Annotated in this window: 52 protein-coding genes and 1 pseudogene (1 of these 53 only partly in view); 29 read left to right on the forward strand and 24 right to left on the reverse strand. The window is 73.8% G+C overall.

The window, feature by feature from the left end; translation table 11 throughout:
• Window positions 1-1,475 (reverse strand): annotated as a pseudogene (locus MRBLMG1_RS31075) (DNA-binding protein); the annotation flags it as partial.
• Window positions 1,476-1,569: 94 nt separating this feature from the next.
• Between MRBLMG1_RS31075 and MRBLMG1_RS31080 the strand changes: the two are divergent.
• A complete protein-coding gene (locus MRBLMG1_RS31080; protein ID WP_367827494.1) occupies window positions 1,570-2,592 on the forward strand; it encodes a hypothetical protein in 1,023 nt (340 codons plus the stop codon).
• 28 nt (window positions 2,593-2,620) lie between these two features.
• Here the strand turns inward: MRBLMG1_RS31080 and MRBLMG1_RS31085 are convergent, their stop codons facing one another.
• The 3 genes from MRBLMG1_RS31085 to MRBLMG1_RS31095 form a co-directional block, all read right to left on the reverse strand.
• A complete protein-coding gene (locus tag MRBLMG1_RS31085; RefSeq protein WP_367827495.1) occupies window positions 2,621-3,439 on the reverse strand; it encodes an ABC transporter ATP-binding protein in 819 nt (272 codons plus the stop codon).
• Window positions 3,436-4,524 (reverse strand): FecCD family ABC transporter permease, encoded by a 1,089-nt coding sequence (locus tag MRBLMG1_RS31090; RefSeq protein WP_367827496.1) that lies wholly within the window; start codon window positions 4,522-4,524, stop codon window positions 3,436-3,438. The genes MRBLMG1_RS31085 and MRBLMG1_RS31090 overlap by 4 nt, the downstream gene beginning before the upstream one ends.
• A gap of 149 nt (window positions 4,525-4,673) precedes the next feature.
• Window positions 4,674-5,678: a FecCD family ABC transporter permease gene (locus tag MRBLMG1_RS31095; RefSeq protein ID WP_367827497.1), complete on the reverse strand. Its 1,005-nt coding sequence runs from the start codon at window positions 5,676-5,678 to the stop codon at window positions 4,674-4,676.
• 102 nt (window positions 5,679-5,780) lie between these two features.
• On the opposite strand from MRBLMG1_RS31095, the gene MRBLMG1_RS31100 reads away from it, so the two are divergent.
• A complete protein-coding gene (locus MRBLMG1_RS31100) occupies window positions 5,781-6,404 on the forward strand; it encodes an HAD family hydrolase (protein WP_367827498.1) in 624 nt (207 codons plus the stop codon).
• Here the strand turns inward: MRBLMG1_RS31100 and MRBLMG1_RS31105 are convergent.
• On the reverse strand, window positions 6,392-6,670 hold the full coding sequence (locus tag MRBLMG1_RS31105) for a hypothetical protein (protein ID WP_367827499.1): 279 nt from the start codon (window positions 6,668-6,670) through the stop codon (window positions 6,392-6,394). The two genes, MRBLMG1_RS31100 and MRBLMG1_RS31105, sit on opposite strands and share 13 nt — an antisense overlap.
• Window positions 6,671-6,811: 141 nt before the next feature.
• Here MRBLMG1_RS31105 and MRBLMG1_RS31110 point away from each other — a divergent pair, with 141 nt between their 5' ends.
• Window positions 6,812-7,195, forward strand: a complete 384-nt coding sequence (locus MRBLMG1_RS31110) for a cold-shock protein (RefSeq protein ID WP_033211384.1) — start codon at window positions 6,812-6,814, stop codon at window positions 7,193-7,195.
• Window positions 7,196-7,199: 4 nt separating this feature from the next.
• Here the strand turns inward: MRBLMG1_RS31110 and MRBLMG1_RS31115 are convergent, their stop codons facing one another.
• The 4 genes from MRBLMG1_RS31115 to MRBLMG1_RS31130 form a co-directional block, all read right to left on the reverse strand.
• Window positions 7,200-8,054, reverse strand: a complete 855-nt coding sequence (locus MRBLMG1_RS31115) for a 1,4-dihydroxy-6-naphthoate synthase (RefSeq protein ID WP_367827500.1) — start codon at window positions 8,052-8,054, stop codon at window positions 7,200-7,202.
• Window positions 8,051-8,797, reverse strand: coding sequence for a futalosine hydrolase (locus MRBLMG1_RS31120; protein WP_367827501.1), 747 nt, complete (start codon window positions 8,795-8,797; stop codon window positions 8,051-8,053). Before MRBLMG1_RS31120 ends, MRBLMG1_RS31115 begins: the two co-directional genes overlap by 4 nt.
• A gap of 7 nt (window positions 8,798-8,804) precedes the next feature.
• On the reverse strand, window positions 8,805-9,284 hold the full coding sequence (locus MRBLMG1_RS31125) for a DUF2771 domain-containing protein (RefSeq protein WP_367827502.1): 480 nt from the start codon (window positions 9,282-9,284) through the stop codon (window positions 8,805-8,807).
• A 97-nt stretch (window positions 9,285-9,381) separates the two neighbouring features.
• A complete protein-coding gene (locus MRBLMG1_RS31130; RefSeq protein ID WP_367827503.1) occupies window positions 9,382-10,761 on the reverse strand; it encodes an MFS transporter in 1,380 nt (459 codons plus the stop codon).
• Between the two features lie 505 nt (window positions 10,762-11,266).
• Here MRBLMG1_RS31130 and MRBLMG1_RS31135 point away from each other — a divergent pair.
• Together MRBLMG1_RS31135 and MRBLMG1_RS31140 are read left to right on the forward strand one after the other, a co-directional pair.
• Window positions 11,267-12,196, forward strand: coding sequence for a DUF3027 domain-containing protein (locus MRBLMG1_RS31135; RefSeq protein ID WP_367827504.1), 930 nt, complete (start codon window positions 11,267-11,269; stop codon window positions 12,194-12,196).
• Window positions 12,197-12,395: 199 nt separating this feature from the next.
• Complete coding sequence (locus MRBLMG1_RS31140) at window positions 12,396-15,551, forward strand: sacsin N-terminal ATP-binding-like domain-containing protein (protein ID WP_367827505.1); 3,156 nt, start codon at window positions 12,396-12,398, stop codon at window positions 15,549-15,551.
• Between the two features lie 117 nt (window positions 15,552-15,668).
• Here MRBLMG1_RS31140 and MRBLMG1_RS31145 read toward each other — a convergent pair whose 3' ends face one another.
• On the reverse strand, window positions 15,669-16,472 hold the full coding sequence (locus tag MRBLMG1_RS31145; RefSeq protein ID WP_367827506.1) for an ABC transporter permease subunit: 804 nt from the start codon (window positions 16,470-16,472) through the stop codon (window positions 15,669-15,671).
• Complete coding sequence (locus MRBLMG1_RS31150) at window positions 16,472-17,422, reverse strand: ATP-binding cassette domain-containing protein (protein WP_367827507.1); 951 nt, start codon at window positions 17,420-17,422, stop codon at window positions 16,472-16,474. The genes MRBLMG1_RS31145 and MRBLMG1_RS31150 overlap by 1 nt, the downstream gene beginning before the upstream one ends.
• 133 nt (window positions 17,423-17,555) lie before the next feature.
• Between MRBLMG1_RS31150 and MRBLMG1_RS31155 the strand changes: the two genes are divergently transcribed.
• A complete protein-coding gene (locus MRBLMG1_RS31155) occupies window positions 17,556-18,839 on the forward strand; it encodes a sensor histidine kinase (RefSeq protein ID WP_367827508.1) in 1,284 nt (427 codons plus the stop codon).
• Window positions 18,836-19,501, forward strand: coding sequence for a response regulator (locus MRBLMG1_RS31160; RefSeq protein WP_367827509.1), 666 nt, complete (start codon window positions 18,836-18,838; stop codon window positions 19,499-19,501). Before MRBLMG1_RS31155 ends, MRBLMG1_RS31160 begins: the two co-directional genes overlap by 4 nt.
• Before the next feature lie 15 nt (window positions 19,502-19,516).
• Here the strand turns inward: MRBLMG1_RS31160 and MRBLMG1_RS31165 are convergent, their stop codons facing one another.
• Entirely contained in the window at window positions 19,517-21,925 is a 2,409-nt protein-coding gene (locus MRBLMG1_RS31165) for an HAD-IC family P-type ATPase (RefSeq protein ID WP_367827510.1), read from the reverse strand.
• Between the two features lie 204 nt (window positions 21,926-22,129).
• Complete coding sequence (locus MRBLMG1_RS31170; protein ID WP_367827511.1) at window positions 22,130-22,435, reverse strand: DUF2530 domain-containing protein; 306 nt, start codon at window positions 22,433-22,435, stop codon at window positions 22,130-22,132.
• Window positions 22,436-22,595: 160 nt separating this feature from the next.
• Between MRBLMG1_RS31170 and MRBLMG1_RS31175 the strand changes: the two genes are divergently transcribed.
• A complete protein-coding gene (locus MRBLMG1_RS31175; protein WP_367827512.1) occupies window positions 22,596-24,059 on the forward strand; it encodes an NCS2 family permease in 1,464 nt (487 codons plus the stop codon).
• Here MRBLMG1_RS31175 and MRBLMG1_RS31180 read toward each other — a convergent pair.
• Window positions 24,029-24,256, reverse strand: coding sequence for a hypothetical protein (locus MRBLMG1_RS31180; protein WP_367827513.1), 228 nt, complete (start codon window positions 24,254-24,256; stop codon window positions 24,029-24,031). The genes MRBLMG1_RS31175 and MRBLMG1_RS31180 overlap by 31 nt on opposite strands.
• Before the next feature lie 169 nt (window positions 24,257-24,425).
• Between MRBLMG1_RS31180 and MRBLMG1_RS31185 the strand changes: the two genes are divergently transcribed.
• Both MRBLMG1_RS31185 and MRBLMG1_RS31190 read left to right on the forward strand, forming a co-directional pair.
• Entirely contained in the window at window positions 24,426-24,887 is a 462-nt protein-coding gene (locus MRBLMG1_RS31185) for a MarR family winged helix-turn-helix transcriptional regulator (RefSeq protein ID WP_367827514.1), read from the forward strand.
• Between the two features lie 59 nt (window positions 24,888-24,946).
• Window positions 24,947-26,299, forward strand: a complete 1,353-nt coding sequence (locus MRBLMG1_RS31190; RefSeq protein WP_367827515.1) for an MFS transporter — start codon at window positions 24,947-24,949, stop codon at window positions 26,297-26,299.
• A 220-nt stretch (window positions 26,300-26,519) separates the two neighbouring features.
• On the opposite strand, the gene MRBLMG1_RS31195 is transcribed toward MRBLMG1_RS31190, so the two are convergent.
• Complete coding sequence (locus MRBLMG1_RS31195; protein ID WP_367827516.1) at window positions 26,520-27,020, reverse strand: GNAT family N-acetyltransferase; 501 nt, start codon at window positions 27,018-27,020, stop codon at window positions 26,520-26,522.
• A gap of 33 nt (window positions 27,021-27,053) precedes the next feature.
• Here MRBLMG1_RS31195 and thpR point away from each other — a divergent pair, with 33 nt between their 5' ends.
• Complete coding sequence (gene thpR, locus MRBLMG1_RS31200) at window positions 27,054-27,665, forward strand: RNA 2',3'-cyclic phosphodiesterase (RefSeq protein ID WP_367827517.1); 612 nt, start codon at window positions 27,054-27,056, stop codon at window positions 27,663-27,665.
• A gap of 173 nt (window positions 27,666-27,838) precedes the next feature.
• The gene (locus tag MRBLMG1_RS31205) at window positions 27,839-28,828 is read left to right on the forward strand and encodes an aldo/keto reductase (RefSeq protein WP_367827518.1); all 990 of its coding nucleotides are present in this window, start codon (window positions 27,839-27,841) and stop codon (window positions 28,826-28,828) included.
• Between the two features lie 30 nt (window positions 28,829-28,858).
• Here MRBLMG1_RS31205 and MRBLMG1_RS31210 read toward each other — a convergent pair whose 3' ends face one another.
• A complete protein-coding gene (locus MRBLMG1_RS31210) occupies window positions 28,859-29,413 on the reverse strand; it encodes a MarR family winged helix-turn-helix transcriptional regulator (RefSeq protein WP_367827519.1) in 555 nt (184 codons plus the stop codon).
• Between the two features lie 150 nt (window positions 29,414-29,563).
• On the opposite strand from MRBLMG1_RS31210, the gene MRBLMG1_RS31215 reads away from it, so the two are divergent.
• Complete coding sequence (locus MRBLMG1_RS31215) at window positions 29,564-29,965, forward strand: carboxymuconolactone decarboxylase family protein (RefSeq protein WP_367827752.1); 402 nt, start codon at window positions 29,564-29,566, stop codon at window positions 29,963-29,965.
• Between the two features lie 3 nt (window positions 29,966-29,968).
• On the opposite strand, the gene MRBLMG1_RS31220 is transcribed toward MRBLMG1_RS31215, so the two are convergent.
• Window positions 29,969-30,655, reverse strand: coding sequence for a GDSL-type esterase/lipase family protein (locus tag MRBLMG1_RS31220; RefSeq protein ID WP_367827520.1), 687 nt, complete (start codon window positions 30,653-30,655; stop codon window positions 29,969-29,971).
• 110 nt (window positions 30,656-30,765) lie between these two features.
• Window positions 30,766-31,620, reverse strand: coding sequence for an alpha/beta fold hydrolase (locus MRBLMG1_RS31225; protein ID WP_367827521.1), 855 nt, complete (start codon window positions 31,618-31,620; stop codon window positions 30,766-30,768).
• A gap of 107 nt (window positions 31,621-31,727) precedes the next feature.
• Between MRBLMG1_RS31225 and MRBLMG1_RS31230 the strand changes: the two genes are divergently transcribed.
• Entirely contained in the window at window positions 31,728-32,720 is a 993-nt protein-coding gene (locus tag MRBLMG1_RS31230) for a WD40 repeat domain-containing protein (protein WP_367827522.1), read from the forward strand.
• Window positions 32,721-32,735: 15 nt separating this feature from the next.
• Here the strand turns inward: MRBLMG1_RS31230 and MRBLMG1_RS31235 are convergent, their stop codons facing one another.
• On the reverse strand, window positions 32,736-33,338 hold the full coding sequence (locus tag MRBLMG1_RS31235) for a peptidase inhibitor family I36 protein (protein ID WP_367827523.1): 603 nt from the start codon (window positions 33,336-33,338) through the stop codon (window positions 32,736-32,738).
• A gap of 202 nt (window positions 33,339-33,540) precedes the next feature.
• On the opposite strand from MRBLMG1_RS31235, the gene MRBLMG1_RS31240 reads away from it, so the two are divergent.
• On the forward strand, window positions 33,541-34,509 hold the full coding sequence (locus tag MRBLMG1_RS31240) for a helix-turn-helix domain-containing protein (protein ID WP_367827524.1): 969 nt from the start codon (window positions 33,541-33,543) through the stop codon (window positions 34,507-34,509).
• A gap of 70 nt (window positions 34,510-34,579) precedes the next feature.
• Here the strand turns inward: MRBLMG1_RS31240 and serC are convergent, their stop codons facing one another.
• On the reverse strand, window positions 34,580-35,698 hold the full coding sequence (gene serC, locus MRBLMG1_RS31245; RefSeq protein WP_367827525.1) for a phosphoserine transaminase: 1,119 nt from the start codon (window positions 35,696-35,698) through the stop codon (window positions 34,580-34,582).
• Between the two features lie 51 nt (window positions 35,699-35,749).
• On the opposite strand from serC, the gene MRBLMG1_RS31250 reads away from it, so the two are divergent.
• Window positions 35,750-38,632: an FAD-binding and (Fe-S)-binding domain-containing protein gene (locus MRBLMG1_RS31250; RefSeq protein ID WP_367827526.1), complete on the forward strand. Its 2,883-nt coding sequence runs from the start codon at window positions 35,750-35,752 to the stop codon at window positions 38,630-38,632.
• Between the two features lie 103 nt (window positions 38,633-38,735).
• Here MRBLMG1_RS31250 and MRBLMG1_RS31255 read toward each other — a convergent pair whose 3' ends face one another.
• A complete protein-coding gene (locus tag MRBLMG1_RS31255) occupies window positions 38,736-39,593 on the reverse strand; it encodes a LysR family transcriptional regulator (RefSeq protein ID WP_367827527.1) in 858 nt (285 codons plus the stop codon).
• Between the two features lie 257 nt (window positions 39,594-39,850).
• Here MRBLMG1_RS31255 and MRBLMG1_RS31260 point away from each other — a divergent pair, with 257 nt between their 5' ends.
• The 3 genes from MRBLMG1_RS31260 (at window position 39,851) to MRBLMG1_RS31270 (ending at window position 42,028) form a co-directional block, all read left to right on the forward strand.
• Window positions 39,851-40,825 carry an EamA family transporter gene (locus tag MRBLMG1_RS31260; protein ID WP_367827753.1) on the forward strand — a complete coding sequence of 325 codons (975 nt, stop codon included), beginning with the start codon at window positions 39,851-39,853 and terminating at the stop codon, window positions 40,823-40,825.
• 138 nt (window positions 40,826-40,963) lie between these two features.
• Window positions 40,964-41,341 (forward strand): VOC family protein, encoded by a 378-nt coding sequence (locus MRBLMG1_RS31265; RefSeq protein ID WP_367827528.1) that lies wholly within the window; start codon window positions 40,964-40,966, stop codon window positions 41,339-41,341.
• A 138-nt stretch (window positions 41,342-41,479) separates the two neighbouring features.
• On the forward strand, window positions 41,480-42,028 hold the full coding sequence (locus MRBLMG1_RS31270; RefSeq protein WP_367827529.1) for a GNAT family N-acetyltransferase: 549 nt from the start codon (window positions 41,480-41,482) through the stop codon (window positions 42,026-42,028).
• A 170-nt stretch (window positions 42,029-42,198) separates the two neighbouring features.
• Here the strand turns inward: MRBLMG1_RS31270 and MRBLMG1_RS31275 are convergent, their stop codons facing one another.
• Entirely contained in the window at window positions 42,199-42,792 is a 594-nt protein-coding gene (locus tag MRBLMG1_RS31275; protein WP_367827530.1) for a VOC family protein, read from the reverse strand.
• A 163-nt stretch (window positions 42,793-42,955) separates the two neighbouring features.
• On the opposite strand from MRBLMG1_RS31275, the gene MRBLMG1_RS31280 reads away from it, so the two are divergent.
• The 6 genes from MRBLMG1_RS31280 (at window position 42,956) to MRBLMG1_RS31305 (ending at window position 50,580) form a co-directional block, all read left to right on the forward strand.
• On the forward strand, window positions 42,956-43,141 hold the full coding sequence (locus MRBLMG1_RS31280; protein WP_367827531.1) for a DUF1272 domain-containing protein: 186 nt from the start codon (window positions 42,956-42,958) through the stop codon (window positions 43,139-43,141).
• Window positions 43,142-43,304: 163 nt separating this feature from the next.
• Complete coding sequence (locus tag MRBLMG1_RS31285) at window positions 43,305-44,093, forward strand: TIGR03084 family metal-binding protein (protein WP_367827532.1); 789 nt, start codon at window positions 43,305-43,307, stop codon at window positions 44,091-44,093.
• Window positions 44,094-44,095: 2 nt separating this feature from the next.
• Window positions 44,096-45,931 carry an acyclic terpene utilization AtuA family protein gene (locus MRBLMG1_RS31290; protein WP_367827533.1) on the forward strand — a complete coding sequence of 612 codons (1,836 nt, stop codon included), beginning with the start codon at window positions 44,096-44,098 and terminating at the stop codon, window positions 45,929-45,931.
• Window positions 45,928-47,526 carry an acyl-CoA carboxylase subunit beta gene (locus tag MRBLMG1_RS31295; RefSeq protein WP_367827534.1) on the forward strand — a complete coding sequence of 533 codons (1,599 nt, stop codon included), beginning with the start codon at window positions 45,928-45,930 and terminating at the stop codon, window positions 47,524-47,526. Before MRBLMG1_RS31290 ends, MRBLMG1_RS31295 begins: the two co-directional genes overlap by 4 nt.
• 40 nt (window positions 47,527-47,566) lie before the next feature.
• The gene (locus MRBLMG1_RS31300) at window positions 47,567-49,450 is read left to right on the forward strand and encodes a biotin carboxylase N-terminal domain-containing protein (RefSeq protein WP_367827535.1); all 1,884 of its coding nucleotides are present in this window, start codon (window positions 47,567-47,569) and stop codon (window positions 49,448-49,450) included.
• Complete coding sequence (locus MRBLMG1_RS31305; RefSeq protein WP_367827536.1) at window positions 49,447-50,580, forward strand: acyl-CoA dehydrogenase family protein; 1,134 nt, start codon at window positions 49,447-49,449, stop codon at window positions 50,578-50,580. Before MRBLMG1_RS31300 ends, MRBLMG1_RS31305 begins: the two co-directional genes overlap by 4 nt.
• 106 nt (window positions 50,581-50,686) lie before the next feature.
• Here the strand turns inward: MRBLMG1_RS31305 and MRBLMG1_RS31310 are convergent, their stop codons facing one another.
• The gene (locus MRBLMG1_RS31310; protein ID WP_367827537.1) at window positions 50,687-51,511 is read right to left on the reverse strand and encodes a sporulation protein; all 825 of its coding nucleotides are present in this window, start codon (window positions 51,509-51,511) and stop codon (window positions 50,687-50,689) included.
• Between the two features lie 143 nt (window positions 51,512-51,654).
• Between MRBLMG1_RS31310 and MRBLMG1_RS31315 the strand changes: the two genes are divergently transcribed.
• The 4 genes from MRBLMG1_RS31315 to MRBLMG1_RS31330 all read left to right on the forward strand — a co-directional run bounded on the left by MRBLMG1_RS31315 (window position 51,655) and on the right by MRBLMG1_RS31330 (window position 55,289).
• On the forward strand, window positions 51,655-52,278 hold the full coding sequence (locus tag MRBLMG1_RS31315) for an excalibur calcium-binding domain-containing protein (protein WP_367827538.1): 624 nt from the start codon (window positions 51,655-51,657) through the stop codon (window positions 52,276-52,278).
• Window positions 52,279-52,402: 124 nt separating this feature from the next.
• Window positions 52,403-53,980, forward strand: coding sequence for an AMP-binding protein (locus tag MRBLMG1_RS31320; protein ID WP_367827539.1), 1,578 nt, complete (start codon window positions 52,403-52,405; stop codon window positions 53,978-53,980).
• Window positions 53,977-54,705: an enoyl-CoA hydratase family protein gene (locus tag MRBLMG1_RS31325; protein WP_367827540.1), complete on the forward strand. Its 729-nt coding sequence runs from the start codon at window positions 53,977-53,979 to the stop codon at window positions 54,703-54,705. The genes MRBLMG1_RS31320 and MRBLMG1_RS31325 overlap by 4 nt, the downstream gene beginning before the upstream one ends.
• On the forward strand, window positions 54,693-55,289 hold the full coding sequence (locus MRBLMG1_RS31330) for a TetR/AcrR family transcriptional regulator (protein WP_367827541.1): 597 nt from the start codon (window positions 54,693-54,695) through the stop codon (window positions 55,287-55,289). Before MRBLMG1_RS31325 ends, MRBLMG1_RS31330 begins: the two co-directional genes overlap by 13 nt.
• Window positions 55,290-55,318: 29 nt before the next feature.
• On the opposite strand, the gene MRBLMG1_RS31335 is transcribed toward MRBLMG1_RS31330, so the two are convergent.
• On the reverse strand, window positions 55,319-55,449 hold the 3' end of the coding sequence (locus tag MRBLMG1_RS31335) for a M4 family metallopeptidase (protein ID WP_367827542.1). 907 nt of this gene lie beyond the right edge of the window; only the last 131 of its 1,038 coding nucleotides appear in the window; its start codon lies off the right edge, out of view; it ends in the stop codon at window positions 55,319-55,321.

Raw genomic sequence — 55,449 nt, forward strand, 5'->3', positions numbered from 1 at the left:
GGCCCGCCGTCCGCCGTGTCGTGCGCGCCGCCCGCCGGGCGCGGAGGACCGGCCGGGGCGACCGGGGCCGACGGCGCCGCGCCCCGCAGCGGACGCTCCCAGCGGAGCCGGGCGAACAGCGTCTCGGGGTCGGCGGCGGCGCCCGGCGGGAGCGTCGCGAGGAGTTCGAGGACCCGGTGCCTGACCTCGGGCGCGGACGCGCGGTCCAGGTCGGGGCCGAGGGCGGCGAGCGTGCGGCCCTTGGAGTCCTGGTCGCCGATCAGACCGGGCGTTCGGGTCGCGGTGAGCCAGGGCGCGACGAGCCGGGCCCAGCGCTCGGCGGGCGGCAGGTCCAGCCAGTCGTCGTAGGCGGGCGTCGGCGCGTACCGTTCGTCGGCCTCGCCGTCCGAGGCGAGCAGCCCCGCCCCGTACGCCAGCTCCAGCCAGAACGCGGTGGTCTCCTCCGTGACGTCCAGCGCCGCCGCGGTCCGCTTGAGGTCCCGTACGGCGAGCCCGCCGGCGCGCAGCACCTGCGGGCCGCCCTGGTCCCAGGACTTCAACAGGTCCTCGACGGTCGCGAGCGCCGCGTGCGCCTGCCCGGCGGCGGCACTGTCCACCACCTGTGGACGGTACTCGCGCAGCACCACAGGCTGCGGCGCCACCGGCTCCGGCGCCCGGTGCGCCCGCCCGCCCCGCAGGTGCAGCGCCACCTCGCGCGGCAGCACCATCGTCCGCGGCGACACCGGGAGCAGCAGCCCCCGGTCACGCAGCCAGCGGACCGGCGGCGCCGGGTTCGCGCTCACCTCGCCGTACGGCGGACCCCACACCAGCCGGTCGAGCACGGTCAGCGCCTCCGGGGCCGCCGTGTCGAGCAGGTCGCCCATCCGGGCCCGGTCGGTGAACAGCTCCGTGAGGGCCGCCACCGCCGACACCGGATCGTGCGTCGGCGGCAGACCGGCCGCCGCGATGATCTCCTGCACCCGCCCCGGCGACATCCCGGCCGTCGCCTCCGCGACCGTCGGCCCGAGCCCCGTCGGCGACGGATGCTGCGCCGACGGCGCGAGGAGCTCCCGCGCCGTGCGCACGAGCCGCAACCGGTCGTCCTCGCCCCACACCAGCGCCTGCTCGCGCAGCAGCGCCACCGCACCCGGCAGCGCCGCCTCGATCTCCGCGTCGCCCTCGTCGCCGGTGAGCAGTCCCAGGAGCAGGGCGTACGGGGCCGGGTCCGGGGCCACCGCGAGCGCTTCGGCCGTCTGGAGAGCGAACCGGTCGAGCCGCTCCAGGGCCCGCACCACCGAGCCGCGCGTCCCGGCCCGCGTCGCCAGCTGCGTCAGGTCGTTCGGGACCGGGTTCAGGAGGTCCGGGCGGGCGCGCAGCAGCGCCGCCAGCCCATCGTCGCCCCGCGCCCGCAGCGCCTCCGCGAGCGTGCGCGGTGCCCCGCCGGTGCCAGTTGCCTCGGCCACGTGCGCCTCCCGGTCGAGCTCACCGATCCCCATCCGCCCCACGTTAGCCCCAATCCGTACGCCTGAGCCCGCCGCACAGGCGCTAACGTCGGCCCGTACCGGGCGAACCGGCCGTGGAGGGGGCACCGTGGGCATCGAGAGCGACCAGCTGGTCTACGACTATCTGAGCCGGGTCGGCGACCTGGCCCAGCAGCAGCACCTCCCCGCGAGCGACCGCAGGCGCCTCGTCTCCGGCCTCCGCGACGAGATCGACCGCCGCCGCTCCACCCACGGCGAGGAGAGCCCCGCCGCCGTCCGCGCCCTCCTCGGCTCCCTCGGCACCCCCGACGAGGTCGTCGGCCGCGCCGGCTCCCCGGGCGAGCCCCCGGCCGAGCGCCCGGTCCCCCGACCCCGCCCGGCCGACGGCGAGGAAGCGGGCGCGGGCAAGAGCACGGGCGCGGGGAGGACCACGGCTGCGGGCACGGGCACGGACCGCACCGGCGACGGCCGGCGGAGAACCGAAGACGCCGCCCCCACGCCCGGCAGAGCGAGGAAGGACTGGTGGCAGAAGGAAGCCGCCGCTGCCGACGACGACGAGCCGCCGGTCTTCGCCGGCGGGATCGAGCGTCTGGACCTCTTCGCACCACCCGAGGAGGACGACGAGGAGACGACCGGCGAGACGGCCGGGGAGCCCGCTCCGGGGAAGCGCCGCCGCCTCGCCCGTGTCCTCCGGCTCCGCAAGAGCACCGCCCCCGGCCCCGCCGCCGAGGACGAACCGGACGCCGGGGAGGAACCGGACGCCGGGGACGGGGTGGCCCTGCGCCCCCGGATCCGCCTCGGGAACCCGTTCGTGCTGCTCGCCGCACTCCTCCTGCTCGGCGGGGCGGTCTTCGGATCGCTCGTCGCGCTCGCCGCCGGCTGGCTCCTCGCCTACGCCTCCCGCCGCCTGACGCCCACCGAGGCCAAGACCGCGGTCCTGGTGATCCCGGGCCTCGCCGCCACGGCCGCCGGCTTCTGGCTGTGGGGCCGCGTCGGGGGCCGCTGGGGCGAGCCGGTGGCCCAGGGCGGCGAGGCGCTCGGCGCCGCGATCTCCGAGACGTGGCCCTGGACCCTCAAGAGCGCCGCGGTCGCCTCGGCGCTGTTCCTGCTCTGGCGCTCCCGCAGGTACTGACGCCCCTCCGGACCCCCGGATCTCCGGCCTACAGGACGGCGTTCCCCACCGGCTCGTCGGCGTGCCACGGCGTCCCCGGGACCACCAGCGGCGACCCCGTCACCGGGTCGGGGACGACGACGGACTCCAGGCCGAAGACGTCCCGGACGAGCTCCGCCGTCACGATCTCCCCGGGCGGACCCTCGGCGACGACCCGGCCGGCCTTCATGGCGACGAGGTGGTCGGCGTAGCGGGCAGCCTGGTTCAGGTCGTGGAGGACGAGGACGACGGTGCGACCGCGGAGCCGGTTGAGACGGCGCACCAGGTCGAGGACCTCGACCTGGTGCGAGATGTCCAGGTAGGTGGTGGGCTCGTCGAGCAGGAGGAGGTCGGTCTCCTGCGCGAGGGCCATCGCGATCCACACCCGCTGGCGCTGGCCGCCGGACAGCTCGTCCACGGACCGGTCGGCGAGGGCGGCCACGTCCGTACGGGCCATGGCGTCCACGACGGCCCGCTCGTCCTCCTCCGACCACTGCTTCCACCAGGCCTGGTGCGGCTGCCGGCCCCGGGAGACGAGGTCGGCGACGGTGATCGCCTCGGGCGCGACCGGCGTCTGGGGCAGCAGGCCGATCGAGCGGGCGATCCGCTTGGTGGGGAGCTTCGCCAGCTCCTCGCCGTCCAGGAGGACCGCGCCGCCCGCCGGCTTGAGGAGCCGCCCCAGCGCCCGCAGGGTGGTCGACTTGCCGCAGGCGTTGGGGCCGACGATCACGGTCACCCGCCCGTCGGGGATCGCCAGGTCGAGCGCGTCGACGACGGTCCGGTCCTCGTAGGCGAGCGTCAGCCCGCGCGCGGTCAGCCTGCTGCTCACGCGTTACCTCCTGCGGTACGGCTCCGGACGATGAGCCAGATCAGATACGGGGCGCCGACGGCCGCCGTGAGGACACCCACGGGCAGTTCGACGGGGGAGAACAGCCGCCGGCCGAGCAGGTCGGCGACGACCACGACCACCGCGCCCGTGAGCGCGGAGCAGAGCAGCGGGATCTGCGCCGTCCGCGTCATGCGGCGGGCGATCTGCGGGGCGAGCAGGGCCACGAAGTCCACCGGCCCCGCGACGCCCGTCGCCACCGACGCGAGGACCACGCCGACGGCCACCAACCCGAGCCTGACCCGTCCGAGCCGCACGCCGAGCGCGGTCGCGGTGGAGTCGTCCAGGGACACCGTCCGCTGCGCGCGGGCCGCCCACAGCACCGCGGGCAGCATCAGGAGCAGCGTCCAGCGGATCGGCGCCGACTCGTCCCAGCCGCGCCCGTTGAGCGAGCCCGTCATCCAGATCTGGGCCTGCTGCGCGACGAGGTAGTCGCCCTTCGTCATGAACAGCGTGATCAGCGACCGCAGCGCGATGGCGAAGCCGATGCCGATGAGCACGAACCGGGTCGCGTGCAGCCCACCGCGCCAGGCGAACACGTACACGAGCGCGGCGGCGAGGACACCGCCCGCGATCGACAGGTACGGCAGCACGGCGTACGAGGTGAGACCGAAGGTCATCGCGGCGACCGTGACCGCCCCCGCGCCCTGGCTGATGCCGATGATGTCGGGGCTGGCCAGCGGATTGCGCGCCACGGTCTGGATCAGGGCCCCCGCGATCCCGAAGGCCGCGCCGACGGCGAGGGCGACGACCAGCCGCGGCTCGCGCAGCTCCTCCACCACGAACGCGGACGGCGACGTCTGCCCGAGGAGGATCCGTACGACCTCCGACGGCTCGACGAACCGCTCGCCGACGCAGAGGTACGCCACCGAGGCCGCCGCCAGGAGCACCAGCAGGCCCGCGGCGACGACCGCCGAGCGCCGGTGCACGAGGAACGAGCCCCGCCCGGCGCGCAGCAGCCCGTACCCGGCGGGACGGACCCGGGCGCGGGTCCCGGCGGGCGTCCCGGCGCGGCCGTCATGGGACACGGAGGAGGCGGCGGAGGCGGCGGAGGCGGAGTCGGAGGGAACAGGAGAGACAGGAGAGGCAGAGGAATCGGGAGAGGCAGGGGACGCGGGAGAGGCAGGGGACGCGGGGGCGGCAGAGGAATCGGGGGAGGCAGGGGAAGCGGGGACCGTCATGCCGGCACCGCCTTCCGGCGCACCAGGGTCACCAGGAACGGCACCCCGATCAGCGCGGTCATCACCCCGGCCGGGATCTCCCCGGGCGGGAACACGACCCGGCCGGCGACATCGGCCACGAGCAGCATCACGGGCCCGATGAGCGCGGCCATCGGCAGCACCCAGCGGTGGTCGGAGCCGACCACGGCCCGCGCGATGTGCGGGACGGCGAGGCCGACGAAGGCGACGGGCCCGGCGGCGGCCACCGCGGCCCCCGTGAGGACGGTCGCGCCGAGCCCGCCGACGATCCGGACGGTCGCGACCCGCTGCCCGAGGCCCTTGGCGACGTCCTCGCCGAGCGCGAGCGCGTCGAGGCCGCGCGCCACCGACAGCACGAGGACCGCGCCGAGCAGCAGGAAGGGCCAGATCCGGCCCACCATCTCGGCGTCGCGCCCGTCGAGCGAGCCGATCTGCCAGAACCGGAACTCGTCGAGCGCCGACGCCCGGGTGGTGAGGACACCCGTGGTCACGGACAGCAGCAGCGCGTTGATCGCGGCCCCGCCGAGCGCCAGCTTCACCGGCGTCGCGCCGCCGCGCCCGCCGGACGCGATGGCGTAGACGGCCACGGAGGCGAGCGCGGCGCCGGCGAACGCGAACCACACGTACCCGCCGATCCCGTGCACCCCGAGGAAGGCGATGGCGAGCACCACGGCCACCGAGGAGCCCTGGCTGATGCCGAGGATGCCGGGGTCGGCGATCGGATTGCGGGTGATGCCCTGGAGGGCGGTGCCGGCGAGCGCGAGCGCCGCGCCGACCATCAGGCCGATGGCCGTACGGGGCACCCGGAGCTGTCGTACGACCTCGGCGTCGGGGCTCGTCCCGCCGTGCAGCAGGGCGTCGAACACGGTCGAGGGCGCGATGGCCCTGGCCCCCACGGCGAGGCTGAGGAGTACGGCGACGAACAGGGCGACGACGGCCGCCGACGTCGCGAGGACCCGTCTGGAGGGGAATGCGGGGGACATGGGTGACCCATCGGGGGGAGTGCGGGTTTGGTAAGGCTTGGCTCAGTGTAAGCAGCACCCATATTCGAACACCCCGGGCCGGAAGTCCTCCAGAATGGCCCCATGACCCAGACGCCCGAGAAGCCGCTCACCGTCGGCTTCGACCTCGACCTGACCTTGCTCGACACCCGCCCGGGCATCAAGGCGGCCTACCTCGCCTTCTCCGCCGAGACGGGCGTCCCGATCGACGCCGACCTCGTCGTGAGCCGCCTCGGCCCGCCCCTGGAGCAGGAGATGGCGCACTGGTTCCCCGCGGACCGGGTGACCGAGATGACCGCCCGCTACCGCGCCCTGTACCCCTCGTACGCGATCGAGCCCACGGTCCCCATGCCGGGCGCGCGGGACGCCATCGACGCCGTCCGCGAGGCGGGCGGCCGCACCATCGTCGTCACCGCGAAGAACGGCCCGCACGCCGAACTGCACCTCAAGCACCTCGGCATCGAGCCCGACGCGGTCGTCGGAGGCCTCTGGGCCGAGGGCAAGGCGGAGGCGCTGCGCGCCCACGGCGCCCAGGTCTACGTCGGCGACCACGTCGGCGACGTCCGCGGCGCGGCCACCGCCGGCGCCGTATCGGTGGCCGTGGCCACCGGCCCGTGCGCCCCCGACGAGCTCCGCGAGGCCGGCGCCGACGTGGTCCTCACGGACCTGACGGACTTCCGTGCCTGGTGGGACGCCTACCGCGGCTGAGCCGCCGCGGCCGAAGCCTCCCGGGCCTGCCGCCGCTGTGCCGCGATCGACCGCAGCACCCCGGCGGCGGCGACGGCGAATCCGACGCCCATCAGCATCGAGACCGTGTACGCCACGGTGGGGAACGGGTCGCTCCCCAGGAACAGCGGAGCCACCGTGACCAGCGTCGCTACCGCGCCGATCGCGAACAGCACGACACCGGCCTTGACGAGTCCGTCACCGGGGGCACTGTCGTTCACCGGCACGGCGGGGGTTTCACTACGCATCCCGCCAGGGTAGTTCCCAGGCCGGAGGAACACTCCGGCGCCGTCGTGTCGACGGCCCCCGGAGCACTAGCCTTGGCGTCGGCGGGTCGAGCGACCCGCCGTTTGCCATCCCCAGCGACGAGTACGAGGACGAGGACAGACGTGCCTACCGGCAAGGTCAAATGGTTCAACAGCGAGAAGGGCTTCGGCTTTCTCTCCCGTGACGACGGCGGCGACGTCTTCGTCCACTCGTCGGTGCTCCCTGCCGGAGTCGACGCACTGAAGCCGGGTCAGCGGGTGGAGTTCGGAGTGGTCGCGGGTCAGCGCGGCGACCAGGCGCTGTCCGTCGCCATCCTCGACCCGACCCCGTCGGTCGCCGCGGCGCAGCGCCGCAAGCCCGACGAACTGGCGTCCATCGTGCAGGACCTGACGACACTCCTGGAGAACATCACGCCCGCCCTGGAGCGTGGCCGCTACCCCGAGAAGACCCAGGGCAAGAAGATCGCCGGCCTGCTCCGCGCGGTGGCGGACCAGCTCGACGTCTAGACCCCTACGGGAACGACAGCGCGTCCGGTGCGAGGGGCGGTACGAGCCCCTCGGCCGCGGCGCGGGTGAGCAGCCCGCGGACCGCCGCGTAGCCGTGCTCGCCCAGGTCCGCGGTGAACTCGTTGACGTACAGACCGATGTGCTGGTCGGCGACCTTCGGATCCATCTCCTGGGCGTGCTCCAGGACGTACGGACGCGAGGCCTCCGGGTCGTCCCAGGCCATCCGCACGGACGTGCGGGCGGCCTCGGCGAGCCGCTCCAGCGTCTCCGCGCCGAGGGAGCGGCGGGCGACGATCGCGCCGAGCGGGATCGGGAGCCCGGTCGTGGACTCCCAGTGCTCGCCCATGTCGGCGAGGCAGTGCAGACCGTAGCCCTTGTAGGTGAATCGGGCCTCGTGGATGACGAGCCCCGCGTCGACCCTGCCGTCGCGCACGGCGGGCATGATCTCGTGGAACGGCATCACGACGACGTTCCCGACCCCTCCGGGCACGGACTCGGCCGCCCAGAGCCGGAACAGCAGGTACGCCGTCGAGCGCTCGCTCGGCACCGCGACCGTCTTCCCCGCGAGGTCCGCGCCCGACCCGGCCTCCCGGGTGAGGACGAGCGGCCCGCAGCCCCGGCCGAGGGCGCCGCCGCACGGCAGCAGCGCGTACTCGTCGAGGATCCACGGCAGCACGGCGTACGACACCTTCAGGACGTCGTGGTCGTCGGTGCCGCCCTCCGCCCAGCCGTTGGTGACGTCGATGTCGGCGAAGGTCACGTCCAGCCGGGGCGCGTCGGCGACACGGCCGTGCGCCCACGCGTCGAAGACGAACGTGTCGTTCGGGCAGGGCGAGTAGGCGATCTTCAGCTTGGTCACGAAGGCTCCACGAAGACGGTGCTGAGCAGCGCGAAGGCGCGCCGGAGCGCGTCCAGGGCCTCCCCGATGCGCCAGGCGGCGCGGTCGCGCGGCCCGACGGCGTTCGACACGGCGCGGATCTCCACGACGGGCACGCCGTACGCGGCGGCGGCCTCGGCGACGCCGAAGCCCTCCATCGCCTCGGCGGCCGCCCCCGGGTGCCGTCCGGCGAGCTCGGCGGCGCGCCCCGCGGTCCCGGTGACGGTGGAGACGGTGAGGACGGGCCCCACGGTGTGCGCCAGGCCCCCGGCGCCCAGGGCTGCGGAGAGCCGGTCGGTCAGGGCCTCCGCCACGGGATGCGCGGACCGCCCGAAGCCGAGCTCCTCGACGGTCAGGTACCCGTCGGGCGTCCGGGCCCCGAGGTCCGCCGCGACGACGGAGTCGGAGACCACGAGGGTCCCGACCGGTGCCACGGGTTGGAACCCGCCGGCGATCCCGGCGGACACGACGAGGTCGTAGCCGCCGTCCGCGTCCCGGATCGCCGCACACGCCAGGGCCGTGCCCGTCGCGGCGGCGACGGCGGCGGGTCCGACCCCGCCGGTGAGGACGTCGGCGCGGACGGCGCCGACGGTGTGACGGCGCAGGGCGAAGCCCCCCGGCAGCGGGAGGTGCTCGGGGCCGTCGAGTCCGCTCAGGCCGAGCCCGGCGGAGACGGAATCCGCCTCCGCCGCCACGGCCGTCACGATCAGGATCCGGTGGGCCACCGGCGGATCAGGATTCCTTCTCCAGCTGGAAGTGCCAGATGCCCGTGAGCGTCTTGCCGGTGTTCTCGACGATGGTCACCTGGGTCTTGTCGGTGGCCTCGCCGGTCTGGGAGGAGAAGAAGGCGCTGGCCGGGATGGTCCGGTACGTCTTCTTGTACGGCTCCGGCTCGGCCTGCTGGCCACCGAGGAAGATCGTCCAGCCGCGGTCCGCGATCTCCGGGTCCACGCCGAAGCGGATCTTGTCGTCCGAGGCGACGGTGATCGTCTTCTCGGCCTTCTTGTTGAGGCACTGCTGGATCTGCGACTCCTTGATGGGGTCGCCGTTGTTGTAGCAGGCGGCCTCGGAGTGGACCGATTCGGTCCCGACCGTCAGGGTCGCGAGCGGAGTCGGCTTGTCGCAGGCGGAGAGTACGAGGAGCCCGGCGGAGACGGCCCCGAGGGCGACGGCGGCCCGGCGGCGCGAGCCGGTGAAGAACGCAACGGTCATGAGCCGAAGGCTATCGGGCCGCCGCGCCCGCGCCACGCGGGGGTACGGCGTGCCGCCTCCCGGTACCCCTCCGGCCCCGCGGCGACGTACGCCCCGGCTACCCCACCCGCGCCTTGGGGCGGCCCTTGGGGTCCGCACGGTGGCGGGCCGCGCCGAGGAGGCCGCGGACCGCGAGGAGCGCGCCCACGGCGAGGATGCCGGCCGCGACGGCCATGCCGAGGGTGCCGTTCAGGGGCAGGGCGATGCCGATGCCGCCGCCCACCACCCACGCCATCTGCAGCGCCGTCTCGGAGCGCGCGAACGCCGACGTCCGCACCACCTCCGGCACGTCCCGCTGGATCAGCGCGTCCAGGGACAGCTTCGACAGGGCCTGGGTGAGGCCCGCGGTCGCCGTGAGGACGGCGACCATCAGGCCGCCGAAGAAGATCGCCGCGCAGACGGCCGTACCGAGCACGATGCTGATCATGGCGGCGATGATCACCTCGGGGCCGTGGCCCCGGTCCCGGAGCAGCGAGCCCGCCGCCGTGCCGCACGCGTTACCCACGCCCGCCGCGACCCCCACGATCCCGAGCGAGACGGCCGCGCTCTGCCCCGAGAGCGGATGCTCCCGCAGCAGGAACGCCAGGAAGAAGATCAGGAAACCCGACAGCATGCGCTGCGCCGCGTTCGCCTCCAGGCCGTGCAGCACCGACGGGCCGACCGTCCGCAGGCTCGGCTTCCGCTCGCCGTGCGTCAGCAGGTGCGCCCGCCGCTCGCCCTTCGCCGAGTCCACCTTCGGCGGCATCCGCAGCGCCCAGAACGCGCCCAGCAGGAACAGCGCGCACGCCCCGTACAGCGGCCAGCCGGGACCGACCAACTGGAGCCCCGCCCCGATGGGCGCGGCGATGCCGGTGGCGAGCAGCCCGGCCAGGGTCACCCGCGAGTTGGCTTTGACCAGCGAGAAGTTCGGTGGGAGCAGCCGCGGCACCACCGCGCTGCGCACCACCCCGTACGCCTTCGACGCCACGAGGACCCCGAGCGCCGCCGGATAGAGCTCCAGGCCGCCGGTCGCCACCGCTCCCGACATCATGATCGCGAGCACCGCCCGGGTCAGCATCGCGCCGGCCATCGCGGCGCGCCGGCCGTGCGGGAGGCGGTCGAGGAGCGGTCCGATCACCGGCGCGAGGAGCGTGAAGGGGGCCATCGTGACGGCGAGGTAGAGGGCCACCCGGCCGCGGGCCTCGTCCGTGGGCACGGAGAAGAAGACCGTCGACGCGAGGGCCACGGTGATCATGACGTCCCCGGCGCCGTTCACGGCGTGCAGCTCGATCAGCTTCCCGAGCCCGGACTCGCCCGCGCCGTGCGCGTGCGTGGCCTTCCTGATGCCCCTCGCCGTCCCCGTGAACGGCAGGTGCAGGGCACGCCCGACCGCCCGGCCCGCTCGGCGGAGCGGTCCGGCATGATCTTCGGATCGTGCGGGGGACCGTGCGGCTGCCACTCCGTCATAGTGCCCCACCCGCACCCCTGACGAACCGTGCCACGACGGCGAAGACCCCACGGAACCCCCGCGACGGGCACCCCCCACCCGTGTCCGGCGGCCGTGATCAGGGCCGTACCGGACCCGCGAACCCGGCCCTGACCCGGCCGTACGGGGGTCGGCGGACGTCCGCGATCCGGGCCGTACGGGGCCGGTGACGGTCCGCGAACGGGGTCGCGCGCGCCGCTCCGCGCGTCCGCGATCCGGGCCACTTGGGACGGGCAGGTGGGCGGAGGCCCGCGAACGGGGTAGCGTGCGTAGCGCGTCACCGGCGGAAGCTCTCGGCCGCGCGCCTCTTCGGCATCCCGCAGAATGGATGGCGATAGGTGTGCCCGAGACACGCGAGACAGGTCGGGTGCGCGGACGTCGATGCGGCCCACAGGTCCGCTCCGCCCGCCGCCCGTGGCTTCGCTCCCGCCCCTCGGCCGGCGCACCCGTGAGACGGCGTAGGAGAGAAGCGAGACCTGTGAGTGCTGCGACGACGCGAAGCGGTACCCCGCGTACCCCGCGAGCCACGCGTACCCCCGACCGCCTGTGCGTCGAGGCCGTAGACCTCGCGCGAGAAGCCGCCGAGGAGGCGGCCGCGCCCGGCATCGTGGGCGCGCACGTCGACGTGGTCGCGGAGGGCGACCGGGTCGTCACGCACTACTTCGAATCCAAGGAACCCGGCTACCGCGGCTGGCGCTGGGCCGTGACGGTCACCCGCGCCTCCCGCGCCAAGAACGTCACGCTTGACGAAACCGTCCTGCTGCCCGGCGCCGACGCCCTCCTCGCCCCCGAGTGGGTGCCGTGGAGCGAGCGGCTGCGGCCCGGCGACATGGGCCCCGGCGACCTCCTGCCCACCGAGCAGGACGACCTGCGCCTGGAACCCGGCTACTCCGGCGAGGACGCGCCGCCGCCGAACTCCGTGGTCTCGGAGGAGCTGGCGGACCACCTCGACGCCGAGGACGCCGAGATCGTCACCCGCACCCCCTCCCGGGGCGCCATCGCCGCGGTCGCCGACGAACTGGGCATGCGCCGCGCCCGCGTCCTGTCCCGCTACGGCCTGCACATGGCCGCCGACCGCTGGGACGAGGCCTTCGGCGCCAAGACGCCCATGGCCCAGGCGGCCCCCGCCGCCTGCGAGTCCTGCGCCTTCCTGGTGCCGCTGGCCGGCTCCCTGAAGCAGGCCTTCGGCGTCTGCTCCAACGAGTTCTCCCCCGCGGACGGCCGCGTCGTCTCCCTCGCCTACGGCTGCGGAGGCCACTCGGAGGCCGCGATCATGCCGAAGCCCCCGCGCCCGGCGCCCCCGGTCCTCGACTCCATGGCCGCCGACGCCTTCCCCCTGCGTCCCGCCAAGGACTCCGGCTCCACCACCGAACCGGACGCCGCCTTCGAGGACCTCGGCCACTCGTAAGGGGTGTCCCGCCGGGCGGGCCGGGTACGCGGGACCTGAACGACACGGCACCGCCGGCGCCCGTACGGGCTCCCCGGGACGTGCTTCCGCGCGCCCCGGGCCCGGACGTGCCCCGGCGTTCTGGGCAGGGCGGAGCACGGTACCTTCGGGCCCCGGACCTTCGGGTCCGGCACCACCGCCCGCAGCACCGCCCCGCAGAGTGGAGTCAGACGTGAGCGTCAGCGTCCGGACGACGACCGACGGAACCGACCCCTTCGGCACCGCACGGCTGCGGCGGGGCGTGCTCGACGCCTGGGGCGCCTCACCCGCCCGGTTCCGCGAGGACGCCAACGCCGAAGAGGACCTCGCACTCGGCGGCTACCGCGACCGGCTCGTCGTCGAACTGGCCCAGAACGCCGCCGACGCCGCCCACCGCGCCGGCGTCACCGGCCGCCTCCGCCTCACCCTGCACCCGGCGGACCACGAGGGCCCCGCCGTCCTCGCCGCCGCCAACACCGGCGCCCCGCTGGACGCGACGGGCGCCGAGTCGCTGTCCACGCTCCGCGCCTCCGCCAAGCGCGACCAGGGCGGCCCGGACGGCCAGGGCGCCGTCGGCCGCTTCGGCGTCGGCTTCGCCGCCGTCCTCGCGGTCAGCGACGAGCCCGCCGTCCTCGGCCGCCACGGCGGCGTCCGCTGGTCCCTCGCGGAAGCCCGCGAACTGGCCGCCGAAGCCGCCCGGTACAGCCCGGGCCTCGGCGACGAACTCCGCCGCCGCGACGGCCACGTCCCCCTCCTGCGACTCCCGCTGCCCGCCGAGGGCACCGCCCCCGACGGCTACGACACCGTCGTGGTCCTCCCGCTGCGGGACACCGCAGCCCAGGACCTCGCCGAACGCCTCCTCGACTCCGTCGACGACGCCCTGCTCCTCACGCTCCCCGGCCTCGCCGAGATCGTCGTGGAGACGACCGAGGGCGTACGGACCCTCCGCCGCTCCGAGGACGACGGCTACGTCCGCATCGACGACACCGCCACCGGCACCCACCGCTGGCGGACCGTCTCCCACAGCGGCCCGATCGACGCCGCCCTCCTCAAGGACCGCCCGGTCGAGGAACGCCTCCGCCCCCACTGGACCGTCACCTGGGCCGTACCCGTCGACGGCGAAGGGGCCCCGCGCTACCCCCGTACCACCCCCGTCGTGCACGCCCCCACGCCCACCGACGAGCCCCTCGGCATCCCCGCCCTCCTCATCGCCTCCCTGCCGCTCGACACCGCCCGCCGCCACCCCGCGCCGGGCCCGCTCACCGACTTCCTGGTGCAGCGCGCGGCCGACGCGTACGCCGAACTCCTCGCCGCGTGGCACCCGGTGACGACCGCCACCCTCGACCTCGTCCCCGGTCCGCTCGGCAAGGGCCCCCTCGACGGGGCCCTGCGCGAGGCGATCCTCGACCGGCTCCCGAGGGTCGCGTTCCTCGCCCCCGCCGCCCCCTCCGAGGAACTGCCCGCACTCCGCCCCATCGAGGCCGAGGTCGTCGAAGGCGCCGGCGCCGAGACCGTCGCCGTCCTCGCCGAGGTCTTCCCGACCCTCCTCCCGGCGGGCCTCGAACGCCGGCCCGAACTCCGCACCCTCGGCATCGGCCGCGTCCCCCTGACCGAGGCCGTCGACCGGCTCGCCGGCGTCGACCGGGCCCCGAGCTGGTGGTGGCGCCTCTACGACTCCCTCGCCGGCGTCGACCCCGACCGCCTCACCGGCCTCCCCGTACCGCTCGCGGACACCGCCGACGCCACCCGCGTCCGCACCACCATCGGCCCCCGCCAGGTCCTCCTCCCGCAGGACCGCACCCCCGCCGAACTCACCCGCCTCGGCCTCAAGGTCGCCCACCCCGAGGCCGCCCACCCGCTCCTGGAGAAGCTCGGCGCCCTCCCCGCCACCCCCCGCGCGGTCCTGACGACCCCGCAGGTCCGGGCGGCCGTCGCGGCCTCCCTCGACGCGGGCGAGATCTGGGACGAGGACGCCGACACCCTCGACGCCGAGGAACTCGCCGACACGGTCCTCGCCCTCGTCCGGGACGCCGAACTCGACCCCGGCGACGAGCCCTGGCTCGGCGCGCTCGCCCTCCCCGACGAGGACGGCGAACTCTCCCCGGCCGGCGAACTCGTCCTCCCCGGCTCGCCCTTCGCCGCCGTCATGCGCCCCGACGAACTCGCCCACGTCGACTCCGAACTGGCCGCCCGCTGGGGCGAGCGCCCGCTCGCCGCCTGCGGTGTCCTCGCCACCTTCGCCCTGGTCCGCGCGACCGACCTCGTCCTCGACCCCGACGAGGTCGAACCCCGCGAGGGCGACTACCCCGAATCCGACGACGCCGGCCTCCTCGACGCCGTCGACGTGTGGTGCGAGGACGTCCTCGACCGGCTGCCCCCCACCCCGGTGCCGCCGGTCGCCACGGAGATCGTCGCCGTACGCGACCTCGACCTCGTCGACGACGACTGCTGGCCCATGGCCCTCGCGCTCCTCGCCCAGCCGCCCCTCCGCGACGCCCTCACCCAGCCCGTCCGCGTCCTCCTGCCGGACGGCACCACGGAGACCGTCCGCCCCTACACCGCCTGGTGGCTGCGCGACCACCCCGTCCTCGACGGCCGCCGCCCCGCCGGACTCCGCGCCGAGGGCTCCGACCCCCTCCTCGCCGGCCTCTACGACTCCGCCGACGCGACCGGCTTCGACGACGAACAGGTCCTCCGCGCCCTCGGCGTCCGCACCTCCGTCGCCGCCCTCCTCGACGAACCCGGCGGCGCCGCCGAACTCCTCACCCGCCTGGCCGACCCCTCCCGCGAGGTCACCGCCGTCCAGCTCCACGCCCTCTACACCGCGCTCGCCGACCTCGACCCCGAGCAGGTCACCCTCCCCGACGAGCTCCGCGCCGTCGTCGACGGCACCCTCGTCGTGGTCGACGCCGCCGACGCCCTCGTCGCCGACGCCCCCGACCTCCTCCCGCTCACCGCCGGCACCCCCCTGCTCCCCGTCTCGCCCTCCCGCGCCGCCGACCTCGCCGACCTCCTCCAGGTCCGCCGCCTCAGCGAAGCCGTCGAAGCCGAAGTCACCACCGTCGGCGAGGAACACGACGTCCCTCCCTCCGTCCACGCCCTCCTCGGCCCCGCCACCCCCGCCTCCTACATCGAGCACGACGAACTCCGCGCCGCCGGCGTCGAACTCGACTGGCGCCACACCCCCGACGGCGTCCTCCACGCCTCCACCCTCGAAGGCGTCGCCGCCGGCCTCTCCTGGGCCGCCGGCCAATGGCCCCGCCGCTTCGAAGTCGCCGCCCTCCTCGAAGACCCCTCCCGCACCACGGAACTGGCCCGAGACCGCTGGTTCGACTGACGGACGACTGACGGGCGCCGGGGCCCGTGCCGCCCGATCGGAGGAGGCGGAACCGGAAGGGGGCGGGCCCGGAAGGGGAGCAGGCCCCGAAGGGGAGCTGACAGGGCCCGACACCCCCTAGACGTCCCGGCGGTGGACCACGAACAGGGCCACCGCCACCGCGCCCAGCGACCAGGCCGCGTACACGGCCCACGCCCCGCCGGCGGTCCACGGATAGTCCACCGGCACCGGCGACACCCCCACCTCCGTGAGCCGCTTCCACGCGCCCTGCGGCAGCGCGTGCAGCAACGTCGCACCCCAGCGGTCGCGTTCGTCCATCAGGGCCGGCAGGAGGAGCAGCACGCCGGCGAGGGCGACGATCGTCGTCGCCGTGTGCCGCAGCAGCGCTCCGAGGCCGAAGCCGGCGAGCGCGCACACCGGTGCGAGCAGCGCGGAGGCGACCACCGCCCGCGGCGCGCCCTCGTCGCCGATCGCCATACCGGCGCCCCGGCCGTCGAGGACGCCCTGCGTGACGGCGAACGACACTCCCGCGACCAGCACCCCGTACACCAGCATCACGGCGGCGAGGACGAGCGCCTTCGCCGCGACGACGGCCCGCCTGGCCGGGACGGCAGCGAACGTCGTGCGGATCTGGCCCGTGCCGTACTCGCCGACGATCACCAGCGCGCCGATGGCGCCCGTCGCGAGCGTGAACACCATCGCCCCGCCCAGCGTGAACGCGTCGCGCATGGCCCAGATGGGCACGAAGAGTTCCCTGATGCCGTCCGGATAGCGCGGATAGTTGCGGTAGTCGGCGAAGGCCGCGTTCACGTTGACGCCGAGCGCGGCGACCGCGCCGACGACGAACGCCCACGGCGTGGAGCGCAGCGACCAGAGCTTGATCCACTCGGCGGCGAGGAGATCACGGAAGCGGGCTTTCATCAGCGGTACTCCACACTGTCGGCGGTGAGCTCCATGAACGCCTCTTCGAGGGAAGACGCGTTCGTGGCCAGTTCGGCGAGCGGAACACCGTGCCGGAAGGCGAGAGCTCCGACCCGGCCCGCCTCCGCCCCGGCCACGGTGAGGACTCCGGCCGCCTCTTCGCCGGGCCGTACGGGCGCCCCCTCCGCCATCCGTACGGTCAGGCCCTCGGACGTCAGGACGGCGGCGAGGCCCGGGGCGGCGGCCGGGTCGACCGTCCGCACCGTCACGCTCCGACGGGTGCCGCGCGCGGCGAACTCCGCCAGGCTCTCGGCGGCGATCAACGCCCCGCGGCCGATGACGACGAGGTCGTCGGCGGTGTGCTCCATCTCGCTCATCAGATGACTGGAGACGAACACCGTGCGCCCCTCGGCGGCGAGCCGCCGGAACAGGCCGCGCGCCCACCGCACGCCCTCCGGGTCCAGGCCGTTGACGGGCTCGTCGAAGAGCAGCACGGGCGGGTCGCCGAGCAGGGCGGCGGCGATCCCCAGGCGCTGCTTCATGCCGAGCGAGTAACCGCCGATCCGCCGGCGCGCGGCCTCGGCGAGGCCGACCTCGTCGAGGACCTCGCCGACCCGGCGCCGCGCGATGCCGTTGGTGCGGGCCAGCGCGGCCAGGTGGGCCTCGGCGGTCCGGCCGCCGTGCACGTCGTGCGCGTCGAGCAGCGCCCCGACGTGCCGCAGCCCGCGCGGCAGGCCGCGGAACCGCCGCCCGTCGACCGTGGCGCTCCCCGACGTCGGTTCGTCGAGACCCAGCACCAGCCGCAGGGTCGTGGACTTCCCGGCCCCGTTGGGCCCGAGGAACCCGGTCACCTTCCCGGGCCGCACGGTGAAGCCGAGCCGGCAGACGGCGAGGCGGCCTCGGCCTCGGCGACCGCCGTAACGTTTGGTCAGTTCGTGGACTTGGATCATGTGGGCCACGGTGCCGGGGCGGCACCCCACGGCGCATCGGCTCGCCGGCCACAACCGGAGGCGGGACGGTGGCCCGGGGGCGTACGCCCGCGGGCCGATGCCCGGGCGGCGGGCCGCGCCTACGATCACAACCATGCCCGCCGCCCCCACTCCGACCGAACGCCCGCCCGGCGGGCGCGTGTCGACGGTCCTCGCCTGGTGCGCGGCCGCCGCCCACCCCTTCGTCCTCCTCCTCGCCCTGCGAGCGGGGCCCTACCGCTCCAGCGAGCTGCGGCTGTTCCTCTCCGCCGTCGCCGTGGGCCTGACCCTGCCCCTGGCACGCCGCAGCCCGCTCGCGGCACTCGGACTGCTGCTCGCCGGACTGCTCGCGGCGGCGACCACCCGGCCGGACGCCGTGCTCCTGTACGTGCCGGTGCTCGCCGCCGACGCCGTCGTCGGACGGATCGCCGCCCTGCGTCCGCTCCGGATCCTGCTGCCCGCCGCGCTCGGCGCGCTCGCCGTGCAGACCGCGGCCGCCACCTACACCACCTCGGGGCAGGACGTCTTCGTCAGCACGGTCGTCGCCCTCGCCCTCGCCCTGCTCACCGCCGGGCTCCTCGGCCGGTCCGTACGCGAGCGCCGCACCCACGCGGCAGAGCTGCGCGCCGCCGCCGCCGCGGAGGCCGTCACCGAGGAGCGGCTCCGCATCGCCCGCGAACTCCACGACGTGATCGCGCACAGCATCGGTGTCATCGCCATCCAGGCCGGCGTCGGCCGCCGGGTCATCGACACCCAGCCCACCGAGGCCCGCAACGCCCTCGCCACCATCGAGACCACCAGCCGGGAGACCCTCGCCGGCCTGCGCCGCACCCTCGGCGCGCTGCGGTCCTCCGCGAAGGACTCCCACGGCCCGGCGCCCCGCGACCCCGCGCCCGGCCTCGCCGACCTGGAGCGGCTCGCCGCGTCGACCGCGGACGCGGGCGTACGGGTCGACGTGCGGCGCATCGGGGACCTCGGGAACCCGGCCCGGCCCCTGCCCCCGGAGGTCGACCTCGCCGCCTACCGGATCGTCCAGGAGTCCCTCACGAACGTCGTACGCCACGCCTCCGCACCGACCTGCCGGGTCACCGTCGAACGGAGCCGGGACACCCTTCTCATCGAGATCGCCGATGGCGGCGCGGTGGGGCCCGGTGGCCCCGTCGAAGTCGCCGGCGCCCCGGCGAGCCCCGCCGTCCTCGTCGACGTCACCGATGAAGGCCCCGCGACGCCGGCCGGCCCCGCCGTCCGGAGCGGCGGCTACGGCATCGTCGGCATGCGGGAGCGGGCCGCACTTCTCGGCGGCCGCTTCTCCGCCGGTCCGCGCCCCGGCGGAGGCTTCCACGTGACCGCCCTGCTGCCGCTGCCCGCCGCCCACCCGGAAGGACCCCGCACCCCGTGAGCCCGCAGATCAGCGTCCTCCTCGTCGACGACCAGCCGCTGGTCCGGGCAGGCCTCCGCGTGCTGATGGCCGACAGCCCCGACCTGCTCGTCGTCGGCGAGGCCGGCACGGGCACCGAGGCCGTCGCCCTCGCCCGCGACCTCCGCCCCGACGTCGTCGTCATGGACGTCCGCATGCCTGGCATGGACGGCATCGAGGCCACCCGCGTCGTCACGGCGGGCCCCGATTCCCCCCGCGTCCTCGTCCTGACGACCTTCGACGACGACGAGTACGTCTACGGCGCCCTCCGTTCCGGCGCGAGCGGGTTCCTCGTCAAGGACATGGCCCTCGACGACATCCTCGCCGCCATCCGCGTGGTCGCCGCCGGCGACGCCCTCATCGCGCCGGCCGTCACCCGCCGCCTCATCGAGGACTTCGCCGCCCGCCCCGCCCCCGGACCCCCGCCCCCTTCAGCCCCCACGCCCCTCCCCGAGATCACCGCCCGCGAGCGCGAAGTCCTCACCCTGGTCGCCCGCGGCCTCTCCAACCCCGAGATCGCCCGGCACCTCCACATCACCCCCGCCACCGCCAAAGCCCACGTCGCCCGCCTCTTCTCCAAGCTCCAGGCCCGCGACCGGGTCCACCTCGTGATCCTCGCCTACGAGGCGGGCCTGGCCCCCTGACGGCCGCCGCCCAGGTCAGGCCGGGAATCTGTGGTCCACCCAGCGCCAGGTGAGTTCGAGGAGGAGGGCGCCGGCGGCGGCGATGGCGACGGCGGTCCAGGGCATGGTGACGCCGACGAGTTTGAGGGCGAAGAAGTCCTGGAGCCAGGGGACGACGAGGACGAGGAGGAAGGCGCCGGCCATGGTGGCGACGAGGGTGAGGCGCCAGAGGGTGTAGGGGCGGGCGATGATCGCGAGCACCCACATGGAGACGAGGAAGAGGGTGAGGGTGGCGGCGCTGGTCTCGGCCTGGAGGGCGCCGGTGCCGCTGTAGTGGTGGCGGGCGAGGAGGTAGGTGGTGAAGGTGGCGGCGGCGGCGATGACGCCGCCGGGGATGGCGTACCGCATGACGCGCCGGACGAAGTGCGGTCGGGCGCGCTCCTTGTTGGGGGCGAGGGCGAGGAAGAAGGCGGGGACGCCGATGGTGAGGGTGGAGAGGAGGGTGAGGTGGCGGGGGAGGAAGGGGTACTCGACCTGGGAGCAGACGACCAGGACCGCGAGGAGGACCGAGTAGACCGTCTTGGTGAGGAACAGGGTGGCGACGCGGGTGATGTTGCCGATGACGCGGCGGCCTTCGGCGACCACCGACGGGAGCGTGGCGAAGGAGTTGTTCAGCAGGACGATCTGGGCGACGGCCCGGGTCGCCTCCGAGCCGGAGCCCATCGAGACGCCGATGTCGGCGTCCTTGAGGGCGAGGACGTCGTTGACGCCGTCGCCGGTCATGGCGACGGTGTGGCCGCGGGACTGGAGGGCGGCGACCATGTCGCGCTTCTGCTGCGGGGTGACGCGGCCGAAGATCGCGTTCTCGTCGAGGACCTTCGCCATCTCCTCCCGGTCGGTGGGGAGGGTGCGGGCGTCGACGGTGTCCGCCGCGCCCGGCATGTCGAGCTTGCCGGCGACGGCGCCGACGGAGACCGCGTTGTCGCCTGAGATGACCTTGGTGGCGACGTTCTGCTCGGCGAAGTAGGCGAGGGTGTCGGCGGCGTCGGGCCGGAGCCGTTGTTCGAGGACGACGAGGGCGGTGGGGCGCGCGTCGGCGGCGACCTCGGGGGAGTCGAGCTCGTGGGACGTACGGGCGAGGAGGAGCACCCGGAGGCCCTGCTGGTTGAGGTGGTCGATCTCGGTGAGGGCGGGGTGGTCGGCCTTGAGGAGGACGTCGGGGGCGCCGAGGAGCCAGGTGGAGTTCTCGCCGTTGCCTTCGCTGAAGGCGGCGCCGCTGTACTTGCGGGCGGAGGAGAACGGCAGGCTCTCGGTGCAGCGCCACTCCACGGTGTCCGGGTAGGCGTCGATGACGGCCTGGAGGGAGGCGTTGGGGCGCGGGTCGGATTCGCCGAGGGCGCCGAGCACCTTCCGTACGTACGTCTCGTCGCCGCCGTCGAGGGTGCGGAGTTCCGTGACGTCCATGCCGCCTTCGGTGAGGGTGCCCGTCTTGTCGAGGCACACGACGTCGACGCGGGCGAGGCCCTCGATGGCGGGCAGCTCCTGCACGAGGCACTGCTTGCGGCCGAGCCGGATCACGCCGACCGCGAAGGCCACGGAGGTGAGGAGGACGAGGCCCTCCGGGATCATCGGGACGATGCCGCCGACCGTGCGGGCGATGGCGTCCTTGACGTTGTCGTCCTTGACGACGAGCTGGCTGATGACGAGCCCGATCGCGGTGGGGATCATCATCCACGTCACGTACTTGAGGATCGTGGAGATGCCGTTGCGCAGTTCCGAGTGGACCAGGGTGAAGCGGGACGCCTCCTCGGCGAGCTGGGCGGCGTACGCCTCGCGGCCGACCTTGGTGGCGGTGAAGGCGCCGCCGCCGGCGACGACGAACGATCCGGACATCATGCGGTCGCCGGGTCTCTTCACCACCGGGTCGGCCTCGCCGGTCAGCAGGGACTCGTCGATCTCCAGGCTGTCGGCCTCGGCGACCACGCCGTCGACGACGACCTTGTCGCCGGGTCCGAGCTCGATGAGGTCGCCGAGGACGATCTCGGAGGTGGACAGTTCGGCGGCGCGGCCGTCGCGCCGGACGGTGGGTTTGGCCTCGCCGATGACGGCGAGGCCGTCGAGGGTCTTCTTGGCGCGGAGTTCCTGGACGATGCCGATGCCGGTGTTCGCGACGATCACGAAGCCGAAGAGGCTGTCCTGGATCGGCGCGACGACGAGCATGATCACCCAGAGCACGCCGATGATCGCGTTGAAGCGGGTGAAGACGTTGCCGCGGACGATGTCGGTGGTGGAGCGGGAGCTCCGCAGGGGTACGTCGTTGACCTCGCCGCGTGCGACACGTTCGGCGACCTCGGCGGAGGTGAGCCCGGCGGGGTGGTGCACGACGGGGGGCTCCGCCGCCTCGATTCCGCCGCCGCCCGTGTCGATCTTCGCCCGCTGAGTCATGTTTTCGACGGTACGGCCGGATTCGACCGTTCACCTGCCGAGCAGGGCGAAGTGCGGACCAGGGGAGGACGGGAATCGTCCCCTGGTCTTACGCGGGACCCGTTGGTCTTACGCGGGACCCGTCGTGGGCCGCAGGGCGGGAATCGTCCCTGGCCTTACGTGGGGACCCGCCGTGGGCGCAGGCCCGTCTTGCGCGGGCCCGTCCTACGCGAGGTCGTCGCCGGTGGGTCGCGGTGCGTCCGCTTCGGCCGCTTCCGCCGCCCGGGCCGCCGCGTGCCGCTTGATCGCCGCGTCCCGCTTCCGTACGTACCAGATGCCGATCAGGCCGAGTCCGGCGCCGGCCAGGCAGGTCCACACCCATGAGGTGAGGTCGCGGTCGGCGAACCAGCCGTAGAAGGGGACCTGGACGAGGAAGAGGGCGAACCAGAGGATCGTCCCGCCGGTGATGGTGGCGACGACGGGCCCTTCCAGGGGCTCGGGTGCCTCGTGCTTCGGTGTCCACTTCGCCATGGGCTCAGTCTAGGTGGCGCGAATTCGCACCTCTGCATGGTCTACGCGCGGAGATGGACGCTCGCTCGTTCATGTGTTCATACTGAAACGGTTTGCCTGTGGCGTGTTTCCTTCGTATGAACCGCCAAAAAAGGACTTCTTCCGAAGAGGAACCCCAGCCATGAGCACCACGGCCACCGCCAAGGCCACATCCCCGGAGAGCCCCGAGAACCCCCAGGACCAGGGAACTCCCGCCTCCGGCCTCGACCGCTACTTCAAGATCTCCGAGCGCGGTTCCACCGTGGCCCGCGAGGTCCGCGGCGGCTTCGCCACGTTCTTCGCGATGGCCTACATCATCGTGCTGAACCCGATCATCCTCGGCAGCGCCAAGGACATGTACGGGCACCAGCTCGACAGCGGCCAGCTCGTCACCGCGACCGTCCTGACGGCCGCCTTCACGACCCTGCTCATGGGCGTCATCGGCAACGTCCCGATCGCCCTCGCCGCCGGCCTCGGCGTCAACACGGTCGTCGCGCTCCAGCTCGCGCCGAAGATGTCCTGGCCGGACGCCATGGGCATGGTCGTCCTCGCGGGCATCGTCGTGATGCTGCTCGTCGCGACCGGTCTGCGCGAGCGCGTGATGAACGCGGTCCCGGTCGGCCTGCGCAAGGGCATCGCGATCGGCATCGGCCTCTTCATCATGCTGATCGGCCTCGTCGACTCGGGCTTCGTCTCCCGCATCCCCGACGCCGCGCACACCACCGTCCCGCTCCAGCTGGGCGGCGACGGTCACCTCACCGGCTGGCCGGTCCTGGTCTTCATCCTCGGCACGCTCCTCACCCTCGCCCTGATCATCCGCAAGGTGCCGGGCGCGATCCTCATCTCGATCGTCGTCATGACGATCGTCGCGATGGTGATCAACGCGGTCGCGACCGTCCCGTCCTGGGGCCTCACCACCCCGGAGTGGCCGGGCAACCCGGTGGCCTCGCCGGACTTCGGCCTGGTGGGCGAGGTCAGTCTGTTCGGCGGCTTCGGCAAGGTCGGCATGCTGACCGGCGTCCTCTTCGTCTTCACCGTGCTGCTGTCCTGCTTCTTCGACGCGATGGGCACGATCCTGGGCGTCGGCGACGAGGCCAAGCTGATCGACAAGGACGGCAACTTCCCCGGCATCAACAAGGTCCTGCTGGTCGACGGTCTGGCCGTCGCCTCCGGCGGCGCGACCTCCTCCTCGGCCACCACGTGCTTCGTGGAGTCGACGGCGGGCGTCGGCGAGGGCGCGCGCACGGGCCTCGCCTCGGTCGTGACCGGTGGTCTGTTCTCGGTGGCGCTGTTCCTCACGCCGCTGGCGACGATGGTCCCGTCCCAGGCGGCCACGCCCGCGCTGCTCGCGGTCGGCTTCCTGATCCTGGCCGGTTCGGTCAAGGACATCGACTGGAGCGACTTCACCATCGCGGTGCCGGCGTTCCTGGCCATGGTGATGATGCCGTTCACGTACTCGATCACGAACGGCATCGGCATCGGCTTCATCGCGTTCAGCGTGCTGCGACTCGCGACCGGCCGGGGCCGTGAGGTCCCGGTGGCCATGTACGTCGTGTCGGCTGTGTTCGTCTTCTACTACGCGATGCCGGCGCTGGGCCTGACCTGATCGTCGCGGGGCGCGTCGGAGGCCCCGTAGAACTTCTCCGTCTCCTCTACGGCGGTCTTGAACCGCGCGTCGAAGTCCTCCCGAATGAGCGTCCGGACGACATAGTCCTGGACGCTCATTCCTCTTTTCGCGGCGTGACTCTTGAGCCGGTCGAGCAGCTCACTGTCGATGCGCAGGCTGAGCACTGTCGATCCCATGTCGTTCAGGGTCGGGGCAGCAGGGGCTCCTTCGCGTCACTTTCCGGATCCGACTCACTCATTTGGGTGATGCATGGATATGCAAGCGTGACCTGCCCGGATGTGATTCGTGTGACGTCGGAGTGTTCCTGTTGGTATTTAGACAGAGTAATGAGTTAGGCTAACAAACATGCCAGACCTGTCCCACGGCACCGCCGACGACGCCGCGGCCGTGAACGCGCTCCGCTCCTCCGTCATGCGACTGGGCCGACGACTCAAGCACCAGCGCGTCGACGAATCGCTGAGCCCGACCGAGATGTCGGTGCTCGGCACCCTGTCGCTCTGCGGCTCGGCCACCCCCGGTGAGCTGGCCCGCAAGGAACACGTCCAGCCGCCGTCGATGACCCGCATCGTCGCGCTGCTCGAAGCCAAGGGACTGGTCCGGCTGGAGCCGCACCCCGACGACCGCCGGCAGAAGGTGGTCAGCCAGACCGAGCAGGCCACGGCCATGCTCGAGGAGTCCCGCCGCAAGCGGAACGCCTGGCTGGCCGCCCTCGCCGAAGGCCTGGACGAGGACGAATGGGCCAAGCTGCGCGCGGCCGCCCCGGTCCTGGAGAAGCTCGCCCACCTGCCCCCGGCTTCCCGGGGCTAGGCCACAGGACCGGGGACGACCCCCGGACCCCGCCGACGCGCCCAAGGAGGCGACGCACTTTGAGTACGGGACACGGAGCAGACTCCGCACCCGTCCACAAACCCACCCTCGACACCCGTGGGAGGGGAGGAACCCTCTTCGGGGACACCTTCTCCTCCCTCAGGATCCGGAACTACCGGCTGTTCTTCACCGGAGCGATCGTCTCCAACACCGGTACGTGGATGGCCCGGATCACCCAGGACTGGCTGGTCCTGAGCCTCACCGGCTCGGCCGCCGCCGTCGGCATCACGACGGCCCTGCAGTTCCTGCCGATGCTGCTCTTCGGGCTGTACGGCGGTGTCATCGCCGACCGCTACCCGAAGCGCCTCCTGCTCCTCTTCAGCCAGGGCGCCCTCGGACTCTGCGGCCTCGCGCTCGCCGTCCTCACCCTCTCCGGCTCCGTCCAGGTCTGGCACGTCTACCTGATCGCCTTCCTGCTCGGCATGGTGACCGTCGTCGACAACCCGGCCCGGCAGTCCTTCGTCTCCGAGATGGTCGGCCCGAAGCAGCTGCGCAACGCCGTCTCCCTCAACTCGGCGAACTTCCAGTCCGCGCGGCTCGTCGGCCCCGCCGTCGCCGGTGTCCTCATCGCCGGAGTCGGCAGCGGCTGGGCCTTCCTCCTCAACGGCCTGTCGTTCCTCGCCCCGCTCGTGAGCCTCCTGCTCATGCGGACGAGTGAACTCCACAAGGTCGAGCGCGCCCCGCGCGGCAAGGGCCAGCTGAGAGAGGGCCTGCGGTACGTCGCCGGGCGGCCGGACCTCATCTGGCCGATCGTCCTCGTCGGCTTCATCGGCACCTTCGGGTTCAACTTCCCGATCTGGCTCACCGCCTTCTCCGGCGACGTCTTCCGCGTCGGCGCCGGCACGTACGGCTTCCTCAACACCCTGATGGCGGCCGGCTCCCTCGTCGGCGCCCTCGCCGCGGCCCGCCGCGGCTCGACCCGGCTGCGGATGCTGGTGATCGCGGCGGCCGTCTTCGGCGTCCTGGAGATCGCGGCGGCCCTGTCGCCCGCGTTCTGGATGTTCGCGCTGCTGCTCGTACCGATCGGCATGATCGGCCTCACGGTCAACATCACCGCGAACTCGGCCGTCCAGATGGCCACCGACCCGGCCATGCGCGGCCGCGTCATGAGCCTCTACATGATGGTCTTCGCCGGCGGCACGCCGATCGGCGCGCCCCTCCTCGGCTGGGTCACCGACACCTACGGCGCCCGCGTCGGCTTCGCGACGGGCGGCGCGATCTCGCTCGCGGCCGCGGTCGTCGTCGGCCTCGTCCTCGCCCGCGTCGGCGGCCTCAAGGTGGCCATGGGCTGGCGCCACGGCCACCCCCAGGTCCGCTTCGTGGCCCGCGAGCGGCTGGCGACGGCGGCGTAGTCCTCCTCCGGGGGGTGGGCACGCGTTCCGCGGGGCGGAACGGGCGCGCCCACCCCCGGAACGGACCCGCCCACCCCCGGAACGGACCCGCCCACCCCCGGAACGGACCCGCCCACCCCCGGAACGGACCCGCCCACCCCGCAGCGCGGCGGGCGGTCACGGCCCACGCGCCCAGGGGCCCCTCCCGTACCTCAGGACCTCCCCCGTCCCCGTACGTCCCTCAGAACCGCCGCTCCAGCACCTGCCCCGGCCAGTCGCCCACCGTGAACGCCTCGGTGCGGGTGAAGCCCCGGTCCTCGTAGTACGCGATCAGCCGGCCCTCGCTGCCGGCGAAGCAGTCCACCCGGAGCAGGGAGACGCCCTGCCGCCGGGTCTCCGCCGCCGCGTGCTCCAGGAGCGCCGCCCCCACCCCGTGGCCGTGGAAGCGCGCGTCGGTCGCGAGGAGGCGTACGTACACCTCCGGCTCGCCTGCGGGCGCGATGAACCGGCCGGGGTGCGGAGTCAGGGTCATCGTGCCCGCCGGCACACCGTCGATCTCGGCGATCCACGGATCGCCCTCGCCCATCGTCCGCTCGACCTGCTCCACCGCCGAGGCCCGCCCGGAGAACGACTCGGTGCCCCACTGCGCGGTGATCCCCTTGCCGTTCAACCACACCACGGCGCTGTCGAGTATCGCGAGTATCGCGGGGAGGTCGCCCGCCCCACCCTTACGGATCTTCATGCCGCCGAGGCTAACCCCTGTCAGACTTCCCCCATGAGGCTCTTCGCCGCGGTCCTGCCGCCCCCTGAGCGGCTGACCGAGCTCGGACACGTCGTCGATCGGCTGCACCGGCTGCCGGGGGCCGACGGGCTGCGGTGGACGGCGCGGCCCGGGTGGCACCTGACGCTCGCCTTCATGGGGGAGGTGGACGAGGGGCTGCTGCCGGAGCTGCGGGAGCGGCTGGCCAGGGCCGCGCACCGGACGCCGCCGTTCGCGCTGCGGCTGCACGGGGGCGGGCATTTCGGACGGCGGGCGCTGTGGACGGGTGTGGCCGGGGGGCTGGACGAGCTGCGGCTGCTGGCCGAGCGGGCGGACGCCGCCGCGCGGCGGGCGGGGGTCGCGATGGAGGAGCACCGCCGCTACCAGGCGCACGTGACGCTCGCCCGGGCGCGGACGGACGAGGTGGACCTGCGCCCGTTCCAGGACGAGCTGGGCGCCTTCGAGGGCGGCCGCTGGGAGGTGGCCGAGCTGGCGCTCGTACGGTCGAACCTGCCGGTCGGCGGGGTGCGGGGTGAGCAGCCGCGGTACGAGAAGGTCGGGGGCTGGCCGCTGGAGGGAGCGGAGGGCGGCCGGGCCGGGGGCGGGCGGCCGGGGCGGGCGGGTTAACCTCGACGGGTGGACCCGAAGACCCGTAACCGGATCATGGCCGGCGTGCTCGTACTGATGTTCGCGATCATCGCGGTGGCGTCGCTGGCCGGACAGTAGCCCCTCGTACCCGCTGCCCAGGGCGTGGGAAGGCCCTTGCTTCGAGCGCACTCGAAGCAGTTGGCTTGACGTCCATGGAGTACACGCAGCTCGGACGCACCGGACTCAAGGTCAGCCGACTCGTCCTCGGGACGATGAACTTCGGACCGCAGACCGACGAACCCACCAGCCACGCCATCATGGACACGGCGCTGGACGCGGGCCTCAACTTCTTCGACACCGCCAACGTGTACGGGTGGGGTGAGAACAAGGGGCGGACCGAGGAGATCGTCGGCTCCTGGTTCGCCATGGGCGACGGCCGCCGCGACCGGACCGTCCTCGCCACCAAGGTCTACGGGAACATGGGCGTCGACGGCGACGCCTGGCCCAACCACGACAAGCTCTCGGCGCTGAACATCCGCCGCGCGGTCGAGGCCAGCCTCAAGCGGCTCGGCACCGACTACATCGACGTCTACCAGTTCCACCACATCGACCGCTCGACCCCCTTCGAGGAGATCTGGCAGGCCGTCGACGTCCTGATCCAGCAGGGCAAGATCCTCTACGCGGGCTCCTCGAACTTCCCCGGCTACAAGATCGCCCAGGCCAACGAGACCGCCGCCCGCCGCGGCTCCGTCGGCCTCGTCAGCGAGCAGTGCCTCTACAACCTCTTCGAGCGGCGCGCCGAGATGGAGGTCATCCCGGCCGCCCAGGAGTACGGCCTCGGGGTCATCCCCTGGTCCCCGCTGCACGGCGGCCTGCTCGGCGGCGTCCTCAAGAAGGAGGCCGAGGGCAAGCGCCGTACGGAGGGCCGCGCCGCCGCCACCCTCGCCGACCCGGCCGCCCGCGCGAAGCTCCAGGCCTACGAGGACCTGCTCGACAAGCACGGCCTCGCGCCGGGCGAGACGGCCCTCGCCTGGCTGCTCACCCGCCCCGGCGTCACCGGCCCGATCGTCGGCCCGCGCACGCCCGAGCAGCTCGCCGGCGCCCTGCGCGCCCTGGAGACCGAGCTCAGCGAGGAGGTCCTGGCCGGCCTCGACGAGGTCTTCCCGGGCCCTGGTCCGTCGCCGGAGGCCTTCGCCTGGTGATGCCGTAGGGGATCGGCACCGGCGGGGGGCTCAGGGGGCGCCGAGCCAGCTGGTGGCGTCCAGGCGGAACGCCGTCTCCGCGGGGACGACGTTCCGCAGGGCGCCCTCCAGGTCGCGGACGCGGTCCGCGCCGAGGGCCGCGACCCACTCCGCGCGCAGTTCGTCGAAGATCGCGGCGGAGCGGGCGAGCGCCGCGTACCCGCGCGGGGTGAGGTGGACGAGCTTCCGGCGCGCGTCGGCGGGGTCGTCGGCGCGCTCGGCGTAGCCGAGGGCGAGCAGTCGGTCGACGGTCTTGCCCGCGGCCTGCTTGGACACGCCGAGGCGCCGCCCGATGTCGCTGGCGGTGGCCCCCTGGGTGCCGACCGCCTGCATGGCGAAGCCGTGCGCGGGGCGCAGGTCGGGGTGGCCCTCGGTCGCGAGACGGGCGTGCAGCCGGTCGATGAGCGTGCGGAAACCGCCGAAGAGGAGCAGGGGGAGTTCGTAGCCGGGGCCGTCGGCGGGGCGGTCGGCGGGGGGAGTGTCAGGGATCCCCTTGCCGATATCGACAACCTGGTTTACGTTTTCTCCAGCGACATGGTCAACCATGTTGTCGATTCTACGTCCGGACATCCGGTCCGGACATCCGGCCCGTCCGGACATCCGGTCCGGGCATCCGGCCCAGGCATCCGGACCAGACATTCAGGGGGAACCACCTTGTCCGCATCCGTTTCCGCACCCGCCTCCGTACCCGTCGACATGTCCGCTCGCGCCGCCGCCGCCGTCGCCCTTCTCAAGGAGTCCCCTGAGACCCTCGACGGCTTCCTCAAGCTGAGCGCGATCTTCGAGTCCACCACGCTCGACCCGCACTCCCGCGAGACGGTCGTCCTGACCGTCGCCGACCGCAATCAGTGCCACCTGTGCGTCGACATGCACGAGGCCAAGATGGCCGCCCTCGGCCCGGCCCCGGATCCCGAACGCCTCGCCGCCGTCAGGACGTTCACTCTCCGGGTGCTCGCCTCCTCCGGGGCCGTCAGCGACGCGGACCTGGCCGCCTTCGAGGAGGCCGGCTACACCCGCCGCAACGCCCTGGAGGTCGTCCTCGGGGTGGGCGCGTACACCCTCTCCACCTTCGCGAACCGCCTCACGCGCGCGGCCTGACCCTCACGCGGAGTACGCGCCGCCGAGGCCCCAGGCCTGGTGCATCGCGTCGGCGAAGGCAGCGGCCAGCTTGTGCTCGCCGGTGGGGCCGGGGTGGGTGCCGTCGTAGGTGTCGGTCGCGAGGTCGTACGACTCGGGGATCGTCGCGAGCAGCAGCGGTGAGGCGGCCGTGTCCAGGTCGGCGACGGCCTTGGCGAGGAGTTCGTTGAAGCGGGCGCACTCGGCCGCGAAGGGGGCGTCGTAGCCGGCGCGGACATTGGGGATGACCGGCAGGAGGACGGCCCGCACGTGCGGGTTCGCGGCGCGGGCCGCCGCGACGAACGCCCGGACGTTCTCCTCCGTCTGGTCGCTGTTCGTGTAGAACCCGAGGTCGATCAGGCCCAGGGATATCAGCAGGACGTCCGCGCCCGTGGCCGTGACGGTCTCGCCGATCACCGGCGCCATGTGCAGCCAGCCCTCGCCCCAGCCGGCCAGGTGGCGCCGGGCCGCGGCGGGGAAGTCGGGGTCCGCGTAGGCCTCGACGCCGTCCGGCGCGTCGGCGGCCGTGGGGTCGTAGAGCCCGGTGCGCGGCCCCACGATCTCGTACCCGCCGGGAAGCACGGCCTCCAGGTGCTGCCACATCCGGTGACGCCAGGTCCAGTCGCCGACGCGTCCGATGGTCATGCTGTCGCCGACGAACAGAAAACGCATGGTCATATCATCGCGGACCGCCTCCCGGCGCTGCGACGTGATCCGGGACACGGGGGCCTGCCGGGCCCGTGGAGGTGCCACGCCTCGCCTATGCCCCGCCTACGCCTCGCCTAAGCCGCGACGAACGCGCCGACGGTCTCCGCGAACCACTGCGGGTCGTCGTGCCACGGGAAGTGCCCGGCGCCCGGCAGGACGGCGAGGCGGGCGTTCGGGAAGAGGTCCGCGTACGCGGTGGCCGTCGGCACCGGGGTGTTCGCGTCGCCCTCGCCGGCGACGACCAGGACCGGCCGGTCGAACGCGGCGAACGCCGCGCGGGTGGCCTCCGGGGCGTAGGCGCCCTCGCTGCCGTAGACGGCCGCGCCGGCGCCGTTCCGCTGCCGGTCGCCGTCGGCGTGCCGCGCCCGTGCGGCCTCGTCCCAGGTGCCGTGGAAGAACGGCGCGACCGCAGCGAAGGCCGCGGCGGAACCGCGCCCGGCAGCGAGGTCCCGCAGGGCCGCGTATGCCTCGGGGAACCACGGCTCCGCCTCGCGCCACGGCTGCCGGGCGGCGGCGAGGCGCTCCTCGCCGCTCGTGTCGAGGCCGGGGGCCGCCGCGCCCGGCGTGACCAGCACGAGCCGGCCGACGCGCGCCGCGTGCCGGGTCACGTACAGCGCGGCGAGGTTCGCGCCCGCGGAGTGCCCGAGGAGGTCGACGGTGTCGAGGCCCAGGTGCGCGCGCAGCGCTTCCACGTCCTCGACGAGCCGGTCGCAGCGGTACGACGCCGGGTCGGCCGGCACCGCGGAGGCGCCGGTGCCGCGGAGGTCGAGCCGGACCAGCGGCCGGCGGGCGGCCAGGCCGCCGAGGTCACCCAGATAGGCGGAGTCCTGGAGCGGACCGCCCGGGAGGCAGAGCAGCGGCTCTCCGGAGCCGGAACCGGAGACGTGATAGGCGAGTTCCGTGCCGTCGGGCGCGGTGAAGGTGGGCATGCGCGCGACGATGGCAGGGCCTCCGCCGCAGGTCAACAAGGTTTCGCCGACGACGGAGGCGCCGCACCGCCCGGCGTCCGCACCACCGCCGTGGCAGGCTTGGGCCCATGCGATCCGTTCTGTGCGCCCTCGGCGCGGCGGCGGCCCTGGTGCTGCTCCCGGCCGGCCATGCCCATGCCGAAGGACAGGAACCCGACCGGGACTTCACGATCGAGGACCCCAGGATCACCGAGTCCAGCGGCCTCGCCGCGAGCCGCGCCCACCCGGGGATCTACTGGACGCACAACGACCAGGACGCGCCCCTGATCTACGGCATCGACTCCCGTACGGGAAAGACGGTCGCGACCCTGACGATGAAGGGCGTCGGCACGCCCCGCGACATGGAGGCGATCTCCGTCGGCCCGGACGGCGACCTCTACGTCGGCGACATCGGCGACAACCTCGACGGCTCCTGGAACCACGTCTGGATCTACCGCTTCCCCGAGCCGAAGGTCCTGAAGGACCAGACGGTGACGGCGACCCAGTACGACGTGAAGTACGCGGACGGGCCGCGCAACGCCGAGGCGATGATGGTCCATCCGAAGACCGGCCGGGTCTACATCGCCAGCAAGAACGAGGACGGCGGCGGCCTCTACGCCGGCCCCGAGCGCCTCTCCGCGTCCGGCACCAACGTCTTCCGCCGCCTCGACGAGGTCCCGTGGGTCACCGACGGCGCGTTCTCCCCGGACGGCGACCGGCTCGTCCTCCGCGGCTACTTCAGCGCCAAGGAGTACACCTGGAAGGACGGCCGCCTCGGCGACGACGGCACCTCCGCCGGAGCGCCCTTCCAGGGCCAGGCGGAGTCGGTGACGTACACCCCGGACGGTTCGGCCTTCATGTTCGGCTCCGAGGGCCGTGACAGCCGGGTGGTGCGGGTGGACCGGCCGGACGCCGGCCGCCCGTCGGGCAAGCCGACGGAGGCGGCGCCGGGCGGAGCGCCGAAGTCCCCCTCGGCGCCCGCCGCCGAGGGCGAGAAGGGCAACGTCACCTTCGGCTTCCTCGTCCTCGCCGGCGCCACCGTCCTCGTGGTCGGCGTCAAGCGCCTGCTGCGCAGGGGCTGAGCCCGGAGCGGCGGATCAGCAGGGGCTCAGGTACCACACCCAGCCCCAGGGCGCGTGCCGGTCCTCGCTGTAGCCGCCGGGGGAGGTCCACCCGAGGTTGCCGGCGGAGTCGTAGAACTTGGCGTACAGGGTCGAGCGCTGGTTGTTGATCCACGATCCGGTCGTGTTCCAGATGATGTGGTTCATGACGCCGCAGTCGAAGAGGAACATCGCGTCGCCCGTGAAGTCCTCGTACTTGTAGGCGCAGACGTACGTGTACGGGCAGGAGAGCGCAGCGGCCGCCGCGGCGTCCTTCGCGTCGAGGTCGCGGGCCCGCTGCTCGCCCGGCAGCGTGAGCAGCAGGAAGCCGCCGCGGTCGAGGGCGATCTTGTTGGCGCCGACCTGGGTGCCGTGCGTCTTCGCCAGATAGTCGTCGACGCGGCCCTGGAGGCTCCTGGCCTGCGCTCCGGTCAGCCCGGCGGACCTGGCCTGGGCCGCGAACTCGCCGCCGCCCGTGGTGGCTCCGCCCGTGGTGGCTCCGGCCGTGGCGGGTGCGGCCACGAGGGCCAAAAGCGTCATCACGAGGGCGGTGACGGCCTTCGCCCACCCGTGCGTCCGTAAGCTTCGCTGCTCTGCCACTGGGTCACCTCTGCTTCTCGTCCCGGCACGGTGCCGGTCCGGGTCACCACTGTGCGGCTCGTCCTCGGTCCCGGTCGTTGGCGCCGGACGCATATTCGCGTCACAGTGGGCGCAAAGTTCCGCTGAATTCAGGTGAGTTGACCGAGATCCCGCTGTTGCGGGCCCCACCCGCCGCCCACTATGGGCGGGACACACCACGGGGGTGAGGGTGAAGGCATCGGTCTCCACCACCAGCGTCAGCGCGCGCGACGGCTTCGCATGGTGGGCCCACATGGTCGGCGACCTGGTCATGCCGGTGTCGATCACCAGCCCGTACGTCGACCGCTTCCAGGGCTCCGCCACCGCGATCGACCTCCACGACACCGACATCTCCTGCTTTGCCTTCTCCCCGATGTCCGCGCGGCGGGCCGCCGCCGACATCCGGCGCGCCGACCCGGAGCAGTACTTCCTCTTCCTCGTCCACGGCAGCCCCATCGGCATCGAGCAACGGCGCAACAACTCCCTGCTCACCGCGGGGGACATGGCGCTCTTCGACTCCTCCCACCCCCTGGACTGCGAGTTCCACGACGAGGGGCGGCTCTCGCGGGTCAGCCTGCTGCGACTGCCCCGGGCGGCCATGCCGCTCGACCAGGACCGGGTGGACCGGCTCCTCGGCACCGCGCTGCCCTCGCGGACCGGATCCGGGGCCCTGCTCGCCACCTACCTGAACGGGCTCCGCGCCCAGGCCGACCGCTGCGAGCCCGCCGAGCTGCGCCGCCTCGGCGGCATCGCGCTCGACCTCGCCGCCACCTTCCTCGCCGCCGCGAGCGACAGCCCCGCCCCCCTGCCCGCCGAGACCCGGCAACAGGTCCTGCGCGCCCGCATCCGCACCTTCATCGACCACCACCTGTCCGACCCCGACCTGCGCCCGGCGGCCATCGCGGCCCACCACCACATCTCCGTACGCCTGCTCCACCTGCTCTTCCGCGACGAGCCGGAGACGGTCGGCGCCACCATCCGGCGGCTCCGTCTCGAACGCAGCCGGGCGGACCTCGCCGACCCGGAGCTCCGCCACCACGGCGTCGGCGAGATCGCGAGCCGCTGGGGCTTCCGGCACCAGGCCGACTTCAGCCGCGCCTTCCGCCGCGCGTACGGCATGGCGCCCAGCGACCACCGGCGCGGGAGCCGCTGACCCCGGCGGTACGCCGAAGGGCCCGGCGCGGACGATGTCCGACGCCGGGCCCTCCCCGCGGAACCGGGTGTTACAGCTTCTCGATCACGTAGTCGATGCAGGCCGTGAGCGCCCGCACGTCCGCCGGGTCGATCGCCGGGAACATCGCGACGCGCAGCTGGTTGCGGCCCAGCTTGCGGTACGGCTCGGTGTCCACGATGCCGTTGGCGCGCAGCACCTTGGCGACGGCGGCGGCGTCGATCTCGTCCGCGAAGTCGATCGTGCCGATGACCTGCGAGCGCTTCGCCGCGTCCGCGACGAACGGCGACGCGTACTTGGACTCCTCGGCCCAGCCGTACAGCGCGTCCGAGGACTCCTTCGTCCGGGCCACGGCCCAGTCGAGACCGCCCTGGCCGTTGATCCACTTCAGCTGCTCGTTGAGCAGGAAGAGGGTGGAGAGCGCCGGGGTGTTGTACGTCTGGTTCTTCAGCGAGTTGTCGATCGCCGTCGGCAGCGAGAAGAACTCCGGGACGTGACGGCCGGACCCGTGGATCCGCTGCGCCCGCTCCAGGGCGGCCGGGGAGAACGCCGCGAGCCACAGGCCGCCCTCGGCGGCGAAGGACTTCTGCGGGGCGAAGTAGTAGACGTCCGTCTCGGTGATGTCGACCGGCAGGCCGCCCGCACCGGAGGTCGCGTCGACCAGGACGAGCGCACCCTCGTCGGCGCCGGCGACCCGCTTGATCGGGGCGGCGACACCGGTGGACGTCTCGTTGTGGGTGTACGCGTAGACGTCGACGCCCGCCTCGGCCACCGGCTCCGGGTGCGTACCCGGGTCGGAGGACACCACGGTCGGGTCGCCGAGCCACGGCGCCAGCTTGGCGGCCTTCGCGAACTTCGAGGAGAACTCGCCGAAGGTGAGGTGCTGCGACTTGTTCTCGATCAGACCGTGGGTCGCGACGTCCCAGAAGGCGGTGGAGCCGCCGTTGCCCAGGATCACCTCGTAACCCTCGGGGAGCGAGAAGAGGTCACTGATGCCGGTACGTACCTCGCCGACCAGGTTCTTGACCGGAGCCTGGCGGTGGGACGTGCCGAGGAGAGAGGTGCCGGTGGCGGCCAGGGCGTCCAGCGCCTCCGTACGCACCTTGGAGGGGCCCGCGCCGAAACGGCCGTCGGCGGGCTTGATGTCAGCGGGAATCTGGATATCAGCCACGAGGCGGAGAGTATCGGGTCCCGTAGGGGCCGGTCGCCCGATGTCCGCCGGATGAGACGAGGACTGAGACATCCTGGCCTTGTGGGAACACACCAGGAACACGCGTCCGACCTCGCCGCCGCCCTCCGCGCCGCCGTCGCCGGAGACGTCGACTTCTCCGCCACCGCCAGGGCCCTGACCACCATGGACGCCTCCAACTACCGCCGCGTTCCGGCCGGTACGGTCGCCCCGCGCGACGCCGCCGACATCGCGGCCGCCCTGGAGGTGTGCCGCACCCACGGCGTCACCCCGGTCGTCGCCCGCGGCGCCGGGACCTCGATCGGAGGCCAGGCGACCGGCACCGGCGTGGTGCTCGACCTCACACGGCACATGGGCGGGATCGTCTCCCTCGACCCGGAGGACCGCACCGCCGTCGTCCGCCCGGGGCTCGTCCTCGACCGGCTGCGGGACGCGGCCCGCCCCCACGGCCTCACCTTCGGCCCCGACCCCTCCACCCACAGCCGCTGCACCCTCGGCGGCATGATCGGCAACAACGCGTGCGGGGCGCACTCCGTCGCCTGGGGGACCACCGCGGACAACGTGCGCTCCCTCGACGTGGTGACCTACCGAGGCGCGGAGTTGACGCTCGGCCCCGGCGGACAGGGCGCCCCGGCCGGCCTCCTCGACCTCGTCGACCGCCACCTCGCCCTGCTCAGGACCGGCTACCCGACCGGCCTCCCCCGCCGCATCTCCGGCTACGCCCTCGACGCCCTGCTCCCCGAGCGCGGCGTCGACGTCACCCGCTCCTTCTGCGGCAGCGAAGGCACCCTCGGCGTGATCACCCAGGCCACCGTCGCCCTCGTCCCCCTCCCGACGGACCCCGTCCTCGTCGTCCTCGGCTACGCCGACGAGACCGCCGCGGCCGACGCCGCCGCGGGACTGCTCCCGTACGGGCCGCTGACCGTCGAAGGCATGGCGGCCGACCTGGTCCAAGGCGCGACGGGACTGCCCCGGGGCGCGGCCTGGCTCTTCTGCGAGGTCGACGGGGAAGGGCCCGCCCGCACCCTCGTCCGCGCCGCCGACCCGATCGACGCCGTCGTCGTACGCGACCCGGCCGGGCAGCGGGCCCTGTGGCGGATCCGCGAGGACGCGGCCGGCACGGCCACCCGGATGCCGGGCGGCGCCACCCGGACGGGCCCCGGGGGCGAGGCCTCCCGCACGGGCCCGCGGGGCGGGGGCGAGGCCTGGCCCGGCTGGGAGGACTGCGCGGTGCCACCCGCCCGGCTCGGCGCGTACCTCCGCGAATTCCGCGCCCTCCTGACCGAATTCGGCCTCCGGGGAATCCCGTACGGGCACTTCGGCGACGGCTGCGTCCACGTCCGCATCGACTTCGACCTCTGGACCGACCGCGGCGTACGCGAGTTCCGCCGCTTCTCCGAAGCCGTCGCCGACCTCGTCGTCGCCCACGGCGGCTCCCTCTCCGGCGAACACGGCGACGGCCAGGCCCGTGCCGAACTCCTCCCGAAGATGTACGGCGACGAGCTCGTCGGCCTCTTCGGCGCGGTGAAGGACGTCTGGGACCCGGACGGCGGCCTCAACCCGGGCATGCTGGTCCGCCCCGCCCCCCTGGACTCCGGCCTCCGCTTCGCGGGCCTGCCGCTCGTCGGCCTCGGCCGGGACGCCGCCCGCTGCGTGGGCGTCGCCAAATGCCGCGTCGACGGACCGAGTTCCGGCCCCGCCGTGATGTGCCCCTCCTACCGGGCCACGGGCGACGAGAAGCACTCCACCCGTGGCCGCGCCCGACTCCTCCACGAGATGGCCCTCGGCGAGATCATCACCGACGGCTGGCGCTCCCAGGAGGTCCGCGAGGCCCTCGACCTCTGCCTCTCCTGCAAGGGCTGCCGCAGCGACTGCCCGGTCGGCGTCGACATGGCCGCCTACAAGGCCGAATTCCTCCACCACCACTACGCGGGCCCCACCGGCGCCTGGCGCCGGCCCCGCTCCCACTGGACGATGGGCCGCCTCCCGCACTGGCTCGACCTCTTCGGACGCGGCCTGAACACGGCGATGCGGCTGCCCTTCGCGGCACGGCTCGCGGGAGTGACCCCCGAGCGGACCATGCCGAGAGTCGCGGAGCAGTCCTTCGTCTCCTGGTTCGCCGACCGCGCCTCCGACCGTCCCCCCGCCCTGACCCTGTGGCCCGACACCTTCACCGACCACCTCGCCCCGGAGGTCGGCCGTGCCGCCGTCCGCGTCCTCGAGGACGCCGGCCTCGGCGTCGAACTCCCCCCGGGCCGCGTCTGCTGCGGCCTCACCTACGTCTCGACGGGACAGCTGGGCGCGGCCAGGAAGGTGATGCGGAGGGCACTCGACGTGACGGGGGAGCCGAGCCGCCCGGTCGTCGTCCTCGAACCCTCCTGCGCCGCCACCCTCCGCACCGACCTCCCCGAACTCCTCCCCGACGACCCGCGGGCGGCCCGCCTCGCCGCCTCGGTCGTCACTTTCGCCGAGGCCCTGGAGACCCTCGCCCCCGACTGGACGCCGCCCCGCCTCGACCGCCCTGTCACCGGCCAGACCCACTGCCACCAGCACGCCGTCCTCGGCGACGCCCCCGACCGCCGCCTCCGCGCCCGCGCCGGCCTCACCGGCGACCTCGTCGGCGGCTGCTGCGGCCTCGCCGGCAACTTCGGCTTCGAACCCGGCCACTACGACGTCTCCGTCGCCTGCGCCGAGGACCGACTGCTCCCCGCCCTGGCGTCCGCGCCCCACGAGACCGCCGTCCTCGCCGACGGCTTCTCCTGCCGCACCCAGATCGCCGACCTCACCGGGCACCGCGGCCGCCACCTGGCCGAGCTGCTGGCGGAGGCCCTGGACGAGGCCCCGGCCCACGGCTGGCCGGACGACCCTCCGGCCGGCGGACGGCCGTCACCCGGGCTGCCGGCCCCGCCGCAATAGAAGGACGCCGCCGCGCCCACCCGGCCGGCCCCGTCCGTCGCTCCCTCCGACGACACGAACCGCCCCGGCTCCCGGCGCGGGCGCGGCGAGGGGCGGGGCGGGCTCACGTTCCGCCGACGATGTCCCGTGCCATGGCGACCAGGGCGCGCGTCGCCGGGTGGGGGAAGGCGTCGCGCCAGGCGAGGACGACGGGGAGGGCGGGGGCGTCGGGGAGCGGGCGGTAGGTGACGCCCGGGTGGGGGTGGAGGGCGGCGGTGGAGGCGGAGGAGACGCCGATGCCGCGGGCGGCGGCGATGGCGGTGAGCCAGTCGTCGGTGTTGGCGACGGTGAGGGTGGCGGCGGGGCGGGCGGCGGGCGGCCAGAGGGCGAGCGTGGTCGTGCCGGAGACGGTGTTGAGGACGACGGTCTCGCCGGTGAGGTCGGCGAGGACGAGCCGGGGCCGGTCGGCGAGTGGGTGGTCGGCCGGGAGGGCCGCGACACGGTGCTCGGTGGTGAGCTCCTCCGTGACCAGGCCCGGCGCGTCCACCGGGCCGCGCAACAGGGCCGCGTCGACCTCGCCCCGCGCCAGGCCCGCGGTGCGGTCGTCGACGCGGAGGAGTTCGAGGGGCGTCTCGGGGTGCTCGCGCTGCCAGCGCCGGAGCAGGGGAGTGGTGTACGGCCCGAACGCCGACCAGGCGTGCCCGAGCCGCAGCGGCCGGTGGCGGAGTCGCGCCGGGTCGACGGCGTCCTCGAAGGCCGCGAGTGCCGCGGCGGCGCGGTCCAGGAAGGCGCGGCCCTCGGTGGTCAGGGCGAGGTGGTGGGTCGACCGGTCGACGAGGCGCGCGCCCAGGTGCTGTTCGAGCGCGGCGAGCGTACGCGACACGGCGGGCTGCGTCAGGTGGAGCCGGGCCGCCGCCCTGGTCAGACTGGATTCCTCGGCGATGGCGAGGAAGCAGCGGAGGTGGCGCAGCTCGATGCTCATGCGCCGGGAGCATAACCGCAGGGCAATCGGCATTTCCGGTGCCGCGCGGAGGCTCGTAGCGTGGGTGGTGACGGGGGAGGGGGAATCAGGGAGACGGCCGGCGTGGAGTGCATTATTCTGAACTAGGGGTTCAGTTTCATGGACTGCATGATCAGTGGGTCGTGTGGAGTCGTCGTACGGAGGAGTAGTCGGTGGACAGTCCGGTCAAGGATGTGGTCGCCCCGGCCGCCGCTGCCGTCGTGGGCCCCGCCCCCGTCGTGAACGTCGCGGAGGCAGGGCCTCCCGGCGTCGGCGAAGGCGTCAGCGCCGGTGCCGATGCCGGTGTCGGTCCCGGTGTCGCCGGGCGGGGGACCGCGGGGCGCCGCCTCGGGCCCGTCGCGCTCGTCGTCGCGGGTGGGCTCTCCGTACAGTTCGGGTCCGCCGTCGCCGTCCTGCTCATGCCCCGCGCCGGGGCCCTCGGGGTCGTCACCCTGCGGCTCGTCCTCGCGGCGGCCGTGCTGCTGATCGTCTGCCGGCCCAAGGTCCGCGGCTACGGCCGCGCCGACTGGGGCACGGTCCTCGTCTTCGGTGCCGCCATGGCGGCGATGAACATCCTCTTCTACCAGGCCGCCGACCGGATACCGCTGGGCGCCGCGGTGACCCTGGAGGTCCTCGGCCCGCTGATCCTCTCGGTGGTCGCCTCCCGCCGGCTGACGAACCTCCTCTGGGCGGGGCTCGCGCTCGGCGGCGTCGTCCTGCTCAGCGGCGGCGGCTTCGACCGCCTTGATCCGGCGGGAGCCGCCTTCGCGCTCGCCGCGGGCGCCATGTGGGCGGCGTACATCGTCTTCAGCGCCCGCACCGGCCGCCGCTTCCCGCAGGCCGACGGGCTCGCGCTCGCCATGGCCTTCGGCGCGGTCCTCAGCCTGCCGTTCGGCATCGTGGAGGCCGGCGACAAGCTCCTCGTACCGTCGACGATCGGCCTCGGCCTCGCCGTCGCGCTCATGTCCTCCGTCCTCCCCTACACCCTCGAACTCCTCGCCCTCCGCCGCCTCCCCGCCCCCACCTTCGCCGTCCTCATGAGCCTCGAACCGGCCATCGCCGCCACCGCCGGCTTCCTCCTCCTCAGCCAAGCCCTCTCCCTCCTCGACGCCCTCGCCATCGCCCTCGTCATCGCCGCCAGCATCGGCGCGGTCCGCACCCAGGCCCGCGCGGCCCGACGCGACGCCCAGGACGCGACACCGGCCGAACGCTGACCGACCGGGCCGGGTCGACCGACCGGGTCGGGTCGGCCGGGTCGGCTGGGCCGGCTGGGCCGACCCGATCGTCCAGGCCGACGTGACGGTCCCGGCCGACCCGCCGGCTTCGGCTCCGCTCACCCCTACACTCCGCGCGTGATCGCCGAACTGCAGTGCCTCGTCATCGACTGCCCCGCTCCCCGCGAACTCGCCGCGTTCTACCGCGCCGTGCTCGGCGGCGAGGTCGACCGCCCGGACCGGCGCTGGTCGCTCGACGAGGCCTGGTCGACCCTGCACACCCCCGGCGGACTCGTCCTCTGCTTCCAGGGCGTCGCCGACCACCGCCCCCCGGTATGGCCCGACCCCGACCGCCCCCAGCAGTTCCACCTCGACTTCGGCGTCGCCGACCTGGACGTCGCCCACGGGCAGGTCCTCGCCCATGGTGCGACCCTCCTCGACGAGGGCGACGGAAAGCGGAGTTGGAGGGTCTACGCGGACCCGTCCGGGCATCCGTTCTGCCTGGTGCGGCACTGAGGGGGAAGCGATCTACGATGCCCCCGCGCCGGCCTGTGGGGGCTCGTAGGCTGACCCGACCGGCCGCCGGGCAGGACGAATTGCGTCCGCGGGGCGGATCACCGGTCGATTTTTCGGGCGTGCGATAGGTTGCCGGGCATGACTGAACTCGGTTCCGTTGTATGGCCGCCCGCCCCGATAGAGACCGAACGGCTCGTGCTGCGTGAGTCGGAGGCGCGGGACAGAGCGCGGTTCGTCGAGTTGTTCGCGTCGCCGGAGGTCGGGACGTACGTCGGGGGAGCCCAGCCGCGGGATCAGCTGGAGAGCGCCATGCCGGAGGTGCCGGGACGTCGGCCGGGGCTCTTCGTGGTGGAGCGGGACGGGACGATGATCGGGATGATCACGCTCGACCGGCGGGACGCGGAGCGTCGGCCGCGAGCGGTGCCGGAGGGCGGAGAGGCCGAGCTCGGCTACCTGTTCCTGCCGGAGGCGTGGGGGAACGGATACGCCGGCGAGGCCTGCCTGGCGGCCCTCGGATGGTTCACCGGGGCGCACCCCGGGGAGCCCGTGGTCCTCACGACCCAGAGCGCGAACGAGCGGGCGATGCGGCTCGCGGAGAAGCTGGGGTTCGTCGAGGTGGAGCGGTTCGAGGAGTTCGGGGCCGAGCAGTGGTTCGGCGCGCGGTCCTCGGAGACGTCGGCCGGCTGAGCCGGGACGCGCGCCCGTAGAGCCCGGGGGCCCGGCGGATCGCGATCCGCCGGGCCCCTGCTTGCTCCGCGTCAGCGCGCGAGGTGGAAGCCGGTACCTCCGCGTCGGTGCGCGCGGCGGAAGCCGGTGCCTCCGCGTCGGAGCGTGAGGTGGACGCCGGTGCCTGCGCGTCAGTGCGCGATGTGGAACTCGTTGCCTGCGGCGTCGAGGAACTCGCCGGGGCGGTGGTCGGGGCGGGTCACTTCGAGTCGGAGCCGGTTCCGGGCCTTCTTCGCCGTCGCGGGCGGGCCCATGACCATGGAGACCGTGCTGGTGGGGGTGCGGCGGAGCCTGACGCCCCAGTCGTGGGACTCGATGGCGTGCCAGGCGGTGTGGGACTGCCAGAAGTCCGACTGGGCGTGGCGGTCCTCGTCGGTGGTGTCGAGGCAGAGGGCGACGAGGCCGGAGTCGGCGAGGACGCCGGGGTGTCCGGGGCGGAGGACGCAGAACTCGTTGCCCTCGGGGTCGGCGAGGACGTCCCAGGGGACGTCGCCCTGGCCGATGTCGACCCGGGTGGCGCCCAGGGACAGCAGGCGGTCGACCTCGGTCTCCCAGGCGGGGCCTCCGGCGAGGTCGAGGTGGAGGGGGTTCTTGGCCGCGGGCTTCGGTTCCGTGGCCGGGGTGAAGCGGAGGCGGAGGCCGTCCGTGCGGCCTTGTGTGGCGTCCTGCCAGAAGCGTTCCAAGCGCGTGACGTCGAGTGCGTCGATCACGATGCCGGTGAGCATGTCGTTCCCCCAAGTCGTCCGATCCGTCGCCCGTGCATTGTCGCCTTCCGCGGCGTCCCGGGGGCCGGATCCTGTTGATCTTTGGCTCCCGGCCTGTTTCGGGGGGTGGGGGCGGGCGCTGACGATGGGGTTCGAGAGCGTTCTGAGAAGGAGGAGTCGCGTCATGGCCTTGGAGATGCGGGACCGGTGTGAGCGGTGCGAGACGGCGGTGCTGACCGCGGAGGGGCCCGCCCGGATCTGTTCGTACGAGTGCAGTTTCTGCGTGCCGTGCGCGGAGGAGATGGGCGGGGTCTGTCCCAACTGCGGCGGCGAGTTGGTGGCCCGGCCGACGCGGAGGGGCGTGGCGTAGGGGGAGGGGCAGGTCGTCTGTCCGCTGCTCCCCCATGCGGCAGACCTGCGAGGCGTGATCCGGCGCCCGAAAAATCTAAAGCAAGCACGCTTGATTGTTTCTGGTGCCGCTGCCATGCTCCTCGCGAAGGCCCGTGACCGCCCGTCCCCGAGGGGAGCGCACCGTGTCCGACTCCGTCGTCGTCCTTGACGACCTGCGCGCCGAGAGTGAAGAACTCGACGCACTGGTCGGCGAGTTGAGCGATGAGCAGTGGGGGGCGGAGACTCCCGCGCCCGGCTGGACGATCGCCCACCAGATCGCGCACCTCGCGTGGACCGACAGGGCCGCTCTGCTCGCCGCCACCGACGCGGAGGCGTTCGCCGCCGAGACGGAGAAGGCGCTGGCGGCGCCGGACCGGTTCGTCGACGAGGGGGCGGAGGAGGGGGCGAAGCTTCCGCCCGCCGAGCTGCTCGCCCGCTGGCGCGAGGGCCGGGAGCTCCTCCAGGCGGGGCTGCGGGAGGTCGCGCCCGGCGCCCGATTCCCTTGGTACGGGCCGCCGATGAGCGCGCCGGCGATGGCGACCGCCCGGCTGATGGAGACGTGGGCGCACGGCCAGGACGTCGCCGAGGCGCTCGGGGTCGTCCGCGCGCCCACGGCCCGGCTCCGGCACGTGGCCTGGATCGGCGTACGGGCCCGTGACTACGCCTATCTGGTACGGGGCATCCCGGCGCCCGCCGAGCCGTTCCGGGTCGAACTCGTCGCGCCCGACGGCGAGTCGTGGACGTACGGGCCTGAGGGGGCGGCGCAGCGGATCACCGGGCCGGCTCTCGACTTCTGCCTCCTCGTCACCCAGCGCGTCCACCGCGCCGACACGGCCCTGGTCGCGGACGGGCCCGACGCGGAGCGGTGGCTCGGCATCGCGCAGGCCTTCGCGGGCCCGGCGGGCGGCGGCCGCGCACCCCGGGAGGCGTAGCGGTGCTGCGCATCGGCAATGCCTCCGGCTTCTACGGCGACCGCTTCGACGCGGTACGCGAGATGCTCACCGGCGGTGGACTCGACGTCCTCACCGGCGACTACCTCGCCGAGCTGACCATGCTCATCCTCGGCCGCGACCAGCTGAAGGACCCGTCGGCCGGGTACGCGAGGACCTTCCTCCGGCAGATGGAGGAGGGCCTCGGTCTCGCCCACGAGCGGGGCGTCAGGATCGTCGCCAACGCGGGCGGCCTGAACCCGGCCGGACTCGCCGACGCGCTGCGCGCGCTCGCCGGGAAGCTCGGCCTGCCGGTCCGCGTGGCCCACGTCGAGGGCGACCGGCTGACCCCTTCGGACGGCGTCCTGACGTCGAACGCCTACCTCGGCGGCGCCGGGATCGCCGCCTGCCTCGCGGCCGGGGCGGACGTCGTCGTCACCGGCCGGGTCACCGACGCCGCCCTCGTCACGGGCCCGGCGCAGTGGCGGTTCGGCTGGGGCCCGGAGCAGTACGACGAGCTGGCGGGGGCGGTCGTCGCCGGGCACGTCCTGGAGTGCGGCACCCAGACCACCGGCGGCAACTACGCGTTCTTCGCCGACCACGACCCGAAGGTGTTCCGCCGCCCCGGCTTCCCCCTCGCCGAGCTCCACGCCGACGGCACGTGCGTCATCACCAAGCACCCCGGCACCGGCGGCCTCGTCGACGTCGGCACGGTCACGGCCCAGCTCCTCTACGAGACCGCGGGCGCCCGCTACGCCGGCCCCGACGTGACGGCCCGCCTCGACACCGTGCGCCTCACCCAGGAGGGCCCCGACCGGGTCAGGATCGACGGCGTGCGGGGAGAGGCGCCGCCCCCGACGCTCAAGGCGGGCCGCAGCAGGCTCGGCGGCTTCCGCAACGAGGTCGTGTTCGTCCTCACCGGCCTCGACGTCGACGCCAAGGCGCGGCTCGTGCGCGACCAGGTCGAGGACGCGCTGACCGCGACCCGGCCGGCGGAGGTCCACTGGGAGCTGGCCCGCACCGACCACCCCGACGCCGCCACCGAGGAGACCGCGAGCGCCCTGCTCCGCCTCGTCGTCCGCGATCCCGCCCCGGAGCCCGTCGGCCGCGCCCTCACCGGTGCCGCCATCGAGCTGGCCCTCGCGAGCTACCCCGGCTTCCACGTCACCGCCCCGCCCGGCAAGGGCGCGCCCTACGGCGTCTTCGAGGCCGTGTACGTGCCGGCCGCCGAGGTCCCGCACACGGCGGTCCTCCCGGACGGGACCCGCCGGGACGTCCCCGTACCCCCGGAGACCCGCGACCTGGCACCCGTACCCGACCCGGAGCTTCCGCCTCCGTACCCCGAGGGGCCGACCCTGACGGCGCCGCTCGGCCGGATCGCCGGGGCCCGCAGCGGCGACAAGGGCGCCGACGCCAACGTCGGCGTGTGGGTCCGCACGGACGAGGAGTGGCGCTGGCTCGCCCACACCCTCACCGTCGGGAGGTTCCGCGAACTCCTGCCGGAGACCGCCGGTCTGGAAGTCGTCCGGCACGTCCTGCCGAACCTGCGGGCGCTCAACTTCACCGTCGCCGGCATCCTCGGCGAGGGCGTCGCCTCCCAGGCCCGCTTCGACCCCCAGGCCAAGGCCCTCGGCGAGTGGCTCCGCTCCCGCCGCCTCGCCATCCCGGCCGCCCTCCTGCCCGCCGCACCGGGCGAATCCCCCGACACCCCGGCCGCCGTCCCGCCCGCCGCACCGGGCGAATCCCCCGACACCCCGGCCGCCGTCCCGCCCGCCGCACCGGGCGCACCCCCCGACACCCCGGCCGCCCTCCCGCCCGACGTTCCGGAGGAACTCCAGTGACCGTCCTCGCCTCCGCCCTCGACACCGGCGGGCCCGACTTCGCGGACGCCCGCGCCGCCATGCTCGACAAGCTCGCCGCGCTCGACGCCGAGCACGCCAAGGCCCTCGCGGGCGGCGGTGAGAAGTACACGGCCCGGCACCACGGGCGCGGCAAGATGCTGGCCCGGGAGCGGATCGAGCTGCTCGTGGACCCGGACTCGCCGTTCCTGGAGCTGTCGCCGCTCGCGGCCTGGGGCAGCGACTACACGGTGGGCGCCTCGCTGATCACGGGCATCGGGGTCGTGGAGGGCGTCGAGTGCCTGATCACCGCCAACGACCCGACCGTGCGGGGCGGTGCCTCCAATCCGTGGACGCTGAAGAAGTCGCTGCGGGCCAACGAGATCGCGTTCGCCAACCGGCTGCCCGTCGTGTCGCTCGTCGAGTCCGGCGGCGCCGACCTCCCCTCGCAGAAGGAGATCTTCATTCCGGGCGGGGCACTGTTCCGCGACCTCACCCGGCTGTCGGCCGCCGGCATCCCGACGATCGCGGTCGTGTTCGGCAACTCGACGGCGGGCGGCGCGTACGTCCCCGGCATGTCCGACCACGCGGTGATGATCAAGGAGCGGTCGAAGGTGTTCCTCGGCGGCCCGCCGCTGGTGAAGATGGCGACGGGGGAGGAGAGCGACGACGAGTCGCTCGGCGGCGCCGTGATGCACGCGAGGACGTCCGGCCTCGCCGACCACTACGCCGTCGACGAGGCCGACGCGATCCGGCAGGCGCGCCGGATCGTCGCCCGCCTCCACCACCGCAAGCACCACGGGGATCCGGGTCCGGCGGAGCCCCCGAAGCACGACGCGGAGGAGCTCCTCGGCATCGTGCCCGGGGACCTCAAGACGCCGTTCGACCCGCGCGAGGTGATCGCCCGGATCGTCGACGGCTCCGACTTCGACGAGTTCAAGCCGCTGTACGGGCCGAGTCTCGTGACGGGCTGGGCGGCCCTGCACGGCTACCCGGTCGGGGTCGTCGCGAACGCGCAGGGCGTCCTCTTCTCCGCCGAGTCGCAGAAGGCGGCCCAGTTCATCCAGCTCGCCAACCAGCGGGACATCCCGCTGCTCTTCCTCCACAACACGACCGGCTACATGGTCGGCAAGGAGTACGAGCAGGGCGGCATCATCAAGCACGGCGCGATGATGATCAACGCGGTGTCGAACTCGAAGGTCCCGCACCTCTCCGTCCTCATGGGCGCGTCCTACGGCGCCGGGCACTACGGCATGTGCGGCCGGGCGTACGACCCGCGCTTCCTGTTCGCCTGGCCGAGCGCGAAGTCCGCCGTGATGGGCCCGCAGCAGCTCGCCGGCGTCCTGTCGATCGTGGCGCGGGCGTCCGCCGCCGCGAAGGGGCAGCCGTACGACGACGAGGCGGACGCGGGACTGCGCGCCCTCGTCGAGGCGCAGATCGAGTCCGAGTCCCTGCCGATGTTCCTCTCCGGCCGGCTCTACGACGACGGCGTCATCGACCCCCGCGACACCCGCACGGTCCTCGGTCTGTGCCTCTCCGCGATCCACACGGCACCGGTCGAGGGCGCGCGCGGCGGCTTCGGCGTCTTCCGAATGTGAGGCCCACCTTGATCACCTCCCTCCACATGCGAGGCACACCTTGATCACCTCCCTCCTCGTCGCGAACCGGGGCGAGATCGCCTGCCGCGTCTTCCGCACCTGCCGTGAGCTGGGCATCTCCACCGTCGCCGTGTACTCCGACGCGGACGCCGACGCCCTGCACGTCCGGGCGGCCGACACGGCCGTACGGCTGCCGGGAGCCGCGCCCGCGGAGACGTACCTGCGCGGCGACCTCGTCGTGAAGGCGGCGCTCGCGGCGGGCGCGGACGCCGTCCACCCGGGCTACGGCTTCCTCTCCGAGAACGCCGACTTCGCGCGGGCCGTGACGGACGCCGGCCTGCTCTGGATCGGACCGCCGCCGGCGGCGATCGAGGCGATGGCGTCCAAGACCAGGGCGAAGGAACTCCTCGGCATCGCACCCCTCGCGGACGTCACCGAGGCCGACCTGCCGGTTCTCGTGAAGGCGGCGGCGGGCGGCGGCGGCCGCGGCATGCGGATCGTCCGCGAACTCGCCGCACTTCCCGAGGAGTTGAAGGCGGCGTCCGCCGAGGCCGCGAGCGCCTTCGGCGACGGCGAGGTCTTCGTCGAGCCGTACGTGGAGAACGGCCGGCACGTCGAGGTGCAGCTGCTGTGCGACACCCACGGCACCGCCTGGGCGCTCGGCACCCGCGACTGCTCGCTCCAGCGCCGCCATCAGAAGGTGATCGAGGAGGCCCCGGCGCCCGGCCTGCCCGCGGCCCTGGAGGCGTCCCTCCTGGACACGGCCGTCCGCGCGGCGAAGGCCGTCGGCTACGTCGGCGCCGGCACGGTCGAGTTCCTCGTCGCGGACGGCCGGGCGCACTTCCTGGAGATGAACACCCGCCTCCAGGTCGAGCACCCCGTCACGGAGGAGGTGTACGGGGTCGACCTCGTCGCCCTCCAGCTCGCCGTCGCGGAGGGCCGGGCCCTGCCGCCCGAACCCCCCGCCCCCCAGGGGCACGCCATCGAGGCCCGCCTCTACGCCGAGGACCCGGCGCGGGAGTGGGCACCGCAGACGGGCGTCCTGCACCGCTTCGACGTCCCGGGCGAGGGGCGCGTCCGCGTCGACACCGGGTACGCCTCCGGGGACGCCGTCGGCGTCCACTACGACCCGATGCTCGCCAAGGTGATCGTCCACGCCCCGACCCGCGCCGAGGCCGCCCGCAAGCTCGCCCACACGCTGGAGCGGGCCCGCGTCCACGGCCCCGTCACCAACCGGGCCCTCCTCGTCGCCTCGCTCCGCCACCCCGACTACACGTCCCCGGAAGCCCTCGACACCGGCTTCTACGAGCGGAACCTGCCCGCCCTGACCGCCGCCCCGGACGGCGAGCAGTACGCGGCGGTCGCCGCCGCCCTCGCCGCAGCGGCCGCCCACAGGGGCCGCTTCGGCGGAGGCTGGCGCAACCTCCGCTCGCAGGACGAGACCCGGACCTACGGGGACCACGAGGTCCACTACCGGCCGACCAGGGACGGCGGCCACCAGGTCACCGCCCCGGAGGGCGTACGGGTCGTGTCGGCGTCGCCCGATCGCGTACGGCTCGAAGTCGCCGGAGTCGTTCGGGACTTCACGGTCGACGCGTACGGCGACGGCACCGTGTACTCCGGCCCGCACCGCCTCACCTCCCGCCCCCGCTTCACCGACCCCAGCGAGCAGACCGCCCCCGGCTCCCTGCTCGCCCCCATGCCCGGCACCGTCGTCCGGGTCGCGGACGGCCTGGCCGTCGGCGACCGGGTCACCGCCGGCCGGCCCCTGCTCTGGCTGGAGGCCATGAAGATGGAGCACCGCGTCACCGCTCCCGCCTCCGGCACGCTCACCGCGCTCCACGCCGCCCCCGGCCGCCAGGTCGAGGTCGGCGCCCTGCTCGCCGTCGTACAGACCGAAGCAACGGAGGAAGACCCCGTATGAGCACCGACATCGAGCCGCAGGAACACACGGAACTCCGCGCCGCCGTCTCCGCCCTCGGTCGCCGCCACGGCCCCGGATCCGACCGTGCCGCCCTGTGGGCGGAGGCCGGGAAGCTCGGCTACCTGGGCGTGAACCTGCCCGAGGAGTACGGCGGCGGGGGCGGCGGCATCGCCGAGCTGTCCCTCGTCCTGGAGGAGGCGGGCGCCGCCGGGGCCCCGCTCCTGATGATGGTCGTGTCGCCCGCCATCTGCGGCACCGTGATCGCCCGCTTCGGCACGGCGGAGCAGAAGCGGGCCTGGCTGCCCGGTCTCGCCGACGGCTCGCGGACGATGGCGTTCGGCATCACCGAGCCCGACGCCGGCTCCAACTCGCACCGCATCACGACCACCGCCACCCGCACCGAGGACGGCTGGGTCCTGAACGGCCGCAAGGTCTTCGTCTCGGGCGTCGACATCGCCGACGCGACCCTCATCGTCGGCCGCACCTCCGACGCCCGCACCGGCAACCTCAAGCCCTGCCTGTTCATCGTCCCGCGGGACGCGCCCGGCTTCGGCCGCCGTCACATCGAGATGGAACTCGCCGCCGACGAGAAGCAGTTCGAGCTGACCCTCGACGACGTCCACCTTCCGGTGGACGCGCTCGTCGGCGACGAGGACGCCGGCCTCCTCCAGCTCTTCGCCGGCCTCAACCCCGAGCGGATCATGACGGCCGCGTTCGCGATCGGCATGGGCCGCCACGCCCTGGAGAAGGCCGTGGCCTACGCGAAGGAGCGCCAGGTCTGGAAGGCGCCCATCGGCTCCCACCAGGCCATCGCCCACCCCCTCGCACAGGCGCACATCGAGCTCGAACTCGCCCGCCTGATGATGCAGAAGGCGGCGAAGCTGTACGACACCGGCGACGACGCCGGCGCCGGCGAGGCCGCCAACATGGCCAAGTACGCCGCCGCCGAAGCCTGCGTGAAGGCCGTCGACACCGCCGTCCACACCCTCGGCGGCAACGGCCTCACCCGCGAGTTCGGCCTCGCCCGCCTGGTCACGGCCGCCCGGGTGGCCCGGATCGCCCCGGTCAGCCGGGAGATGATCCTGAACTACGTGTCCCACCAGACCCTGGGCCTGCCCAAGTCGTACTGAGCCCTGAGCCCTGAGCCCTGAGCGCTGAGCGCTGAGCTCTGAGTTTTGAGCTCTGAGTCCTGAGCTCTGAGCTCTGAGCCCTGCGTACTGAGCCCTGAGTCCCGCGTCAGCTGTCGGCCTCGTCCGTGCCCGTGGGGCACCAGCCGTCGCCGTCGCCCAGGCCGTCGACCTCGGAGATCCAGCGGAGGACCTCCGCCCCGAAGTCGACCCGGCCGACGTCGTGGTGGGCGACGAGGTGGCGGAGGGCCGGGTTCTTGTCCTTCCAGTACTGCCGGCCGAGGGAGGCCCTGCGGAGGAAGACCTCGCTGCCGACCGCGTTGGGCCGGAAGGTCAGCTCCAGCTCGCGCGGACGGTCGCCGCCGTCCGTGCGGGAGGTGAGGAGGAACCCCTGCACCAGGTAGAGGTGGTACTCGGAGCGGGGGATCGTGCCCGTGAAGATCCGCGAGGTGTCGCAGTCGTACCCGGCGGCGGCGAAGGCTCCGAACACGGCCTCGTGCAGGGGCGTTCCGGTGACGCGCACCAGGTCGTTGTCCGTCTGCGACGTGATGCCCTCGGCCTCGACCTCGGTGTGCAGGGTGAGCAGGGCCCCCTTCAGCTCCCGCCCGTCGATCTCCGACAGCGGGGTCTCCCACTTGAGCCGGTGCCGGAAGGGCACGCGCCGCTCCTCGCCCTTCTTCAGGCCGAAGTAGCCGCTCGCACCGACGTAGTCGAAGCGGTCGCCCTTCCGCTCCCCGTCGCCGTCCCCCTTGTGGAACAGCGGCGCGTTCGCCGTGAGCCGCAGCGTCATCGACCCCACCTCCACCGCCCGCTCCGGCGCCCGCACCACGACCTCCCCGGTCAGCAGCCCACCCGGCCGCGCCGGCCCGGATTCCACGAGCGTGTCGATTTCGAGCGGTATCCCGCCCCTGCCCAGAAGACGTTTGAAGACCATGCGTGCAGGCTAGGCCCTGTCCGGACCGATCACGGCAGGCATCTCCCGCCCCAACTCGGTCAATCCCGCCTCCGGTTGTGAAGACCGTGTATACGATCCCCTCGTTTCGCTCACATCGAGCGCCATGAGCCAGGGAGACGCGCATGTACCAGCAGCCCGGCCCGTACCAAGCCCCGCCGCCGTGGGTGCCGACCCGCCGCTGGTGGCAGCACCCCGCCCTGGTCGTCACGCTGTTGGTGCTCTTCCCGCCGGGCGGCATAGCCCTGGCCTGGCTGAGCCGCTGGAGCGGCCGGGCCAAGATCGTGGCGACGGTCCTGTCGGCCCTGTGGTTCGTCATCGCGCTCGCCGTCGACGACCCGGAGAAGAACGGCACGGACGACCCGAAGCCCGCCACGACGGCCACGGCCCCCGCGACGCCGACGCCGACCGAGCCGAGCCCCACGGCCACCACGCCGGAACCGAGCCCGACCACCGAGTCGCCCACCCCGGAGCCGACGACGGAGGCCCCGACCACCGAGGCCCCGGAGCCGACCACCGAGGCGCCGACCACCCGGGCGCCGGAGCCGACGCGCACCACGCCGAGGCCCGTGAAGCCGAAGCCGGTCCAGACGACCCGGCCGCCGGAGACCGCCGAGCCGGAGCCGGAGGTCTACTACGAGAACTGCACCGCCGTCCGGGCCGCCGGTGCCGCCCCCATCCACGTGGGGGAGCCCGGCTACGGCAGGCACCTCGACCGCGACGGCGACGGGGTCGCCTGCGAGGGCTGACCGGCCCGCACCAAACCATGCAGGCACGCTTGATTGTTTTTCGGAGGGCTGACAGGGTCTCCCCAAGTCCCGCGCGAAGCAGCGATCCTGGCGTCCACCGCTCACCTCTCCAGGGGGTCAACGCATGGTGTTCCACAGCGAGTACGAGGCCGTTCCCACCCTCTCCCTGCCCATCCACGACGCCGTGCTGGGGCGCGCCGCCGCGTACGGGGACACCCCGGCCCTGATCGACGGGGCCGGGGAGCTCACGCTCACGTACGGGCAGGTCGACGGTTTCCACCGGCGGGTGGCGGCCGGACTCGCCGAGGCGGGGGTGCGCAAGGGCGACGTCCTCGCCCTGCACAGCCCGAACACGGTGCTGTTCCCGATCGCGTTCTACGCCGCCACCCGCGCCGGGGCCGCCGTCACCACCGTGCACCCGCTGGCCACGCCGGAGGAGTTCGCCAAGCAGCTCACGGACTCGTCCGCGCGGTGGATCGTCACCGTGTCCCCGCTCCTCGCCGCCGCCCGCGCCGCCGCCGGACTCGCCGGCGGGATCGAGGAGATATTCGTCTGCGACCAGGCGCCGGAGGGCGAGGGGGTCCGGTCCCTCCAGGAGTTCCTGGGGAGCACCGGCCCCGTCCCGGACCACGCGATCGACCCCGACGAGGACGTGGCGGCGCTCCCTTACTCCTCCGGCACCACCGGCGTCCCCAAGGGCGTCATGCTCACCCACACGTCGATCGCCACGAACCTGGCCCAGCTGGAGCCGTTCGCCCCGATGGGCCCCGGTGACCGCATTCTGGCGGTACTGCCCTTCTTTCACATCTACGGCCTCACGGCTCTCATGAATGCCCCGCTCCGGCAGGGCGCCACCGTCGTCGTCCTGCCCCGCTTCGAACTCGACACCTTCCTCGGCGCGATCCAGCGGCACCGCATCAACGGGCTCTACGTGGCCCCGCCGATCGTCCTCGCCCTCGCCAAGCACCCGGCCGTCGCCGACTACGACCTGTCGTCCCTGGAGTACATCGTCAGCGCCGCCGCCCCGCTCGACGCGGCCCTCGCCGAGGCCTGCTCCACCCGCCTCGGACTGCCGCCCGTCCGGCAGGCGTACGGGATGACCGAGCTGTCGCCCGGCACCCACGTCGTGCCGCTCGACGCCGAGAACCCGCCGCCCGGCACCGTCGGGCGGCTGCTGCCCTCCACCGAGATGCGGATCCTGTCCCTCGACGACCCCGCGAAGGACGCGGCACCCGGCGAGGAGGGCGAGGTCGCCATCCGGGGGCCGCAGGTCATGAAGGGCTACCTGGGCCGCCCCGACGCCACCGCCGCCATGATCGACGCCGACGGGTGGGTGCACACCGGCGACATCGGCCGCGTCGACGAGGACGGCTGGCTGTACGTCGTCGACCGGGTCAAGGAGCTCATCAAGTACAAGGGCTTCCAGGTCGCCCCCGCCGAACTCGAAGCCCTCCTCCTCACCCACGACGGCATCGCCGACGCCGCCGTCATCGGCGTCACCGACGCCGACGGCACCGAGATACCCAAGGCCTTCGTCGTACGGCAGCCCGCCGCGGCCGGACTCACCGCCGAGGAGGTCCTCGCCCACGTCGCCGCGCGCGTCTCCCCGTACAAGAAGGTCCGCGCCGTGGAGTTCATCGACACCGTTCCCCGGGCAGCGTCCGGGAAGATCCTCCGCAGAGAGTTGAGGGACCGCGCATGACCCTGGTGACCACCACCGAGGAACGGGGCGTCACGACCCTCGCCCTGAACTCCCCCGACACCCGCAACGCGCTCTCCGCCCCGCTCGTCGCCGAGCTCGCCGACGCGCTCACCGCCTGCGGCAAGGACCCGGCCGTCCGGGCCGTCGTCCTCACCCACACCGGCACCACCTTCAGCGCGGGCGCCGACCTGAAGGCACCGCCCAGCCCGTACGCCTTCGTCGACCTGCTCCGGCAGATCGTCGAGCTGCCGAAACCGGTCGTCGCCCACGTCACCGCCGGCAGCCACACCCGGGCCGGCGGCCTCGGGCTCCTCGGCGCCGCCGACATCGTCCTCGCGGGGGAGGGGGCCGACTTCGCCCTCACGGAGGTGCGCATCGGCGTCGCGCCCGCCGTCATCTCCCTCACCCTCCTGCCCCGCCTCGAACCCCGCGCGGCCACCCGCCACTACCTCACCGGCGAGCGCTTCGGTGTCCCCGAGGCCATCGCCATGGGCCTGGTCACCGCCCCCGACACCGACGCCGCCACCGTCCTCGACGCCCTGCGCGCCGGCTCCCCGCAAGGGCTGCGGGAGGCGAAGCGGCTGGTCACCGCTAGAGTCCTGGAAACCTTCGAACGCGACGCGGAGGACCTGGTGCAGAGGTCGGCCACGCTCTTCGCCTCCGCCGAGGCACGCGAAGGGATGACGGCCTTCCTCGAACGACGGGACCCCGCATGGCGGCTGTGACCGCACCCAGACCGGACCGGAACCCCAAGCAGGACAGGAGCCGCGCCACCCGGCAGCGGCTCCTGGAAGCGGCCGTCGCCTGCCTGGCCGAACGCGGCTGGGCGGGCTCCACGGTCGCCGTCGTCGCGGAACGGGCCGGTGTCTCCCGCGGCGCGGCCCAGCACCACTTCCCGACCCGCGAGGACCTCTTCACCGCCGCCGTCGAGTACGTCGCCGAGGAGCGGTCCCACGCGCTGCGCGACCTGCCGTCCCGCGACCGCAAGGAGGCCGTCGCCGCCCTCGTCGACCTCTACACCGGCCCCCTCTTCCGGGCCGCCCTCCACCTCTGGGTCGCCGCGTCCGACGAGGACCAGCTCCGCGACCGCGTCACCGAGCTGGAGGCCCGCGTCGGCCGCGAGTCGCACCGCATCGCCGTCGAGGTGCTCGGCGCCGACGAGTCCCGCCCCGGCGTCCGCGAGACCGTCCAGGGCCTCCTCGACATGGCCCGCGGCCTCGGCCTCGCCACCCTCCTCACGGACGACCGCGCCCGCCGGGAACGCGTGGTGTCCCAGTGGGCGCGGCTGGTGGAGGAGGCGCTGGCGTGACCCCGTAGGCGGTGTCCCGCCGCCGCGGGTCAGACGCCGGGGATGGCGCGCGCCCGGAAGGCGCTCCGTACCGCGTCCGCGGCCGCCGTGCCGTACATCTTCTGCGCGGTCGCGATCGTCGTGAGGGCCGCGTCCTTGAAGCTGGTGTCGGCGGCGAAGC

Origin of the sequence: Streptomyces sp. LMG1-1-1.1 (genome assembly GCF_040815545.1) — a bacterium.
Classification (GTDB): domain Bacteria; phylum Actinomycetota; class Actinomycetes; order Streptomycetales; family Streptomycetaceae; genus Streptomyces.

Excerpts from the sequence above, each read along its gene's own strand:
- MRBLMG1_RS31095 (WP_367827497.1), bottom strand. The coding sequence starts at position 5,678 with ATGTCCCCCGCATTCCCCTCCAGACGGGTCCTCGCGACGTCGGCGGCC.
- MRBLMG1_RS31100 (WP_367827498.1), top strand. The coding sequence starts at position 5,781 with ATGACCCAGACGCCCGAGAAGCCGCTCACCGTCGGCTTCGACCTCGAC.
- MRBLMG1_RS31105 (WP_367827499.1), bottom strand. The coding sequence starts at position 6,670 with ATGCGTAGTGAAACCCCCGCCGTGCCGGTGAACGACAGTGCCCCCGGT.
- MRBLMG1_RS31125 (WP_367827502.1), bottom strand. The coding sequence starts at position 9,284 with ATGACCGTTGCGTTCTTCACCGGCTCGCGCCGCCGGGCCGCCGTCGCC.
- MRBLMG1_RS31145 (WP_367827506.1), bottom strand. The coding sequence starts at position 16,472 with ATGAAAGCCCGCTTCCGTGATCTCCTCGCCGCCGAGTGGATCAAGCTC.
- MRBLMG1_RS31150 (WP_367827507.1), bottom strand. The coding sequence starts at position 17,422 with ATGATCCAAGTCCACGAACTGACCAAACGTTACGGCGGTCGCCGAGGC.
- MRBLMG1_RS31155 (WP_367827508.1), top strand. The coding sequence starts at position 17,556 with ATGCCCGCCGCCCCCACTCCGACCGAACGCCCGCCCGGCGGGCGCGTG.
- MRBLMG1_RS31165 (WP_367827510.1), bottom strand. The coding sequence starts at position 21,925 with ATGACTCAGCGGGCGAAGATCGACACGGGCGGCGGCGGAATCGAGGCG.
- MRBLMG1_RS31170 (WP_367827511.1), bottom strand. The coding sequence starts at position 22,435 with ATGGCGAAGTGGACACCGAAGCACGAGGCACCCGAGCCCCTGGAAGGG.
- MRBLMG1_RS31175 (WP_367827512.1), top strand. The coding sequence starts at position 22,596 with ATGAGCACCACGGCCACCGCCAAGGCCACATCCCCGGAGAGCCCCGAG.
- MRBLMG1_RS31180 (WP_367827513.1), bottom strand. The coding sequence starts at position 24,256 with ATGGGATCGACAGTGCTCAGCCTGCGCATCGACAGTGAGCTGCTCGAC.
- MRBLMG1_RS31185 (WP_367827514.1), top strand. The coding sequence starts at position 24,426 with ATGCCAGACCTGTCCCACGGCACCGCCGACGACGCCGCGGCCGTGAAC.
- MRBLMG1_RS31195 (WP_367827516.1), bottom strand. The coding sequence starts at position 27,020 with ATGAAGATCCGTAAGGGTGGGGCGGGCGACCTCCCCGCGATACTCGCG.
- thpR (WP_367827517.1), top strand. The coding sequence starts at position 27,054 with ATGAGGCTCTTCGCCGCGGTCCTGCCGCCCCCTGAGCGGCTGACCGAG.
- MRBLMG1_RS31205 (WP_367827518.1), top strand. The coding sequence starts at position 27,839 with ATGGAGTACACGCAGCTCGGACGCACCGGACTCAAGGTCAGCCGACTC.
- MRBLMG1_RS31210 (WP_367827519.1), bottom strand. The coding sequence starts at position 29,413 with ATGGTTGACCATGTCGCTGGAGAAAACGTAAACCAGGTTGTCGATATC.
- MRBLMG1_RS31215 (WP_367827752.1), top strand. The coding sequence starts at position 29,564 with ATGTCCGCTCGCGCCGCCGCCGCCGTCGCCCTTCTCAAGGAGTCCCCT.
- MRBLMG1_RS31220 (WP_367827520.1), bottom strand. The coding sequence starts at position 30,655 with ATGCGTTTTCTGTTCGTCGGCGACAGCATGACCATCGGACGCGTCGGC.
- MRBLMG1_RS31225 (WP_367827521.1), bottom strand. The coding sequence starts at position 31,620 with ATGCCCACCTTCACCGCGCCCGACGGCACGGAACTCGCCTATCACGTC.
- MRBLMG1_RS31230 (WP_367827522.1), top strand. The coding sequence starts at position 31,728 with ATGCGATCCGTTCTGTGCGCCCTCGGCGCGGCGGCGGCCCTGGTGCTG.
- MRBLMG1_RS31250 (WP_367827526.1), top strand. The coding sequence starts at position 35,750 with ATGAGACGAGGACTGAGACATCCTGGCCTTGTGGGAACACACCAGGAA.
- MRBLMG1_RS31255 (WP_367827527.1), bottom strand. The coding sequence starts at position 39,593 with ATGAGCATCGAGCTGCGCCACCTCCGCTGCTTCCTCGCCATCGCCGAG.
- MRBLMG1_RS31270 (WP_367827529.1), top strand. The coding sequence starts at position 41,480 with ATGACTGAACTCGGTTCCGTTGTATGGCCGCCCGCCCCGATAGAGACC.
- MRBLMG1_RS31275 (WP_367827530.1), bottom strand. The coding sequence starts at position 42,792 with ATGCTCACCGGCATCGTGATCGACGCACTCGACGTCACGCGCTTGGAA.
- MRBLMG1_RS31280 (WP_367827531.1), top strand. The coding sequence starts at position 42,956 with ATGGCCTTGGAGATGCGGGACCGGTGTGAGCGGTGCGAGACGGCGGTG.
- MRBLMG1_RS31305 (WP_367827536.1), top strand. The coding sequence starts at position 49,447 with ATGAGCACCGACATCGAGCCGCAGGAACACACGGAACTCCGCGCCGCC.
- MRBLMG1_RS31310 (WP_367827537.1), bottom strand. The coding sequence starts at position 51,511 with ATGGTCTTCAAACGTCTTCTGGGCAGGGGCGGGATACCGCTCGAAATC.
- MRBLMG1_RS31315 (WP_367827538.1), top strand. The coding sequence starts at position 51,655 with ATGTACCAGCAGCCCGGCCCGTACCAAGCCCCGCCGCCGTGGGTGCCG.
- MRBLMG1_RS31320 (WP_367827539.1), top strand. The coding sequence starts at position 52,403 with ATGGTGTTCCACAGCGAGTACGAGGCCGTTCCCACCCTCTCCCTGCCC.
- MRBLMG1_RS31325 (WP_367827540.1), top strand. The coding sequence starts at position 53,977 with ATGACCCTGGTGACCACCACCGAGGAACGGGGCGTCACGACCCTCGCC.
- MRBLMG1_RS31330 (WP_367827541.1), top strand. The coding sequence starts at position 54,693 with ATGGCGGCTGTGACCGCACCCAGACCGGACCGGAACCCCAAGCAGGAC.